The organism is Mitsuokella apri (genome assembly GCF_047974105.1).
Classification (GTDB): Bacteria; Bacillota; Negativicutes; order Selenomonadales; family Selenomonadaceae; genus Mitsuokella.
In genome coordinates this window covers 1-57,671 of record NZ_JBHYRS010000002.1, presented here as the reverse complement: position 1 = coordinate 57,671, position 57,671 = coordinate 1, and the positions used below count along the sequence as shown (strand labels likewise).

The following is a 57,671-nucleotide window of genomic DNA, read 5'->3' as shown; positions in this document are numbered from 1 at the left end:
TTTCCGTCCTTGCTCTTGGCCTTCGCCTTTTCGTCGATGGTCAGGATCGGATCTTTCTTGGATGTGACGACATCCTTCGTCACCCGGCAGGCCGTCACGCCTTCAATCGAGGGGACTTCATACATGACATTGCGCATGATGCCCTCGATGATGGAGCGCAGGCCGCGGGCCCCTGTCTTGCGCTTCAGTGCCTCTTTGGCAATCTGGCGCAGGGCGTCGTCGTCAAACGTCAGCTTGACTCCGTCGAGTTCGAGGAGCTTCTGATACTGCTTGACGAGAGCGTTCTTCGGCTGGGTCAGGATGTTCACGAGTGCGTTTTCATCGAGCGCGTCGAGTGTCACGACGACAGGCAGACGGCCGATGAACTCCGGAATCAGACCGCTTTTTAAGAGGTCCTCCGGCAGCACTTTGCGCAGCGTATCACCGATGCTCTTCTGGCGCTTCGACTTAATCGGCGCACCAAAGCCCATCTGTTTCTGACCGAGACGCGACTCGATGATCTTGTCGATGCCGTCAAAGGCACCGCCGCAGATAAAGAGGATATTCGTCGTATCGATCTGGATGAGCTCCTGATGCGGATGCTTGCGGCCGCCCTGCGGCGGTACGGAAGCCGTCGTTCCTTCGAGAATCTTCAAGAGCGCCTGCTGGACGCCCTCGCCCGACACATCGCGTGTGATGGACGGATTCTCGGATTTGCGCGCAATCTTATCGATTTCATCGATGTAGATGATGCCGCGCTCGGCCTTCTCGACATCGTAGTCGGCGGCCTGAATGAGCTTCAACAGGATATTCTCAACGTCTTCGCCGACATAACCGGCTTCCGTCAGCGCCGTCGCGTCCGCGATGGCAAACGGCACGTTGAGGATACGTGCGAGCGACTGCGCCAAAAGCGTCTTGCCGCTGCCCGTCGGGCCAATCATGAGAATGTTGGATTTTGCAAGTTCCACATCCTCCGCTGCTTTGCCCTGTCCCATATTGATGCGTTTATAATGGTTGTAGACAGCCACGGACAAGGTCTTTTTGGCCTCGTCCTGTCCAATGACGTACTGGTCAAGGATTGCACGGATGTCCTTCGGTTTTGGGACGTCCTTGAGCTCGACCTCGACATCGTCGTTGAATTCCTCTTCGATGATTTCGTTGCAGAGCTCGATGCATTCATCACAGATGTAAACACCAGGACCGGCTACCAGCTTGCGCACCTGGTCCTGCGTCTTGCCGCAGAACGAGCACTTGAGCTGGCCTTTTTCATCCCCAAACTTCAACATGACCTCACCTCTTACGCCTTGGCTTCTGACTTCTTACCCTTCTTGGAAGAGCCTGCCGGACGAGTGATCACTTCGTCGACGAGGCCATAAGCCTTGGCTTCTGCAGCCGTCATGAAGTTATCGCGTTCCGTATCGGCAACGACCGTCTCGCGGTCCTTGCCCGTCGACTCTACGAGGATATCGTTGATGACTTCACGGATGCGCTGAATCTCGCGCGCCTGAATCTGGATATCCGTCGACTGGCCCTGTGCGCCGCCGAGCGGCTGATGAATCATGATGCGGGCATTCGGCAGCGCATAGCGCTTGCCTTTGGCACCTGCCGTAAGGAGCAGTGCGCCCATGCTCGCAGCCTGACCAATGCAAATCGTCGAAACATCCGGCTTGATGTACTGCATCGTATCATAGATAGCCAGACCTGCCGTGACGACACCGCCCGGGCTGTTGATGTACAGATGGATGTCCTTGTCCGGATCTTCGGATTCAAGGAACAAGAGCTGCGCAACGACCGTATTGGCGACAGCGTCGTCAATCGGCCCGCCCAAAAAGATGATGCGGTCCTTTAAAAGACGCGAATAGATATCATACGCGCGCTCACCCGTGTTGGAACGCTCTACGACCATTGGTACATAACTCATAGGTATACCCCCATATCAGGGCGATTATTCAGCGATGTTGTCGATGATGAACTGTGCCGTCTTCTTGCGGAGTACGGATGCAGCCAGATCGCCGATGCGGCCCTGTTCTTTGATGATTTTCTGGACCTGCTGCGGCGTAGCGCCATAAGCAGCTGCCATAGCAGCGACCTCAGCATCCAGATCTTTACCTTCTACTTTAATGTTCTCAGCTTTGGCAACTTCCTCGAGCATGAGATCCGTCTTGACGTTCTTCTCAGCCGTCTCGCGATACTGCTCGCGGATCTTGGCGATGTCCGTGCCGGCGTACTGCAGGTACTGCTCGAGCTTCATGCCCTGCTGCTCAAGGCGCATAGCCATTTCCTGAATCATGGCCGTTACGCGGTTGTCGATCATGACAGCCGGGATGTCAACCGTGATGTTGTTCGTAGCCATCTCGATGGCAGCGCTCTTCTGGTCGTTCTCAGCCGTGCGCTCTGCATTCTCTTCGAGGTTCTTGCGGATGTCAGCCTTGAGCTCATCAAGAGTCTGGAACTTGCTGACTTTCTTAGCGAGTTCGTCATCGATAGCCGGCAGCTCTTTCGTCTTGATGCTGCGGATCGTGCATTTGAACGTAGCGTCTTTGCCAGCGAGCTCTTTGGCATGGTACTCTTCCGGGAACTTGACGTTGACGTCACGCTCTTCACCGATCTTAGCGCCGATGAGCTGATCCTCAAAGCCCGGGATGAAGCTCTTGGAACCAATCTGCAGCGGATAATCCTTGCCTTCGCCGCCGTCGAAAGCTTCGCCATCGACAAAACCCTTGAAATCGAGCGTCGTGAAGTCGCCGTCTTTGACTTCTGCACCTTCCGGAGCGTCAACGAGCTTGCCCTGACGGTCCTGGAACGTCTTGAGCTGTTTCTCAACATCCTCATCCGTGATGTTGACGGCAGCCTTCTCTACTTTAAGGCCCTTGTATTCGCCGAGTTTAACTTCCGGACGCGGCGTAACCGTAGCCTTGAAGACGAGGTCCTTGCCCTCTTCGAGCGTAACGATGTCAACATTCGGACGCGTTACCGGCTCGATCTTCTGCTCATCAAAAGCATTGTTGAGGGCCTTCGGAGCAACGATATCGAAAGCTTCCTGCAGGACAGCATCCTTGCCAACGTGACGCTCAACGATCATGCGCGGAGCCTTGCCCTTGCGGAAACCCGGGATATTGACGCGGTTTGCAAGGCGCTTGCAAGCCTGCTCAACGGCCTTGTTGACTTCTGCTGCCTCGACTTCAATCGTCAGAGTGACCTGCTGGTTCTCTCCATTTTCTACCGTAACTTTCATTGTGTAAAATGACCTCCTGTATCATTTAATTGCATATTGATTGGCCAGTTCCGGCTTGGTCAGCCACAAAAACATGCCATATGGATTTTATCATAACATAAAGTGCGCAGAAATACAAGGATTTCTGCGCACTTGCGGCTCATAAAGTCAAAAAATCAATATTTTACTGTATAAAGATTGACGCAGAGCTTATTTGAGCAAATCCGTCATGCGCGTGAGCGGCTGGGTAAGGTCCATGTGGCCGCCGAGGGTTTCGACTTTTTTGCCCTCGATGAGGATCTGGACTTGCTTGACTTCCGGGAATTCCGTCAGGGTGTCGACGATGGAGCCGACGAGCATGGTCTCACCGGTCGAGCCGCCGACGAAGTTCTTTTTGAGTTCCTGCGAGAAGTCAACCGTGGCCGTGCCGTTCTCGACTTTGACGCTCTTGAGTTTGGCCTGTTTTGGGATGATGTTCGTCTGGCCCTTCTCCGTCGTGCCTTCCATCAGGGATTCCATGGCTGCCGTGTATTTTTCCTGCTGGTCGAGCGTTACCGTGCGCTTGACGGCGATGAGCTTCGTGCCCTGGTCGTTCGGGTAATAGACCTTGATCGTGAGTTTCTGGTCTTTCTTCTGCGCGCCCGAAGACGAGCTTGCCGAGCTTGCCGGCGCCGTGTTTTCTGCCTGCACGGACGAGGACGAGCCATTGTCGGCTGCTCCTTTGCCGTTCGAGTTGCCGCCACAGCCCGCCACGACGACGAGAGCGAGAATGGCAATGCCCATCAGCATATACCGCAAATACTTTTTCATTCTGCTTCATCTCCTATTCTGTTTCGATTGCATCCGTAGCATTATTCAGCATCATTCGCTGTTATTAGTTATTGTAGGAAGAATTCTGCGTTGTAAGCAACTTTTCCTGCTGATTTTGCTCAGTTGCCGCTGAAATAACGGCCGATGGCACGCGCGATAGCTGTCGCGAGCTTCATCTGGTACTGGCTGTTGGCGAGCAGCTGTTCTTCGTGCGGGTTCGTGATGAAGGCGAGTTCGGCAAGTGTGGCCGGCATGCTCGAATGCTTGATGACGTAGAAGTTTGCCGTCTTGACGCCGCGGTTGAACAGGCCTTCGGCCTTGTCGAGTTCCTCGTTGACGAGTGTCGCGAGACGTTCGCCCTTGGAAGAACCTGCATAATAGTACGTCTCCATGCCGTTTGAAGCCGGATTCGAGAAGGCGTTGCAGTGAATCGAGACGAAGATTTCTGCACCCGGCGTGTATTCGCCGACGTTGACGCGGGCCTGCAGCTCCTGACGGTCCGTCGCGAACGGGCCGTAGACATCGCGGTCGCTGTCACGCGTCATCGTGACGCGCGCGCCGGAATTCTCGAGAATCGTGCGCAGGTCCTTCGAGACGCCGAGGGTAACCGAGGCTTCCGTCACGCCCGTCGGACCGACGGCACCCGTATCGCTGCCGCCGTGGCCCGGGTCGATGACGATGGAATGACCCTGAACGCCGTCAACACGCTCAGACGAGCTGTTTACACCGCCCGAGGCGAAGAGGTCAATGACAAGGCGGTACGGTTTTTTCGCCTTGCGGTCGGCCGGCTCGGCATGGACGGCATAGCTGCCGTCAAGCACCGGATTCGCACAGTCGATGAGCACCTGCGTATGACGCGCTTCGAGCTCATGGATATGGACGCCCTTGGAAAGCTTGCTCTTGGGCGCGTAGTTCGCCTTGAGTTTGCCCGGCACCGTATTCGAGAGGTCGATGACGAGCTGCTTCTGCAGGTAAGGACGCGTCGTGACATCGTACGTCACGTTGTCGCGGTCCATGCCGATTTCGATGCGCAGGGCCTTGCGGCCGTCGACCGTCGTCTCATACGACTGGAAATAATTGAGGCTGTGCACGGCCTCGCGTTTGGCAGCTTCGGTGTTCTGCGGCATGAAGAGAGCCGCAAACGAAATGAGCATAGCAAATACCGCTGCTATGCGGCATATTCTGCTGAACAAAAAGAGTTCCTCCTTAAACGTTAGAAACGGGATATCGGGAATTTCGTCAATCATCAATAATCGTCAGTAATTGTCAATCGTCTTTGAGCAGGTCAAGTGCTTCCTGCTCGGCTTTTTCCGTGGTTTCTTTGTCATAAGTGATGTCGAGGCGCAGGTAGTCGCCCTCGCCGACGCCCTCCGGCAGATAACTCTTGGGGAAATTGACTTTCTTCATATTGTCGTCTTCGCCGAGATAAAGTACGGCGAGGTCGCCTTCAAAGCGGTCAACATAGGCGGAAATCGTCATTGTGCGTCACCTTCCTCTGCCTTGATGCTGTAATCCTTGCCATTCGTCGTCACAGTAATCGTGCCGTTCTTGTCGGTCTCGTAGACTTTGCCCTTATAGGTCTGTCCCTTGTCGTTCTTGACGAGCTTTGTCTTCTTCTGCGAGCCGTCGCGGCGGTCTGTGTAGGTGCTCTTGCCGAGATAGCGCGCGAGCACGTCCGTGTGCGGATGGCCGTAATCGTTGTTCACGCCGCAGGAAATCAGGACAGCGTCAGGCCAGACGGCCTTGAGGTACGGCACGGAAGAGCCCGTGCTGCTGCCGTGGTGCGGGGACTTCAAAATCGTGCTCTTGAGGTCCGCTGCATTCGTCTTTAAGAGCTGTTCCTCGACCGGCTGCTCGGCATCGCCCGTGAACAGCATCGAGAAGTCGCCGTAGATGAGCTTGCCGACAACGGATTCGTTGTTCGGGTCATGCTTGTAGCCCTTCTGACTGCCCTTGTCGATGAGCTCCTGCGTCGGATAGAACACCTTGAACGAAACGCCGCCGCCAAAATCGAGCACATCGCCGGCCTTGAGTGCCTGACGCTTGATACCCTTGGCTTTGAGCTGTTTCATGTAGCCGAGATAAACCTTGGACGTGGACGGCTGGCCGTTGTCGTAGACCTCGCCGACCTGATAATCCTTTAAAAGCACGTCCATGCCGCCGATGTGGTCGGCATGAGGATGCGTCAGGATGACCTTGTCGATTTTCTTGACGCCGGCCTTGTCGAGCTCGCGCTTGAATTTGTCGCGTTCATCGACATCACTCGTATCGATGAGCACCGTCTGCTCGGCTGTCTGAATGAGAATCGAATCCCCCTGTCCGACGTTGAGCATCTTGATCGTGACATCCTTGCCCGCCTGTGCCGTTGACGAAGACTTCGCACTGGCCGCCGATGAAGAAGACGAGGACGAGGATGACGTCTGGCTGCCGCAGCCGGCGAGGACCGCCACAGCCAGCATGACGATGCCAAGAATCATGCCAATTTTCTTTCTCAAAATCGTTCCCCCTAAACCAAATAAACCAAATTTCTTTATGTACTAAAATGCTGCTCAGGCTTTTGCAGGAGCATCAGAGCAGATACTGCTGGATGCCGGCAGCCACACCGTTGTCGTCGACGGACGGCACGACGTGGTCGGCGATTTCCTTGAGCTGCGGCCGCGCGTTGCCCATGACAAGGCTCGTGCCGACCGTCTCCATCATCTCGATATCGTTGAGCCCGTCGCCAAAGGCAAAGCTGTCTTTGACGGGGATGCCGAGATACGACAGGGCATGCAGAATGCCCGAGCCTTTCGTTACATCCGCTGCATAGAGCTCCATATTCTTCTTATGGTACGGGTCCATGAGGCCCGTAAGCCCCGGCCATGCGAGAAGTTTGTCAAAGAGGCCGTGGCCGCCCGCATCCTCCGACGCAAACTCCATCTTGGCCACATCGATTTTCTTGAGGTCGTAATGGCGCACGAATTTTGTCACGTCGACATCGATGCTGCGGTAAAAGTTTTCCGTGAGCTTGTACTCGGGCTTCAGATAGACATTCTGCGTGCCCTCGAGAATGTATTCGACATCGTGCTCCTCGGAAAGTGCGGTGATCTCCTCGACCGTCTTTTTCGGCAGCGGCTGCTTGTAGACGACTTTGTCGCCGAGCAGCACGACTGCGCCGTTCATGAGCACATAGCCGTCGAACAGCCCTTCCTGTGTGAGCTCCGGGTCAAGATATACATAGGGCCGGCCGCTCGCGATGAACGTGCAGTTTCCCGCTGCGCGCAGGGCGCGGATGGCCTTTTTGACGGGCTCCGCGATATGCGTCTGCCCCGTCATGATGTTGATGAGCGTGCCGTCGATATCGAAGAACACGGCTTTTTTATGTTTGTTCTGTTTGTTCTGCTCGTTCTGCTGTTCCACAGACATTCCCCCTAAATCCCCAAAAGAACGATAAAAATATCAGGACTTCCGATAATAAATGACACAGCGCGCCAGCGTCAGGACGAACCAGATGGCAAATGTCACGATGAAAATCAAGTCAAACGTCGACATGTTGTCAAAGTCCGTCGCATAAAAGATGTAGACGGCTGCAATGCCAATCATGATGTCCATCGGCTTGATGGCCTGCTTGAGCCAGCTGTTCGGCCCCCCGGCCTGCGGCTGATTTGTGCGCTTCGGCAGATTTTTATTCATATGATTCTTAGACAAATGAAAAACCCCAATCTCTAGTGTATTCTTGTTTCTATACTACTCGAGATTGGAGTCGGATTCAAGTGTTTTGGAACCTCGATGAAAAATCCGTTACATGAAATTTTATGGCTTAACGGTACTCAAGGTCGCGCGTGCCGCGGCGGATTTCCTCCGAAACCGGCAGGCTCGCCTCATAGCGGCGCACGATGACCGAAGTCGTCAGGACACCGGCGAGAAGCACGATGGCGACGAGCAGGATGACGCGGGCCGTCGAGTTGTCGCTGTCCTCATCACCCGAGAACAGGCCGCCGAGCCCCTGCTGGACACTGTCGAGTGCCGGGCCAAAGCTCTGGATGGCGTTGTACGTGTTGTAAGCCTGAGCAAAGGTGTTCCAGCCTGCGACACCGAGATTCGACAGCGACTTGTCGCGGGCAAAGGCAATCCACGACTGAATCGTGATGAAAATGCCCGAGCCAATGAGCGGCACGATGATCATGAGGTAGATGAGGTTCATCATGACACCGAGCATCGCGGGCGGCAGATAGCCCGTGCTCACGGCGATGTAGCCGACGACTACGGCGTAGACAAACGTAAAGCCCGCAGCCGACTGGATGGCACCGCACCAGGCGAGCAGGCGAATCCAGCCGCCGACAGCCTTTGATTCGGCCCAAACGCGGCCGACATTGCGCGCATTGAGAAAACTGATGACGAGGTTGACGCCAAGGACAAGAATCAGCATCAGCATAAGTATCACTCCTTTTAAAATCTAGCTTAAAGTATAAGCGGCGATTCTGAAAAGTAAAGGAAAGCCCCTGAAATAATGAGCTTTCCTTCCCCTTTATTTTTCAATTTTATGTTTCAGTCTTCACGGTTTCACGACTCTGCGTCATGGTCAGCAGCAAGCGTCCGGACCATCGTATCGTGCACGAGCTTTGCATAGGCCTCCGTGCCCTGGTCATTCGGGTGGATGCCGTCTCCCGACAGCCAGTCCGGATGCTGGGCAATCAGGCTGTACCAGTCGACAATCGTGACATTCGGATGTTCCTGAACCATGTTCGCGAGGTAATCGTTGTTCGTCTGCTGCCACGAGAGTTCCGGACAGTAGACATTGACCCAGAAGATATGGCGGTCGGGGCCGAGATACTCTAAGAGAGCACGCGTCTGGACTTCGTATTTCTCGTAGCCGGCAATCGGGCCGTTCGTGCCGAGCGCGATGACGACGTTTTTGCCGAGACGTCCCTGTGCATCGAGTTCCTTCGCCGCGTCCAGGCCGCCGCCGACATAGCGCGAGACCTCGGCGTCGATGTAGCAGCCCGGCAGCACCTTGCGCAGATCCCCCGAGGAACCGAGCATGACGGAGTCGCCGATGCAGGCCACGCCCGAAAGGTCGACATTGGCGTCATCGACATTGCCATCGGCTGCTGCAGGAGCAGTCTGAGCTGCGGCCGCATCATTTGCCTGCTGCTCTTCAGCCTTGTTGGCCGCGAGTCTTGCCTGCAGCTCTCCGGTATCGCTGACTTTCTGCTCAGCGGAGACGACGACAGCATGGCTGCCAAAGCCCATAAATGTCAGCCCCGGCACCGTAAAGGCCAGCAGAAAAGCGCAGGCCATGGCCACATGATGGCCGTTGAAGGCCGGCAGGCGGCGCGTCGTGATGACACTCGCAAGGGCGTCCGACCAGATGGTCAGGAGCAGAATGGCGGCGATTTCGAGTACGGCGTAATACGGCAGCTGAATCCAGCCCATCTTCGCGAAGAGGTAAATGACCGGATACTGCCAAAGATAAATGCCGTAGCTCCGCTTGCCGAACCAGCCGAGCCATTTAAGCGCGGGACTCTCGAGCATCGTGCCGATGAGCAGGCGGCTGTCAGCCGTCAGCAGCAAAAGCAGGCAGAAGACAACGGTCATGAGCAGCATGCCGCCCTGATACGTGAAGGAATTCTGCCCGTCCAGCAGGAAGTACGAGGCAATCGTCACGCCGAGCAGCAGAGGCCAGCCAAGATAACAGAGCACGGTCTGCCACGAAGAGAGACGCCCCGCGGGCCTGTCGACCCACCAAAGGCCGAGCACGGCACCGAAGAGCAGCGCGTAAATACGCGTATCCGTACCATAATAAAGACGCGTGACGTCCATATTTGGCTCATACATCAGCGGCATAACGGCGGCCGAGCCGAGAGCCAGCACCGCCATGACGGCCAGTCCTGCCCTGCGCCCGACAAGAATATCAAGAAATGCGTAAAGGGCAAACAGCACCGGCCAGATGAGGTAATACTGCAGCTCGATGCCCATGAACCATAGATGCGTAAACGGCGAGGCATTCGTCAGGCGCGTGAAATAATCGGCGTTCTGCGCAATCTGCCACCAGTTGTTGTAACCAAAGACGATGGAGAAAAACTCCGGCCGGACGGCTGCCACGGCCTTCGGCAGGACAAACGAGAAAATACCAATCGTCGTCAAAAGCACGATTAAAAGCGACGGATAGATGCGCTTGATGCGCTTCCAGTAATAATTTTTGACGCGGAAACGGTGTTCAAGCCAGCTTCTCTTGCTCGTATAGGCAAGCAAAAAGCCCGTGAGCACGAAGAAAAGCGAGACGCCGAGATAGCCGCCGGGCAGTCCGTCCGGAAACATGTGAAACAGCGTGACACCGACAATTGCCAGCGTGCGCAGTACATCGAGTCCCTCAATATGCTTCCTGCCGGCTGTTGGCCTCCCAAATAAAGCCACTAAAATCAACCCCTATTATCTATCATATCTATTAGCATCTTATGTCATTTATTTTTCTTTATTGTGAAAATTTTCTGCGCACTTGTTTTCGTGCGCCTTCACACATATAATTTATAATATAGAATACTATGAGAGAAAAAGCAAGCCGCAAAATGAAAAACAAGCAAGAAAACGCGAACGAACATCTATTATAATAGGAAGGAACAACAACGCACGATGATACAGTTCGGAAAATCCCGGAAAAAGGAACGAAACAACCTGTTGAAGAAAATCATGCTCTTCTGCACGGCAGGCCTGCTGCTGCCTGCTGCTGCCCTTGCCGCAGAAATTCCGGCAGACTCCCCTGCCCTTCATTACGAAGGCCGCTGGCAGGCGGAAAAAGACGGCAGCCGCGCCGCGGCGCAGGGAGCCGTCTATATCGAAGCAGATTTCACCGGCACGGAAGTCAGCGCCAAACTGCACGACGAGAAAAACCGCTGGCTTATCACGATTGACGGTCAGCAGCCGAAAAAAATCCGTGCCGCGCAGGGCCAGCCAACTCTGCTCGCCAAAAATCTGCCCGACGGACGCCATACCCTGCGCCTTGAACGCGCGACCGAAGGCCTGTACGGCATCAGCCATTTTGACGGCCTTGTCACCGACTCGACTGACTCGACTGACTCGACTGACTTAACCGATTTAACCGACTCAAGCGGCTCAGCTGTTGCCAAAGCAGCACCAGCGGCAAAGTCAATTTTCCCGGCTTTATCGCCAAATCCCCGTCTCAGCACGACGAAAAAAATGCGCCTTGAATTTATCGGCGACTCCATCACGGCCGGTTTCCGCAACGACGGCAAAAAGCACGGCAAAAATGACGCCGACATTGAAGACGGCTCCATGTCCTTTGCCCCGCAGCTCGCGCGCCTGCTCCACGCCGACTACAGCGTGCTCGCCAAATCCGGCGAGGGCGTCGTGCACAACTGGGGCGCCGCGTGGCCCGACAAGGGGCTCCATACCGCAGAACGATACCGCTGGACCTTCTTTGGCGGCAGAAAAGTCAAGGAAAATACTCTCTGGCAAAGTGAAAAGCTCCCCGTCGATGCCGTCATCATCGCCATGGGTACAAATGACTTCAGCGACAAAAAGCGCCGCCCCTATCATCAGGAATACGTCAAAGCTTATCTTGACCTCATTCATACCGTACACGAAATGAATCCCAAAGCTCCGCTTATCTGCCTGGAGCCCGTACCGAGCATGATTACGCCGCTCGCTGGCCTCTGGATTGCAGAAGCCAGCCAAAAGGCCGCGGCCGAGGGCCTGCCTGTCACCTATATTCCCCTCAATATCCCGCAGCCCCTGCTGCAGGCCGAAGATTTCGTCGGCGACGGCACGCATCCTACCAAAGCAGGCTCTGCCAAGCTCGCGGCCTTCCTTGCCCCACAAATCACAAAAATTCTTTTCCCCTGAACAAATTGACAAACGAATTGGAAACAAACAAAATCCCTGATTCCGCCTTTCAATCTTTCAATTGAATGGAATCAGGGATTTTTGTTGGAGAAAAGAGGTTTTATTTGACCTGAATCTGCTTGTCAGCAGCCTTGTCGGAAATCTTTTCTTCCGTGCTCAGCAGGTCTTTGGCAGCGGCAAGCTGCATGTCCACCTGCTTGTACGAGGTGCCGCCGAGCGAATTGCGGTTTTTGACGCAGGTCTCGGGGCTGATGGCTTCCTTGATGTCCTCACCAAAGAGCGGCGAGAGCTTCTTGAAGTCTTCAAGACTCATGTCCTCGAGGTAGATGCCCTTCTCGATGCAGTCATGCACGGCCTGTCCGGAAACGGCATGGGCCTTTCTAAACGGCATGCCCTTCTTGACGAGGTAGTCGGCGAGGTCCGTCGCGTTGGAGAAATCCTCCGTGACGGCCTTTTTCATGACGTCCTTGCGGACTTTCATGCCGCGGATCAGCTGGGCATAGACAGCGAGGCTGAACTTGACGGTGTCAATGGCATCGAAAATGCCTTCCTTGTCTTCCTGCAGATCCTTGTTGTACGCCAGCGGCAGGCCTTTGACTGTCGTCAGCATGGCCATGAGATGGCCGATGACGCGGCCCGTCTTGCCGCGAACGAGCTCGGAGACATCCGGGTTTTTCTTCTGCGGCATCATCGACGAACCCGTGCAGTGGGCATCGTCGAGCTCGACGAAGTGGAACTCGCGGCTGCACCAGAGAATGGTCTCCTCCGACAGACGCGACAGATGGACCATGAGGATGGACGCGGCAGCGAGGAACTCCATGATGTAGTCGCGGTCGCTGACGGCATCCATGCTGTTCGTGTAGATATTCTCGAAGTTGAGCTGTTTCTGCACAAACTCGCGGTCAATCGGGAACGTCGTGCCGGCAAGGGCACCCGCGCCTAAAGGCATGATGTCCGCGCGCTTGTAAACGCCTTCAAAGCGGGCAAAGTCACGCGAGAGCATGCCAAAGTACGCGAGCAGATGATGCGAAAACAGGATTGGCTGCGCACGCTGCAGGTGCGTATAGCCCGGCATGATGACATCGCTGTACTTCTCGGCCGTTTCGACGAGTGCGCGCTGCAGATTTTCGATTTCCTTCTGCACGGCGACGACTTCGCGGCGGATGTACATGTGCGTGTCAAGCGCGACCTGGTCGTTGCGGCTGCGCGCCGTGTGCAGGCGGCCGCCTGCTTCGCCAATGGCGTCGGTCAGGCGTTTCTCGATGTTCATATGGATATCTTCGAGGTCGACAGAGAATTTGAAATTGCCCTCTTCAATCTGCTTCAGGATATCCTTGAGGCCGGCAATGATCTTGTCGCGGTCCTCTTCGCTGATGATGCCGCATTTAGCGAGCATCGTCGCATGCGCGATAGAACCGGCGATATCCTCGTGGTACATGCGCTTATCGAAATTGATGGAGGCCTGAAACTCGTTGATCATTTCATCCGTAGATTTGGAGAAACGGCCTCCCCACATAGCCTTGCTCATTACTTATTCTTCTCCTGCATCAGGGCACGTACCTTGAGCGGCAGGCCAAAGAGGTTGATGAAGCCCGTAGCATCGGCCTGGTTGTAAACATCGTCATGCTCGAACGTGACATATTCCTTGCTGTAGAGGGAATACGGGCTCTTGGAGCCAGCGGAGATGATGCTGCCCTTGTAGAGTTTGAGCTTAACCGTACCCGTAACCGTCTGCTGCGTGCTGTCGACGAAAGCAGCGAGAGCTTCGCGCAGCTGGCAGAACCACATGCCGTCATAGACGAGCTCGCCGTAACGGATGGCAACGTGCTGCTTGAAGTGGTACGTCATGCGGTCGAGGCAGAGATACTCGAGTTCACGGTGAGCATAGTAAAGGATAGCTCCGCCCGGGTTCTCATAGACGCCGCGGGATTTCATGCCGACCAGACGGTTCTCGCAGAGGTCCGTGATGCCAACGCCGTTGCGTGCACCGATTTCGTTGAGCTTCGTCAGGAGTTCAACAGCACCAAGTTTCTCGCCGTTGACAGCGACCGGCTCGCCCTTCTCAAAGTCAACCGTGACGTATTCCGGTTTGTCCGGAGCATCCTTCGGAGCCTTCGAAATCAGGAACATGCTGTCATGCGGCTCGTTGGCCGGGTCCTCGAGGTCTGCACCTTCATGCGAAAGATGCCAGATGTTGCGGTCCATCGAGTACGTCTTAGCACCCGTGGAGATAGGAATATTGTGCTTCTTTGCATATTCGAGCTCTGCAGAACGGGAGTCGAGGTCCCACTCACGCCACGGAGCGATGATTTTCATGTTCGGAGCCAGTGCCTTGACCGTCAGTTCGAAACGGACCTGATCGTTGCCTTTGCCCGTTGCACCGTGAGCAATGGCGTCAGCGCCCTCTTTCTTAGCGATTTCGACGAGCTTCTTAGCGATGACCGGACGTGCAAACGACGTGCCGAGCAGGTACTTATCTTCGTAAACAGCACCAGCTTTGAGCGTCGGCCAAACGTACTCTTTCAGGAATTCTTCCTTGAGGTCTGCGATGTAGACCTTCGAAGCACCGGATGCCAGTGCCTTGTCATGGACGACATCGAGCTCATCGCCCTGACCGACATCGGCGCAGCAGGCAATGACTTCGCAGCCATCATAATGCTCTTTGAGCCAAGGGATGATAACGGAGGTATCGAGACCGCCGGAATATGCGAGTACGACTTTGTTGACTTTAGCCATGATAATAACCTCTTTTCCTATATCTCCTTCCCCATATCTACTATATTAAGGAAGGTAATTCACAAATTCATTGATTCACTAATACTTTAAGCTGCTCAGTCTGCCATCAAGAGAGCCATGATAGCCTTCTGCGTGTGCAGGCGGTTCTCCGCTTCGTCAAAGATGACGTTGGCGTTGGCCTCGAGGACCTCTTCCGTGATCTCCTCGCCGCGGTAAGCCGGCAGGCAGTGCATGACGATGACGCGTTTGTCGGCGCCCTTCAGGAGCTCTTTGTTGACCTGATACGGTGCAAAGATCTTCTTGCGCTCTTCGTGCTCGGCTTCCTGACCCATGCTGGCCCAGGTATCCGTCACGACGATATCGGCATCCTTGACGGCTTCGTGCGGGTCCGTCACAAGACTGAGCTCCGCGCCCGTCTCCTTGGCATCCTCGAGTGCATTCTTGTAAACCTCGGCGTTCGGACGGTAATTTTCCGGCGTAGCAGCGACGAACGTCATGCCGACCTTGGCACAGCCATAGAGGAAGGAGTTCGTCATGTTGTTGCCATCGCCAACATAAGCCATCTTCAGGCCTTTGAGGTTCTTGCCCTTGTACTCCTCAATCGTCAAAAGGTCGGTGAGCACCTGGCACGGATGAAGAAGATCCGTCAAAGCGTTGATGACCGGAATGTCAGCCCATTTGGCGAGCTCCTCGACTCTGTCATGACCGAACGTGCGGATCATGATGCCGTCAAGGTAGCGCGAGAGCACGCGGGCCGTATCGCGGATTGGCTCGCCTCGTCCCAGCTGCAGGTCGCGGTTGGAAAGGAAAAGAGCCTGACCGCCGAGCTGGTACATGCCCGTCTCGAAGGATACTCGCGTTCGCGTCGAGGACTTCTCAAAAATCATGCCGAGCGTCTTGCCCGCGAGAATTTTATGCGGGACACCGGCTTTCTGCTTTGCTTTGAGCTCCTTGGCGAGCGCCAGGATTTCCTGTACCTCATCCACGGAAAGCTCGTGGATGGATAACAAATCTTTTCCTTTCAGCATTTGATGACCTCCCATAGTGGAACTACTGGAACGATAAAAGTAAAAATAAAAGTGAAATCATAGTCGCGAAATATCGTTTTCTTAACTATGGTTTATATTATACCGCATAATCGTCCGCTTGTGAAGTGTAGGTATGCATTTTTTTTGCATTTATATTCAACTTTTTTTGCATAATAGAAAAACGGCGCCCGAAATGGCGCCGTAATTCTTACTTTTCGCTGTTTTTTCTTGTTTAGCAGTATTTTTTATTTGTCGTACTTGTTCAGTACATCGTCGAGCGTCAGGACGACCGTGTCGACCTGCTGCTTCGTGATGATGAGCGGCGGGATAAAGCGCAGGACCTTGCCGGCCGTGCAGTTGATGATGGCACCTTCGGCGAGGCAGTCGTTGACGATATCGCGGCCGTGCTCCGCAGAACTGAGCTCCGCGCCGAGGATCAGGCCCGTGCCGCGGACATCCGTGATGAGTGACGGATGTTTTTTCTGGAGTTCCTGGAGCTGCTGCTTGAAGTAACTGCCGACTTCCTCGACATGAGCGAGGAACTCTTCCTTCGGCACCGTGTCGAGCACGACATTGGCTGCCGCGCAGGCCAACGGATTGCCGCCAAAAGTCGTACCGTGGTCGCCGGCATGGAATGCCTTGGCCACTTCATCCGTCACGATGAACGCGCCGATGGGCACGCCGCCCGCGAGACCTTTGGCCAGGGTGACGATATCCGGCTTGACGCCGTATTTCTCATAGGCGAAGAATTTGCCGCTGCGGCCGATGCCGGCCTGAATCTCATCGAAAATCAGCAGAGCACCGTATTTGTCGCAGAGCGCGCGGACTTTCTTCAAGTAGTCCTTCTCCGGCGTGTAGACGCCGCCCTCGCCCTGAATCGTCTCGAGCATGACTGCAGCCGTCTTGTCGCTCATCATGCTTTCGAGCTCTTCGATGTCATTGTAATGCACGTAGTCAAAGCCGTCCGGCAGAGGACCAAAGCCTTCATGATACTTCGGCTGGCCCGTAGCTGTCAGCGTCGCGATCGTGCGGCCGTGGAAGCTGTCCCAGGCCGTGATGATCTGGGATTTGTCCGGTGAGATCTGATGGGCGTATTTGCGCGCAATCTTGATGGCACCTTCATTGGCCTCTGCACCGGAGTTGCCGAAGAACGCCTTATCGAGGCCGCTGAGCTTGACGAGCTTCGCGGCAGCATCGGCCTGCGGCTGCGTGTAATAGAGATTTGACACATGAATGAGCTTGGCAGCCTGGTCGGAGATGGCCTTGACCAGAGGTTTATAGTCATGGCCGAGCACATTGACGGCAATGCCCCCTAAAAAGTCGAGGTACTTCTTGCCGTTGTTATCCCAGACATACGCGCCTTCGCCATGGTCAAGAACAATCTTGTAGCGATTGAAGACCGGCAGATAATCCTGCGCGTCTTTCTGGAATATTTCCTGATCCGTTTCCTTCATATATATATTCACGTCCTTGTTCTATCTGAGTATGCCTTAATGCCTCAATGCCTCAATGCCTCAATGCCTCAATGCCTCAATGCCTCAATGCACAACCTGTGTGCCAATACCCTGTGAGGTGAAGATCTCGAGGATAATCGAGTGGTCGAGGCGGCCGTCGATGATATGCGTCTTGCCCGTGCCCTTTTCGAGAGAAGTCAGGCAGGCCTCGACTTTCGGGATCATGCCGCCCTTGATGATGCCCTCTTTGATGTACTGACGGGCCTCGTGCATGTTCAGGGTCGAGATGAACGACGACTTGTCGTTGAAATCTTTGTAGATGCCCTCGACATCCGTCAGCAGCAGGAGCTTCTCGGCGTGCAGCGCACCGGCGATTTCCGCCGCGACATAGTCGGCATTGATATTATAGCTTTCGCCGTGCTCGCCGACGCCGATTGGCGCGATGACCGGCACGTAGTCCTGGTCGAGCAGGTCCTCAATCAGCGTCTCGTTGATTTTCGTCACGGAGCCGACATAGCCGATATCGACTTTTTTCTTCTCGTCACCCTCGTAGACCGTCGCGAGCTTCTTCTGTGCCTGAATGAGCCCTGCGTCCTTGCCCGACAGCCCGACGGCGCGCACGCCGCGTCCGTTGAGCAGATTGACAATTTCCGAATTGACCTTGCCGTCGAGCACCATTTCGGCGATCTCGACCGTCTCCGCATCCGTCACGCGCAGTCCGGCGACAAAAGACGACTGCTTGCCGACTTTCTTCAAAAAGCCCGTGATCTCCGGACCGCCGCCATGCACAATGACCGGACGAATGCCGACATATTTCATCAAAGCGACATCCTGCATGACTTTTTCCTTGAGGTCTTCGTTGATCATCGCGTTGCCGCCGTATTTTATAACGATGGTCTTGCCGTAGAACTCCTGGATGTACGGCAAAGCCTCGACAAGGATGGCAGCTTTGTCCTTGGCTGTAAATGTCATATTATAAAGCATCCTTCCTGAACGTATTGAATATCCCGATTCTCCCGATATATTCCCTGATTCGAAGTCAGCGGGTACCTATTAGGTGTGATACTCCCCGTTGATCTTGACGTATTCGTAAGAGAAGTCGCAGGTCCAGACCGTTGCCTCTTCCCCGCCTTCGCCCATGTCAATGCTGATCGTGATATCATGCTGGGCCATGACGTCTGCCAGAGCTTCATCATCGTGCTCGGCACCGACACCATGTGCATAGACCGGAATGTCACCGAACTTGACTACGGTTTTCTCGGGGTCCATCGGCACGCCGGCATAACCGACGGCACAGATGACACGGCCCCAGTTCGGGTCAGCACCGAAGAACGCCGTCTTGACCAGCGGGCTCTTGGCGACGCTCATGCCAATCTGCTTGGCATCTGCAAAAGTCTTCGTGCCCGTGACATGAATCGTCAGGAACTTCGTCGCGCCCTCGCCGTCATCGGCAATCTCCTTGGCAAATTCCTTGCAGAGCTTGTCGAGCGTGGCCTTGAACGTCTCGTAATCTTCATTTTCCGTCGTGATCTTCTCGTTGCCGGCAGCACCGTTGGCCATGACGATGACCATATCGTTCGTGCTCATATCGCCGTCAATCGAAATCATATTGAAGGACGTGTTGACAACTTCGGACAGGGCCTTCTGGGCGAGCTTGCCGTCAATCGCAGCATCCGTCGTGATGAAGCAGAGCATCGTGGCCATGTTCGGCTGAATCATGCCCGAGCCCTTCGCGATGACGCCGAAGCGGACGTTCTTGCCGCCGAGCGTGATTTCCAGAGCTGCTGTCTTCGGATGTGTATCCGTCGTCATGATGGCGTGGCTGGCATTGCTGCTGCCGTTCTCTGACAGCTCCTTGATGGCTTCGTTCACGCCTTTTTCCATCTTATCCATCGGCAGGTTGACGCCGATGACGCCCGTCGAAGCGACGATGACGTCGAGAGGGTCGCAGCCAAGCGCCTGTGCGGCGATTTTCTGCGTCTTCTTTGCGTCCTTATCGCCCTGTTCCCCCGTGCAGGCATTAGCGCAGCCGGCATTGGCGACAATGGCATGTGCCGTGCCGGTAGCGACGACGGCCTTCGAAGCGTAGACAGGAGCTGCGGCGACCGCGTTCTGCGTGAACGTACCGGCGACGACGGCTTCTTTCTCCGTGTAAATCACAGCGACATCGAGGTTGCCGCTCTTCTTGATGCCGGCTTTGACACCGGCGGCCTTAAAGCCCTGCGGGAACGTAACGCCCGCCGTATTTGCAAATTCATTGACCATGGTGGATTTCCTCCTTAGCATTTATCAACTGTATATGAGAGATTTCTTATGTGTATTTATGAGCATTATGGGTACATCGGCACAAAGTCAAGGCCCGTCTTTTCATCAAAGCCGCAGGCGATGTTGAAGTTCTGCACGGCCTGACCGGCAGCGCCCTTGACGAGGTTGTCAATGGCCGAGAGCACAATCACGCGGTGCGTGCGTTCGTCGATGTGCCAAGCGATATCACAGAAATTCGAGCCGCGGACTTCCTTCGTCGACGGATAGCCGCCGCGGCCAAGCAGACGGATGAAATGTTCCTTGCTGTAAGCCTTCTCGAATGCGGCATCGACGAGTTCCGGCGTGACATCAGCCTTGAGGCTCGCATAGCACGTGGCGAGAATGCCGCGCGACATCGGCACGAGATGCGGCGTGAAGTTGATGACCGTCTTTTCGCCCGAAAGGTCCGTGACGGCCTGCTCGATTTCCGGTGTATGTCGGTGATGAGCCACGTTGTAAGCACGGAAATTATCGTAGAGCTCCGGGAAGTGGTTGGCCTGTTTCGGCGAACGGCCTGCCCCCGACACACCCGACTTTGCATCGACGATAATCGTATTGACATCGATGAGATGCTGACGGGCAAGAGGTGCAAGCGCAAGGATGCTCGCCGTCGTGAAGCAGCCGGCATTGCCGATGATCTTGGCATCGCGGATTTCCTCGCGGTAGAGCTCGGCAAGCCCGTAAACCCTCTTGGCATCCGGATGCGTGTGCGGCACATGGTACCAGGCCTCATAGACCGACGTATCGCGGAAGCGGTAATCGGCGCCGAGGTCGATGATGCGTACGGGCAGCTTCTCAAGGGCCTTGCCCACCTTCATCGCGTGGCCATGCGGCAGACCGATAAAGACGAAGTCACTGTCCTTGCCAATGGCCTCGATATCCTTCATGCTCTCGAGCTTCATATCGTAAAGGCCTCGCAGATGCGGATAAAGCTCCGTGATATTTTCACCCGTATGGCTCTCCGACGTGATGTGCACGACCTCAGCCTTTGGATGATTGTAAAGGATGCGCAGAAGCTCCGCTCCCGCATATCCCGTTGCACCTAGGACACTGACTTTCATATCTGAATTCCTCCTCCGGGAATGACTTCTCTCTTGATTGATGGTTATAATTATACAACTACCATGTATAATATTGCAACCCCTAATTTACAAATTTACACGGTTTTTTACAAAAAACTTACAAAAACCGAAAAATGCGCCCAAGGCCCCCTGCTGAGCTGACGAAAAACACGGCTCATGTTATAATAGGAAGACAAAGGAGTGTTTTTTTTGGCAACGAGAAGACGACGGCGGTCGCCGAAACGGCTGATCCGCTTTCTTTTTTTACTGATTATCATCTTTTGCGCCGCTTTTTTCCTCTCGGGAGGCAGCGCGATTTTCTCCGCCCATACGTGGCAAAACGCCAGCGGCTTCCTGCCGCGGCCGACGCAGAGCGTCCCCGCCAACGAAATGGGTGACAACGTAACCGAAAATCCAAAAATGTCCGAGCGCCTTTCGCGCGTCCTCTTCCTGCAGCGCGCCGTCAATAGCCGCGTCAACAAGCACGACCCCCATTACGTCAAGCTCGAAGACATCCCCGACTCCATGCAGCAGGCCGTGGTCGCCGTCGAGGACAAGCGTTTTTACAGCCATCACGGCTTTGACTTTGAAGGCATCCTGCGCGCAGCACTCGTCAACCTGCAGTCGGGCGAGATTGAAGAAGGTGCGAGCACCATCACGCAGCAGCTCGTCAAAAACCTCTTTCTCTCCCACGAACAGTCCTTTGGCCGCAAAACCGAAGAATTCGTGCTGGCCCTCGACATGGAATGGTGCTACTCCAAGGACGAAATCCTCGAAATGTACCTCAACACCATCTACTACGGCTCGAGCTACTACGGCATCGGACCGGCCGCCGAAGGCTACTTCGGCAAAAAACCGCGCGACCTGCAGCTGCCCGAAGCCGCCATGCTAGCAGGACTCCCGAACGCCCCGTCCCTCTACTCTCCGTACGTCGACTTCATGATGGCCAAAAAACGCCAGTTCGTCGTTCTCGACGCCATGGTGAACTGCGGCTACATCGACAAGGGCATTGCCGAAGACGCAAAAATCAAGCCCATTTACTTAGCGCACTAAAAAAGACAAGACCCCCGCGTCTTGTCTTTCTTTGCATCTTATATGCATTTCGCATTTTTCTTCTATATAATAGAAAGGAACCCCTATGTACACATTAAGCAGCACGGCCTATCAGGGCCACACCCCGAAAATCGATGACGAAGCCTTCCTCGCCCCCGGTGCCGTCGTACTCGGCGACGTCGAAGTCGCAAAATACGCGAGCATCTGGCCCGCGGCCGTCGTGCGCGGCGACGTCGGCTTTATCCGCATCGGCGCCTACTCCAATGTACAGGACACGGCCTGCCTGCACGTCGAAGATAACGGCCCGTGCATCATCGGCCGTTTCGTAACCATCGGCCACGGCGCCATCGTCCACGCCTGCACCGTCGAAGACAACGTCCTCATCGGCATGAACGCCACAGTTCTCTCAGGAGCCACCATCGGCAGTGGCTCCATCATCGCCGCCGGCGCCCTCGTCAAAGAAAACGCCGTCATCCCGCCAAACTCCCTCGTCGTCGGCATCCCCGGCCAAGTCAAAAAGACCATCGACCGCCTCGCCGCCATCCACGCCCAAGCCGTCAAATACAAAACGCTTTGGTCGGTCGGGTACGGGCTCGCACCGGAGATCGGCGGGGAGACTTATCATGGGGAGAAGATTATCTGAGGCACCACGGCGAGAGATTGAACGGGCAAAACGATACCGCCAAGACTATATCGAAAGGGTGAAGATGCATGACGAACTTTGATGATTTTCTCAATACGCAGATGAAGAATCCAGAATTTAAAAAAGAATATGATGCATTGGAGCCTGAGTTTGAAATTATACAAGCCATGATTGATGCCAGAAAAGACGCAGGACTAACGCAGCAAGAGCTGGCCAAAAGGACTGGTATTGCACAATCCGATATCAGTAAACTCGAGAGTGGCAATGCAAATCCATCCTTGCGTACGCTGAGAAGACTGGCTGCTGGCATGGGAAAAAAGCTTCATATTCAGTTCACTTGACTTCTTGGAAAAACGAAATGATACTTCAAGCCGACTGCATAAGCAGCCGGCTTAATTTATTTTTGTTTTTCCAGATAATCGTAAGGAATCTACCAATTACAGAAGGGCATCGACGGACTAGGCACCATCCACGCTCAGGCTGTCAAATACAAAACGCTTTGGTTGGTCGGGTACGGCGTCGCACCGGATTTGGGTGAAGAGACTTATCATGGGGAGAAGATTATTTGACCGCAGAAATAGGAACTGACTTTTTCTCAAGTCAACGAGAACTTGTGCTTTTCCTGCTCGACAAACCAGTCTTCATAAAATGTCTGCATCAGTTCTTCGATTTCTTTCTCCGTCTTCATGTCAATGATGGACATGCCGCCCAGAAGATTCAGATAGCGGATTCCAGCCACGACATCCTGACGCGAGATTTTGATTCCCTGCTGACGAAGAGCATGCACAACGCGGAATAAGCCAAGGCTGATATTCTTATTTGTCATGATGCGGCTGGACGAAAAAAGCATGATGGTACTTGGATACCCTGTAAGCGCGATATCCGGCACGAGCCAATAAGGATTTTCCCGATGCCTGCTGTCATAAACCATCTGCGCACCCCACCAAAGACTGGCAATGCAGTTGACGAAAGTTCCGCGCCGTTTGCCGTTATGCGTGAACGTGAAGAACGAATTGTACATATCTTTTTTCTGCTTTTCCGTTTTTTCCTCGGCCCAGATGTCCGCGCGTTTTCTCGTGATAAAATCAAACAGCACCGTATGCGTGAGTGCTGCCCAGATGTGTTCATCCATGGCCAGATAAGGCAGCAGCCTCACCATCGCCTTATGAATACAGATGGCATTGTGAATGTCATCTTTTTTTTCGGCTTCTTTTCGTTCCTTAAAGTTATCAATCGCAGTCGAAGTCACTTGCAGATCCTGCACAAAAGGCTGAATTTCCACAGATGTATCCTGCAGCCAATTTCTTTCTGCAATGCGCTTCTGAAAGTACTCGCCGTCTTTGGGCAGATAATGGAGCAAAAAGTTTTGTTTGAAATTTCCTTTTAAGTCTGCTAGGCTATCATCCGTTATATATTGCAGTTTCATTCTTCATCCGCCTCTTCTTCCTCTGGGTCCGCTAATTCCTGCATGGCTTTTAAAAGCGGCATTCTGAAAATGCGTTCCGCCAAGTCACCGGCATAATTCGTGTCGCCGGGGTCAAGGGAAATATCCGCCACGCTGATGCCATTGGCCGTCAAGGTGTCCTGAATCACCTGATACCATTGATACGATTCCAGCCCTTCCGTGCCGCCTTCTGCCAATTCATTGTTGTGCATCGCGATAAGGGCTTTTGTCAAAGCCGGCATGATCAGCAGACTGATCATCGTGTATTTCTTCACACTCTTATACTGGTCATACAGATTGAAAATATCGCGATTGACCTGAATGTAGATGCAGTCCTGATCCAGGCTGACTTTCAAATCATCCTTAGGCGAATCAATCGCCTTCAGCGCAATAATATCACCAATCGACGAATAGGCCTGCTGGCCGCGTTTGATATCGAGCTGATATGTCGTTTCTCCGATAGCCAGTATATTTGTCGCATCGATATGGAAGGATGCGTCCTTGCCATAGCCGAGTTCATTGAACGCTGGATTCTTATAATCGTCAATGTCTTTTGTCGCGACAACGAAGCTGCTGATTTCCACTTGATCCGCAAGTTCGTATGTCGCAATGTTCAAGGATGCCTCATTATCCTGTGATTCCACGAAATGACGATAGCCAGTCAGGGTGCATTCCACATGCGTCAAAAAGCAGGCCTTGCCCTCCTCGATGAGCTTAGCCAGTCCCGGTTCATCTAGCAGATATTTGATGCGCAGCGTAAACATGCCAAATTCCAGATCATCTTCCACGACCGAGTCGAAACTGCCCTTGACATAGTCGTCATCCTCATGATTCAGGATTGGATATGGTGTCAGATGCTTACTTAGCTTCATAATATTCCACCTCCATCATGATGGGTTTATGATACGGAATTTGGAAATTCACTTCGACCGTATCACCTTTCTTCATGCCCTGCAAGTACAAATTATTTTCATCCAGAAGGATATTCTTTTCTGGCTCACATTGTACGGATTCCGGATTCAAGGCATAATTTCCGTGCTCAGCCACGCCGATGAAGCGGACTTTGCCATACGCTGCCTTTGCAGGCGACTGGAAACGGACGGAATAGCGCCCTTCCCCGACTGACTTTGCCCCGAGCCACATGCGGACATCCTTGCGGAATTTATAGGTGAGGTCACGCGGATCGCGCTGACCAGTCTTTTTCGGCTCTGGCTTCGTATCGGTTTTGGGCTTTACCGATACCGACGAGCCATCCGGATCATCAGGAGTCAGCTTCAATTCCTTCTTCTCTTTTTTCTGGACTTTCGTTTTCTTGACTTTTGCGACTTTAGGAGCGCGTTTTGAGAGCTCTGCTTCCAGACCATTGTTCTGTTCGTTGTTGAAGAACTCATCCATGCCGTACGCAGCAATCGTATCCGTGGCTTTGGTCCCGAAATGCTTCATAACCTGTGCTTTCAGATATTGCTTCAGCCCTGTCCAAATTTCCTCATATTGTCTTGTATGTACTTTACAGCGTTTTGGCTGCCAGTCGTCGTGAGATGGTACTTCCATATCCTTGAACTTCTTGTTCATGTTCTCGCCCGTGATGCGCAGGATGCCGGTAAACGAAATGCTGCTGCTAATCTGGCCCTTTTCAAACAGCCTCATGCCCGTTTTGCGCGTCATCATGATTTTGCGGTTCAAATTATCGCCGCGCTTCAGAAGCAGCGTACATTCTCCGTCCTCAAAGCCAAACTTTTTGCCGTACTCTTCGCTGTTCAACGGGATTTCGAGGACATCATCGTCGTAATTTTTCTGCGCATTCAACAGATCGTAATACTCCCGAATGTCTTTTTCCTTCTTCATATCCAAGGCACTGATATACTGGCCCAGATTATCCTTGTTGATTTCCTGTCCGTTGATGATGACACGCAGACGGCCTTCCCAGATTGTAACGAGAAAATGCTTCAAGACTGCCAGTTTCATGGTTTCTTCCAGATGCCTATCCTGCTCCAAGCCAATGACATAGATATCAAGGCCATTCTCATTGCGCTGAAAATCTCCTAAATGGAAAGGCTGCAGAATGGCACGGTTGACAGCCGAATCCGAATAATAGCCTGTGCCGACTGTCGTATACGACCGGCCCCGCTCGTCCGTATCTTCAAAAGAGGCCAAATGCGATACGCCGATATAAGAATCAATATCATCGACATGGGAAGCATAAAATGCCGTGCGCAGATACGAGCAGGCAAACGGAGCGGCCTTGCCAATGCCGAAACTGCCGGCCGAAGAATTATCCTTTACCGACGTTCCGCGCGCTTTGATCAGATTGTACCAAGGCGTGCCTTTTTTGCCATTTTCCGCACCAACAAGACCCGTGGTATTGAAATCACTGATGCGCATGACCTGTACATCTGTATTGAGCATATCTCTGGCCTGCTCAAAAAAGTCAACGGCACTTTTATCCTTCTGCCAATAACGGATGCATTTTGCGAGAATGGACTTCATTTCCTCAACGCCCGGCAATACTGAAGGGCTGACCGTAAAAGTCGAGAACTCCACAAGAACCGGCTCATTTTCGTCACACTGCTGGTCAATGGAATTCTGGATGCTCTCTCGTACAAGCGATTCAAACGGATTGCCCGAAAAAGTTTCAATGGCAGAATCGTTGATGCCGTCTTCCGGCCCATTGTTGTTATTGACAAAATGCCAATGTGCTTTGCCATCTGTCACCATTTAAACTCCTTCTTTCCTTCATTCAAACGGTATAGCATCTTCACATGCTCGACTTCATCTTCTATGCTGCGGAACATCTTCTCGACCTCTTCTGTCGTATAACTGTAATTTGACTTATTCGCGCAGTTGCCCAGCAAGCGGAGATCTTCCAGAATCCGATTCGTGCGTTTCCCTGCCACAGATAAAAAACGTTCCCTGCGTTTCATGTCGTTTGTCACGGCCATCGGTGCCCCTCCCTCATACTCCTGACAAAAAGTAATAGTGTATATGAGACTATATTTATATTATATTATATTATATTATATTATTATATACACTATATTTCAAGATAATTGTATATAACCAGGAATTTAACCGCGTTTTATTGTATTTTAAAGCAAGCAGGATTTTACAAGCCGACAGCAAAAAAGATAGTAACATCACAAAACAGCAGGAAGGAGGAACAAACGTGATTTTACTGGACGCCATGAAAAATTACCTGCATCAGCTGGAACCACTCACCATTTTCCCCATGCCACATCCCGACTTTGCTATGGATGGTCCGACTTTTGATGACTATCGCTGGCAGTCGGACATCTCTGAGGAAAATGAGTCGCAGCGACTTTATGACCAAGCTGTTCGTAATCAACATGAAAAAGGCCGGTATCATTCATGGGAACTTGTCAGCGAACAGGTCCTGCTCAAAGACTGTGACTTATCATTCTGGAAATACAAGGGCGCGACGATTCCCCATGATTTGTTCTGGTTCTTCGGTGTAGAAGACATGGAACGCAGCACACGGCGCGAAATCGTTCTGACTTATCAGGGCCATGATTACAAGGCCCATCTGGAACGTGAACGTCACCAGCTTGGCCGCGTGCGCATTTTCTGGAGCACGGAGCTGCAGAATAAACTCGCCCCACTCAGTCAGAGCACAGAAAAACAGTCGGCTCGTTTCTATCATCAGGATAATACGCATTATCAACTGAGCTTTCTTCATCCTGAAGCCATTGCCGCCGACGACAACGAACTGCAGGAGACCTCAAATGATCAGCCCGACGGCAAATCCATCCGCGAAGGACGCAAAACCTACGTTTACTCGACAAAATACGAACGCAGCCCCAAAAACCGACTCGCCGCCATAAAAATCCACGGCACCAAATGTATGGCCTGCGGCTTTGACTTCGAAAAAGTCTACGGCAAACAAGGCAAAGACTTCATCGAAGTCCACCACGTCAAACCTCTGCACGAAGTCAACGGCGAAATGGAAATCAACCCCGAAACCGACCTCGTCTGCCTCTGCAGCAACTGCCACCGCATGATTCACCGCGACCCACACCACACCTTGTCACTTGAAGAATTGAAGAAGATTATTGCTGAAAATCGCAATAAGTCATAAAGCGTGCTCCTTCCATATATAGAAAAAAAAGTGCCTGTCAGCTAGACAAGCACTTTTCCTATATATGGGAGAGGTCCATATTAAATTATTTATCAGTATTCTTCACTAAAGGACGTATCTTCCCGAATCCTCTTTCATATTCCGCAAAGCTGCGGTCGAGCTTCGCCAAATACTCTGCGTTTTCCTTAGCTTTATCAACAGCAGCTGCCTGTGCAGCAGTTTTGACTTCTTGATTTTTATCATTGTTCATCTCTAAATCTCCCTGCTTACAATCTTGAGTTACTGTTGATGTTGATAAAGATAAAAGCAAAAAAAATGACTGCCACGCTTCTACACAGTATAGTCATTTTCTGACCAACTAGAAGACACCGCTTACGATGCTTCAGTTCCTTAAGAAACGTTAAACAGTCTTCTTCGCCTTTACGATATCGTTTGCAATATTCTCGGACTTGCCATTGCTTGTTTATCCTTGAGATATATCCGCGGCAAAGATAAAAGCACAAAAAAATGACCGTCACTGCTCCCAAATAGTACAGTCAATTTTTGACTTACTAGAGGATACCACTTACGGTGGCTCCTTTTTCTCTTTACGTTTATTATATCATCTGGTCTGCAACTTCACAAGTCCATTCTCCCACTACCTTCCCCTGTGGGAACGGCTTTGGGACGTGACTTTGACAAGAAATGAACTTCGCGGCGAGAAAGTAAGGAGAGGGCTGGCCATAAGCGGAGCTTTTGTCTTCTGCGTGAAGAACTTATTTTTTGCCGACCAGAACCCTTGCAAGGGAGCGTCGTCCAAACGAAGTGCGTTTAGCTCCCTGCACTCTGTCCCTCACCTGCCTACCCTCTCCGCCTTTCTTTGCCTCTGTATCTCAATCGGGATAAACGCGCTTCTGGATTTTCTTAGCCGTCGGCGTGACGGCGAGCCCGGCTTCGCTGGTTTCGCGCAGGGATTTTGGCAGGGCGTGGCCGATCTCGTTCATGGCCGTGATGACCTCATCGACCGGAATCACGCTCTTGACGCCCGCCAGCACCATATCCGCTGCCGTCAGCGCCATGACCGTCGCAAAACCATTGCGTTTGACACATGGCACCTCGACGAGCCCTGCCACCGGGTCGCAGACAAGCCCCAAAAGATTCTTGATGGCAAGGGCCACGGCGTCGCCGACCATCTGCGGCGTGCCGCCCGCGAGCTCCACGAGGGCGCCTGCTGCCATGCCCGCGGCCGTGCCGCACTCCGCCTGACACCCGCCCGAAGCGCCGGCAATCGAAGCATTCTGGTCCACGACCATGCCGATGCCCGCAGCCGTCAAGAGCGCCTTGACAATATCCTCATCTGCAAAACCGCGCTGTTTTTTCGCCGCGTAGAGCGCCGCCGGCACGATGCCGCACGAGCCTGCCGTCGGGCACGCAACGATGCGGCCCATGACCGCATTGACCTCGCTGATGCCCACGGCATACGCGGCCGCCGCGAGTACATCCGCGCCCATATAGCCTTTATCGCGGTATGCGTAGATTTTTTTCGCATCGCCGCCCGTCATGCCGCTGACCGACTTTTCCGTATTCTTAATACCGCGCCCAATCGACTCCTGCATGACCTGCCAATTGTGCTGCATCTCCTGCAGAATATCCGCGCGCGCACGCTGCGACGTGTGCATCTCGCGCTCCAGCACCACTTCGTGCATCGGCACATTCTGCTTTTCGGCAAGCTCTGCAAGTTCGCCAATCGTATTGAAATTGAAGGAAATCATACTGTCCTCTTTCTCTTTTCTTTTGCAAAATCAAATAGCCGGAATGGCAAAGGCGTGCTCGACCTCGTAAACCTCGCGGCATTCCTCAATGACTTCGTCGGCAAGGGGTTCGTCGAGTTCGAGAATCATCATGGCCATCTCGCCGCGGCTGTGGCGCGAAACGCGCATAAAGGCAATGTTGACCTCATAGCGCGCGAGCACCTGCGTGACCTTCGTGATGACGCCGGGCCGGTCATGGTGAATCGTGATGAGCGCGGGGTACATGCCCGTGAGCTCGACCTCGTAGCCATCGATGTTCGTGATGCGGATATTGCCGCCGCCGACCGACGAACCGCGCACGCGCGCCGTGCGTCCCGTCACCCCGATGAGGTGGATGACGGCGGTATTCGGATGGGCCTGCTCGAGATTGACTTTCTGGAAATGGTAGTCGAGCCCCTGTCTTTTCGCAAGTTCCAACGCCTCGCGGATGCGTTCATCGTCGGGCGTAAAGCCCAAAATGCCTGCAATCAGGGCCTTGTCCGTGCCGTGGCCGCGGTACGTCTGTGCGAAAGAGCCGTGCAGATTGATGTCGGCGCGGACGGCCGGTTCGCCTAAAATCTTGCGCGCCATCAGGCCGAGACGCACGGCCCCGGCCGTATGCGAGCTCGACGGACCGATCATGACCGGCCCGACTATGTCAAAAACACCATGCATAAATTTTTCCTCGTATTTTCTTCTATATAATATATAACAACACAAAGCCTTCGGAACGGACAAAAGACACCTCTTTGTGGTTCCAAAGGCTTTGCAGATAGACTTTTCTATTTCAATTTACGCACTGCGCGTCAGCGTGAAGCGGCTTATTTAATCAGGCCGTGGTTGCGCAGAGCATCCTCGAGCTGTTTCTCATGAGCCGGCTCCATCTCGCAGAGCGGCATGCGCAGCGGACCTGCGGCATAACCGAGCTTGCGCATGGCGACTTTGACAGGAATCGGGTTGACTTCGCAGAACAGGGCATCGATGAGGTCCGTGTACGCAACCTGCATCTTGCCGGCTTCCTCTGCCTTGCCGTCGAAATAGAGCTGGCACATATCGTGCGTCTCACGCGGAGCGACGTTCGAAAGGACGGAAATGACGCCCTTGCCGCCGAGCGAAAGGATCGGCACGATCTGGTCGTCGTTGCCCGAGTAAACGTCGAGGTTGTCGCCGCAGGCAGCGCGCAGGCGCAGGATCTTCGAGAGGTCGCCATTGGCCTCTTTGACAGCGACGATGTTCGGAATCTTGGAGAGTTCGACATACGTCGGAATCTGGATGCCGACGCCCGTGCGCGACGGTACATCGTAAAGCACGATTGGGATGTTGATGCTCTCAGCGATGGCCTTGTAATGAGCAATCAGGCCTTTCTGCGTGCATTTGTTGTAGTACGGCGTAACTACGAGAACGGCGTCAGCGCCGACTTTCTCTGCGTACTGGGAAAGCTGGATGGCATAAGACGTCTCGTTCGAGCCCGTGCCGGCAATGACCGGGATACGGCCCTTGACCGTGTCGACAGCGCATTTGATGGCTGCTTTATGCTCTTCATCCGTCATCGTGGCCGATTCACCGCTCGTGCCCGTGATGACGATTGCGTCCGTGCCGCCCTTGATCTGGTCCTCAATGATACGGCTGAGTTCTTCAAAGTTGACACCATCTTCCGTAAACGGCGTGATGATGGCAACACCTGCACCCTTGAAAATTGTCTTCTTCATCAGAAAAGCCTCCTGTCGTGCAATCCATGCCGCTAAGCTCCTGGCTTTGCCCACAGCCCCTGAAGTCATGGATTCATTGACTAAATTTATGATGTCCCTTTCATTATCCCATGTCCACGCAGGAAAGTCAACGTTTCCCTGAATGGACAATTGTCTTGCATTTATGCCTGCCGCAGCCCTCAAAATGGCTTAAAGTGCGGGTTTGATGGCCCCGAAGACATCCTTGGCCTCGGCAATCTTCTCGTCATTGCCGAAAACGCAGAGGACATTTTCTTTCATGCAGGCGTCGATGAGCGGTGCGAGCGCACGAATGTCCTGCTGGCGCGTCGCGAGGATTTCATCGCGGCGCTGCTGGCGGTCGGCCTCGGTGATGCCGCGCAGATAGCAGGTCGCGGCCGCGTCGCCCTTCATCATCGGGGTCATCGGCGTATCGACGCCGCTCATCGTGCCGATGATGAATTTGTCCATCTCGCGCTCCGACGCTTCAAAATTGGCGGCATAGTCGGCCGTGCCGTCGAAGACAGCGAGGGTCTCCTTGAGGTTCGGGTCGCGGTACGAACCGAAGTACATGAAGCCGTTGCGGTTGAAGCCCGTAAACGCGCCGTAGGCACCGCCCTGCACGCGGATTTTCGTCCAGAAATAGTCGTAGCGCAAAAGGGTTTCAAGGACGGCCATGCTGCCCGTGAAATGATAGCCGAGGCGCAGGAAGTTCGCGGCCTTGCCGACATACTGAACGCGGCTTGAGGAAGTCAGGCCCTCGTTTAAAGGCTTGATGTCCCAATTGTAGGCAGCTGCCGGGAATTTCTCGTCGGACAAGGCCTGCTGCAGCGGCGCAAAGGCCTTTGTGAAGGCTTCGTACTCCTTTTCCTGCAGCGTGACGCTGAGGATGAGGTTCTGACGGTTGAAGACCTTCGGCAGCAGGGTCTTGAAGACATTCTGCATTTTCTTGAGGCTGCCAGCAAAGTCCTCGGCAAATTCTTTGAGGAACGGATAGAACGGCAGGCCTCCTTCATCGGCGTAGCGTCCGGCCTTTGAAAGATAAGCAGCGAGACGCGAAACGATGATCTGATTTGCCGAACGCTGCAGATTGAGTTCAATCGAAGCCTCTTCCTGTTCAATGAGCTCACGCAGGCGCTTTTCGTCCGTGAACTGGCTCTCCGTCATGATTTCCTGCAGAAGGCTCATGAGCTCCGGCAGCTTCTTGACGAGGGCCTTGGCCTTGATGCGGAGTTTCGGCGCCATCGAGTCGGGCTCGTCCTTCTTCGTGTAGACGACGACGTCCGACGTCATGCCGCCCGTGTGCAGATTGCGCAGGTTCGCGAGCTCGGCATACGTGTGCTCCTTCGTGTCGACCATGCCGATGAATTCACTGAGGAGATAGAGATACGGCAGTTCTTCCTCCGCGACGCTGCTGACATCGAAGTAAAGGTTCAGATAAGCAATGCCGTTCGTGTTGACATCGCTGAACAGCACCTTCGTGCCATCGAATTCGCGCACGTCGAGCGGCAGCGGATACGACTTTTTGCGGATATCCGAAAGTTTGAGCACGGGGATGGTCTTTAAGGCCTCTTCCGTCTCGGGGCTCTGCTGGCGCTCCTTGAGGGCGCGCGTCGAGGCAATGATTTTCTCGATTTCCTCTTTGCTCAGCGAGGCCTTCTTCTTGGCGAGTTTCTCCGCCTGCTCCTGTTCGCGGCGGGCGGCGAGCTCCGTGTCCGGCACCATCGCGAGAAGGCTGCGGTGCGGGTTCGCGAGGAAGTATTCCTCAATGAGGGATTCAAAGTAACGGCTCGTGAGGCCCTCTTTCATCTGCTGCAGCAAATCCTCATAGCGCAGATACGTCTCGGGGTCGCCGCCGTAGAGCCAGCTCTTCATGATGCGGATGCCGTAAATCAAGCCCTTCGGTGCCGAGCCGAAGTCGGCTTCGCGCAGGCGGAATTCCATAAGGTTGATGGAAGCTTCGAGAAGCTCGCGGTCGATGCCGTTTTCGGCGAGCTGCTGCAGCTTCGTCATGGCCAGATGGTAGAATTTGTCGAGCCGGTCTGCCTCTGAATTGTTGATGATGATGCTGAAGAACGGCTGCAGCATGTCGTTTTCGAAAATCGAGTCGACATCCTTGCCGAGCTTGGCGTCGACGAGAGCTTTTCTGAGAGGTGCGGCCGGCGTGCGCAGCAGGGCGTGCTCGAGAATTTCAAGGCCCATCATGGTCTTCGGGTCAAGCGACTCCCCTGTCGTCCAGTTCAGCGTGAGGAACGTCTTTTCTTCCGTGCCTTCGTCGGCGCTTACCGGATACGGCACAGTCTCGCGCTTCAGGCTGCCGAATTCCTGCTGGCGGTCGATTTTCGACGGCACGGGGATGCGGTCGAAGTGGGAAAGATACTCCCCGTCGAGGTAAGCGAGCTTTTCTTCGATGTCCATGTCGCCGTAGAGGTAGATGTAGCTGTTCGACGGATGGTAGTATTTCTGATGGAACGCGATGAATTTTTCCTGCGTGAGGTCCGGAATGGCCTCAGGGTCGCCGCCCGACTCATGGCCGTACGTCGTGTCGGGGTACAGCGAATGCATGATGCGGCTTTCGAGCAAATCGTCAGGCGAAGATAAAGCGCCCTTCATTTCATTGTAGACAACACCGCTGTAGCGCAGGGGTTCCTCGGGCTTTTCAATCTCGTAATGCCAGCCCTCCTGCATGAGCACCTGCGGATTTGTGCGCATATTCGGGTAAAAAACGGCATCGAGGTAGACGTCCATAAGGTTCTGGAAATCCTTGTCGTTGCGGCTCGCGACCGGATACATCGTCTTGTCGGGATACGTCATGGCATTGAGGAAGGTATTTAAGGAACCCTTGACGAGCTCGACAAACGGCTCCTTCAGCGGGTATTTGCGCGAACCGCAGAGCGTCGAATGCTCGACAATATGCGCCACGCCCGTATCATCGACGGGCGGCGTGCGGAACGAAATTGAAAAGACCTTGTTGTCATCGTCATTCTTGAGGAAGAACAGGCGCGCGCCGCTCTTCACATGTTCAAAGGTATAAGCCGTCGAAGCGACCTCGGCGACTTCGTCTTTTTTGAGTAATTTAAAACCATGGATGATCGTGTTTTCTTCCATAAAAAATCCTCCTATATATGGGTATATGGGTATTTTTCAGCTCATCGTGGCCAGCAGCTTCTGCCGCAGCAAGTTCAGGTTGTTGTTTGACGTCATGATGATGGCGGCCGACTTTGGCGCGGCGTTTTTGGCCTTCTCCGTACAGGCATGCGAGACGGCGTTCGTGTTGATGACGACGTAGTCCGCCTGTGCCAGGGCCATCGGGTCGAAATTCTTCTCATTGCCGAGAAAATGCAGCATTGGGAAAACCTCGGCTGCTTTCTTCTGCCACTTGTCCGTGCCGCCGACCACATAAATGCGGAAGGTCTCAAAAAACTCGCGCTCGGCAGGGCTCAGGCCGTCGGCGTCTTCTGCCGTCTCTTCAGCCTGCTCTGCTGCCGCGGACTCATCCCCCGCTGATTTTTCTTCTTCGGCAAGGATTTCCGGCTCGTAGGCTGCGAGTCTCTTTTTGAGGTTCCTGTTTTCCTCGCGCAGTTCCTTGATTTCTTCCTGATAACGGATGCGCGCGACAATGGCGTCCTCGATTTCCTTGCGGCATTCCTTTAATTTTGCCGCCTGTTCATCAAGATTCTGCTTTAAGAGCACGATTTCCTGCTCAAGGCCCGTTTTCTCGGTGAAAATATTCCTCGTTTTCTTCTCTTTATGATTTGGCATGACTCACACTCTCCGCTTGAAACACATAGCAATATTATACCACATATGGGTATTTCCCCTCAATCCTTCCCCTTTTCTCCCTCTTTCCCTTTGCCTGTCCATCCTGTATAATTAATGAAGGAAAGAAATCATATCAAAAGAAATCATATTATAAGGGGGAATGTTTCATGCCTATTGAAATCATTCAGGGACTTGCCATCCCGTTTATCGGCACCACGCTCGGCGCAGCCTGTGTGTATCTCTTGCGCGGCGAGCTCGACCACCGCGTGCAGAAGGCCTTTACAGGCTTCGCGGCGGGCATCATGGTCGCGGCTTCTGTCTGGAGTCTTTTGATTCCGGCCATGGAGGAAAGCAGCGAACTGGGGGCTTATGCATCTTTGCCAGCTGTTGCTGGTTTCTGGGCCGGCACGCTCTTTCTGCTCTTGCTCGACCACATCATCCCGCATCTTCATCAGAACAGCGATGGCACGGAGGAAGCCGAAGGCCCTGAGAGTCCGCTGTCGAAAAATCTCAAACTCGTCCTCGCCGTGACGCTTCATAACATCCCCGAGGGCATGGCCGTCGGCGTCGTCTTGGCCGGCTGGCTCACGGGCGGCTCCGAAATCTCAATTGGCGCGGCCCTCGCGCTGTCTCTCGGCATCGCCATCCAGAACTTCCCCGAAGGCGCGATTATCTCGCTGCCGCTGGCAGCCAATGGCGAAGGTCATCATCGGGCCTTCATCCTCGGCACGCTCTCCGGCATCGTCGAACCAATTGGCGGCGCTTTGACCATTGTCGCAGCAAGCTTCGTCGTGCCTGTGCTGCCCTACCTGCTCGCCTTCGCCGCCGGCGCCATGCTCTACGTCGTCGTCGAAGAACTCATCCCCGAAATGAGCGCCGGCCACCACTCCAACATCGGCGTCATCGCCTTCGCCGTGGGCTTCACACTGATGATGGCGCTCGACACAATCTTAGGATAAAAAGACGGCCCAAAGATACTTCTCACAAAAAAGACGGGGAGGACGGCCCAAAGATACTTTCAGCAAGGGGCGGGGGGACCCTATTTCGGCTTCGTCGCTCCATTAAATGGGACCCATGCAGGATTTTTCCTGCTTCGTTTTTTCGCCGCCTGCCGCGGCGTTCTCACATCACTGTATTTAGAAAAACAAATTTGGGTCCCAGCCTGCCGGCAGTCATTGCGCTCCTGCAGGCGGAATAGGGTCCCCCCGCCTCAGTTCATTTCTACCTTTCATCTTTTGCTGTCTGTCACTTTAGGTTATGGGCCTTGGTGCAGAGAAAGTAAGGAGAGGGCTGGCCATAAGTGGAGCTTTGGCCGCCTGCGTGAAGAACTTATTTTTTGCCGACCAGAACCCTTGCGAAGGAGCGTCGTTCAAGCGGAGCGCGTTTAGCTCCTTCGTAAGGATTAATTGAAGGGCAAAAAATAAGTTTAGCAGCCGGCCACGCGGAACGTTGGACAGTCCTCTCCGTCTTTCTTCCACGAACTTCCTTTTAAAAACTAAAAAACTTAACTTGTACGCAAAAAGACCTGCCTCGCTGTGAGACAGGTCTCTTTTTATGCCTTTACGCGCCGTGGCAAGTATTATTTGCCTGCGAGCGTTTTGTAGTTGTTGTAGCGGATTTCCGCATCATGCTGCGTCTTCTCGAAGAGTGCATCGGCAGCTTCCGGGAAGGAGCGCTTGAGGTTGATGTAGCGGTTCTCGCCCATCAGGAACTCCTGGAACTTCGAGAAGTCCGGAGCCTTCGAATCGAGGCTGAACGGATTCTTGTCCGTGCCGACGAGCTGCGGATTGTAACGGTAATTTGCCCAATAGCCGCACTCGACAGCGAGTTTTTCCTCGAGCTGGCTGCAGCCCATGCCCTTGCGGATGCCGTGGTTGATGCACGGTGCATACGCGATGATGAGGGACGGGCCCGGATATGCCTCTGCTTCCGTGATGGCCTTGAGCAGCTGATTCTGGTCAGCGCCCATAGCGACCTGAGCAACATAGACATAGCCATAGGTTCTGGCCATCATGCCGAGGTCCTTTTTGCGCGTCTTCTTGCCCGTGGCAGCGAACTGTGCAATGGCTGCGGCCGGCGTAGCCTTGGAGGCCTGGCCGCCCGTGTTGGAGTAAACCTCCGTATCGAAGACGAAGACATTGACATCGGCGCCCGAAGCGAGGACATGGTCGACGCCGCCGTAGCCGATATCGTAAGCCCAGCCGTCGCCGCCGAAGATCCACTGCGAACGTTTGACGAAGTAGTCGCGGTTCTCGTAGAGCTTGTTCAGGAGCTCGTCATCGCCCTTTTCTACGGCGAGCAGAGCTTCGAGTCGGTCAGCGCGGTCGCGCGTGCCGTTGCCGTTGTTGAGGTTCTCAACCCATTCATTCAGGGCAGCCTGCAGGTCGGCACTGCCGAGGCCGGCTTCGAGGGCCTTCTTCGCGTCGTCAGCGAGGCCGTTGCGTACGGACTCCGTGCCGAGGAACATGCCGAGACCGAACTCTGCATTATCCTCGAACAGCGAGTTGTCCCAAGCCGGGCCGTGGCCCTTGGCGTTCGTCGTGTACGGCATAGCCGGAGCACTACCGCCCCAGATGGACGTGCAGCCCGTGGCGTTGGCGATCATCATGCGGTCGCCGAAGAGCTGCGTGATGAGTTTGGCATACGGCGTCTCGCCGCAGCCGGCGCAGGCACCCGAGAACTCGAGCAGCGGCTGCTCAAACTGCGAGCCAATGACCGTTTCCTTCTTCATCGGGTTCTTCTTCGGTGCGACTTTCGTCGTGTCGACACCGTAGTCGAAGTAAGCCTGTTTTGCCTTGAGCTCATCGTCAAGCGGCGTCATGTCGAGGGCCTTGACCGGGCAGACCTGAGCGCAGTTGCCGCAGCCGAGGCAGTCCATCGTGGAAACAGCCACCGTGAAGTGGTAGTTCTTGACCGTGCGGACATCCTTGGACGGGAAGCCCTCAGGAGCTGCGTCGCGCTCTTCGTCGGTTGTGAGGACCGGACGGATCGAAGCGTGCGGGCAGACATAGGAGCACTTGTTGCAGCCAATGCATTTCTCCGTGTTCCAGACCGGCACATTGATGGCCGTGCCGCGCTTCTCGTAAGCAGCGCCGCCGAGCGGATACGTGCCGTCGGCGCGGTCGCCGGCGAATTTCGAGACCGGCAGTTTGTCGCCTTCCTGACGGTTCATGACTTCCTGAACTTCCGTGATGAACTCCGGCAGGTCGCGTTTTGCTTCCGGCTCGTCCTGAGCGTCAGCCCACTCGGCCGGTACATTGACGCGGTGCAGGGCTTCGATGCCCTGGTCGACAGCGCCGTTGTTCATGTCGACGATCTTCTGGCCTTTTCTGCCATACGACGTGACAATGGCTTCTTTGAGGTATTCGACAGCCTTGTCGATTGGAATGATATTCGTGATCTTGAAGAACGCGGACTGCATGACCATGTTGAAGCGGCCGCCGAGGCCGAGGCCTTTGGCGATGGCCACAGCGTTGACCGTGTAGAACTCGATGTTGTTCTTTGCGATGTAGCGTTTCATGGCTGCCGGCAGGTGCTTCGTGAGCTCTTCATCGCTCCAGACCGTGTTCAGCAGGAACTTGCCGCCCTGCTTGAGGCCTGCGAGCAGGTCATATTTATAAACATACGACTGCTGCGAGCAGGAAATGAAATCTGCCTTGTTGATGAGGTACGGGCTCGTAATCGGGGATTTGCCGAAGCGCAGATGCGACATCGTGATGCCGCCCGACTTTTTCGAGTCATAAGCGAAGTATGCCTGTGCATACATATCCGTCTTATCACCGATGATCTTGATGGCGCTCTTGTTGGCACCGACCGTACCATCGGAGCCGAGGCCCCAGAACTTGCAGGCCGTCGTGCCCTCAGGCGTCAGGTCGACATCCGTCAGCGCCGGCGTCAGGCTCGTATGCGTGACATCGTCGTCGATGCCGATCGTGAAGCCGTCTTTCGGAGCGTCCTTTTTGAGCTCTTCGAATACCGCGAAAATCTGGTCCGGCGTCGTGTCCTTGCCGCCGAGGCCGAAGCGTCCGCCGATAATTGTCGGATGCATATCGGAATGATAGAACGCAGCCTTGACATCGAGGTAAAGCGGCTCGCCGAGGGAGCCCGGTTCCTTCGTGTGGTCGAGGACGGCGACTTTCTGAATCGTCTTCGGCAGGAACTTGAAGAAGTGCTCGATGGAGAACGGACGATAGAGATGGACGTTCAGGAGACCGACTTTCTCGCCTTTGCTGTTGAGATAATCGACCGTTTCCTGTACCGTCTGGCAGACGGAGCCCATGGCGATGATGACGCGGTCTGCATCTTTGGCACCATAGTAATCAAAGAGATGATGCTCGCGGCCCGTGACTTTGGCAAGGTCAGCCATAGCCTCTTCGACGAGGGCCGGCAGAGCGTCGTAGTAGCTGTTGGCAGCTTCACGCGACTGGAAGTAGATATCCGGGTTCGTGGCCGAGCCGCGCAGGACCGGATGATCCGGGTTCAGGGAACGGCGGCGGAAAGCCTTGACGGCATCCCAGTCGAGCAGTTTAGCGAGGTCATCGTAGTCGACGACTTCGATTTTCTGAATCTCGTGCGACGTGCGGAAACCATCAAAGAAGTTGATGAAAGGCACGCGGCCCTTGATGGCTACGAGATGAGCGACAGCCGAGAGGTCCATGACCTCCTGAACGCTGGCCTCAGCGAGCATGGCGCAGCCAGTCTGGCGGGCAGCCATGACGTCCTGATGGTCGCCGAAAATATTCAGGGAATTGGCAGCGAGTGCGCGGGCCGAAACGTGGAAAACGCCCGGCAGCAGTTCGCCGGCTACCTTATAAAGATTCGGGATCATCAGCAGGAAGCCCTGAGAAGCGGTGTACGTCGTCGTCAGTGCACCGGCCTGCAGCGAGCCGTGAACAGCACCTGCGGCGCCGGCCTCCGACTGCAGCTCGATGACCTTGACTTTCTGGCCGAAAAGATTTTTGGCGCCCTTGGCAGCCATTTCATCTACATGCTCGGCCATCGGCGAAGACGGCGTGATCGGGTAGATCGCGGCAACGTCGGTGAAAGCATAGGAGATGTAGGCGGCAGCTGTGTTGCCGTCCATGGTTTTCATCTTTTTGCTCATGTTTTGTTATACTCCCCTCTGATGTTGGATTTTAATTTATAGATAGGTAATTTTCTATCATAAATAACGAATAATAGAAAAGCCTGGTGGCATTAGGGACATGCCATCAAGCTTTATTATATGTGCTATGTAAAAAAATGTAAAGAAATATTCCTCACATCGGTCTGCATAAGGTCAATTGTACAGCAAGAATACATTCCCGCTGTTACTCTGCCCCATTCCGCTGCGTGTTCTCGCGGCTGTGGCGCGCGCCGTAGAGGAAATAAATCAGGACGCCTACAGCACTCCATACCCAGAAACGCTCCCAGGTCATCGACGAGAGGTTGTACATGATGTACGCGCAGCTCAGGATGGCCAGCGTGCCGACGACGTAAATGGCCGGGCAGCGGAACGGACGCGCGAGGTCCGGATACTTCTTGCGCATGACCATGACGCCGACCGACGAAACGATGAAAGCAAACAGCGTGCCGACACTGCACATCTCGGCAATGACATTGATGGGCGTAAAGCCGCTGATGATGGCGACAGCGACACCGACGATAATCGTGATGCGGTGCGGCGTTGCGTAGCGCGAATGGACCTTGCAGATGGACTTTGGAATGAGTCCGTCGCGGCTCATCGCGTAAAAAGCACGCGTCTGCGCGTACATCATGACGAGCAGGACCGTCGTGAGGCCCGCGATGGCGCCCGTGCCGACGAGGGCCGAGCCGAAGCGGTAGCCAAGCTGACGCAGGACAAAGGCCACAGGCTCCGCGTTGTCGAGTTCCGTATACGGGACATTGCCCGTCATGACGGCCGTCACGGCGATGTAAAGCACTGTGCAGATGACAAGCGACGCGATAATGCCCGTCGGCATGTCGTGGGCCGGATTCTTCGTCTCCTCCGCTGCCGTCGCGATGGAGTCAACGCCGAGATAAGCAAAGACGATGACAGCAGCACCGGCCGAAACGCCTTGGAAGCCAAACGGCATGAACGGTTCCCAATTGGCCGGGTCGACAGACGGTGCCGCGAGGAACAGGAAGAGGAAAATGGCCGCGAGCTTGACGCCGACGAGGATCTTGTTGACGCGGACGCTTTCGCGCACGCCGCGCACGAGAAGGAACGTCAGGAAAAGCGTGATGAGCACGGCCGGCAGATTGACGATGCCGCCGTCGGCCGGCACCGAAGTCCAGGCCGCCGGCAGCTCGATGCCCGCAGTCTTTAAAAGGCCGACGACATAGGCCGACCAGCCGCCCGCGACGGCACTGGCACCGACGGAATACTCGAGCACGAGGTTCCAGCCGACGAGCCAGGCGAAAAATTCACCGACCGACGTGTAGGCGTAAGCATAGGCACTGCCGGCGACCGGCACCATCGAGGCGAGCTCCGAGTACGCCATGCTGACGAAGCCGCAGGCGATACTCGCGATGAGGAATGACAGCATGAGGGCCGGCCCCGCATATTTGGCCGCGGCCACGCCCGTCAGGACGAAAATACCCGTGCCGACGATGACGCCGATGCCCAAAAGCGTGACATCAAGAGAGCCCATCGCACGTTTCAAATGCGATTTCGAGGCATCTTCCTGATATTCCGCGATGCTTTTGGTACGAAAAATGTTCAAATGAATCCACTCCTTCTTTCCGAGGTTTACAAATATACATTTTAGCATTAAAAGGAGTTTACAGCAAGGTATATAAAGATACAAAAAAGACCCGTCACAGCGGACGGATCTTTTTACTTCCTATATAAATGGTCGGGATGACAGGATTCGAACCTGCGGCCTCTTCGTCCCGAACGAAGCGCGCTACCAAACTGTGCCACATCCCGACAACAGAAACTATTATACAGGAAGTACGCGGGGGATGCAAGCTTTTTTCGAAAAAAATTCTAGTTTACATCGATGAAGGGCCGGAGGGCCCTATTTCGGCTTCGTCGCTCCGTTAAATGCAGGCCATGATTGGCTAGCATATTTAGGTGTTTCGCCGCCTGCTGCGGCGTTCTTACATCGCAGTGTCTCGTCAGGCTCGGTCTGGCCCCCATCCCTACGGGCAATCACTGCGCTCCTGCAGGCGAAATAGGGCCCTCCGGCCTAGGTAGTACTCCCCTTCTCTTTTTCGCATGGTTTCTTCGCACAGAAGAGCGCGGAATCGCTTTGCTCTCCGCGTGGGTGACCTCTATCTTTCTTTTAAAGACGTTTAGACTTCGTGTGTCTTGCAAAGAAAAGAAAAATAATCGGGATAACGATAAGTGTGAATACCGTGGAGGTCAGGAGGCCGCCGATGATGACCCAGGCCATGGAGACGCGGGACTCGGAGCCCGGGGTCAGGGAGAGGGCCATTGGGGTCATGCCGACCATCATGGTAATCGTCGTCATGAAGATTGGCTTGAGTCGGACGCGGCCGGCTTCGATGACGGCTTCGAGGGCAGTCTTGCCCCTGTCCATGAGGGTCAGGGTGTAGTCAATCAGCAGGGTGCCGTTTTTGGCGACGATGCCGTCCATGACGAGGATACCGATCATCGAGAAGAGATTCAAGGTGTTGTGCGTGAGGAAGAGCAGGAGAATCGAGCCAATGAGGCCGAGGGGCAGCGAGAACATGCGGATGAACGGCGTGATGACGGATTCGTAGAGCACGGCGAGCAGCATGTAGATGAGGACGAGGGCTAAAAACAGCGCGGAAAGCAGCTCCGAGAAGGTGTCGTTCATCTTTGTGGCCTGTCCCTTGAACTGGTAGGTCACGTCGTCGCCGAGATTGGCCTTTTTGAGGGCCTTTTTGACATCCTTCGTAACGTCGCCGATTGGGCGGCCGCTGAGGTTTGCGCCGATGGCGACGGAGCGCTGTTTATCGACGCGGCGGATGCTCACGGGACCCCTGCCGTTCTTGATGTCGGCAACGTCGCCGAGGTAGATGAGTTTGCCCGAGGCCGAGAGCGGCACGCGCGCGACGTCGGATGCCTTGTAGCTTGCGGCGTCCTTGAAGCGGACTTTGATATTCGTGTCCTGACCGCCGTTTGTGGCATCATTTTTGAGTTCACCGGCCGAAAGGCCCGAGATGGCCGAGGAAAAGGCTGTATCGACGTCCTGCAAAGATGTACCGTAGGCCTTGAGTTTCTCACGGTTGACGGTCAGACGCAGCTCCGGCATGCCTTCGACATAAGACGAGTTGACATCTGTGATGCCCTTGACGTCGCTTTGCAAAACCTTGATGGCCTTTTCGGCCGCGGCATCTAGGTCGTCCGGATTACTGCTGCGCAGTTCAATCTGCAGGGCACCGCCGCCGTTTCTCGCACCGCCGCCGCCCGCGATACCGGCGACATTGGTCTGCGTCTCGGCGACGCGCACATCGGCGGTCTTGATATCGGCGGCGAATTCGCGCACGTCGTTGGCGACCTGCCAGACACTGCGGCTGCGGTCCTTGCGGTCGACGAGTTTGACCTTGATGCGGCCTTCGTAGGCCGTACTGCCGCCCGCCTGTGTCATGTAGTATTTGACTTCCGGCAGTTCGGCGAGTTTTCCTTCAATCTTTTTGGCCACGCGGTTCGTCTCTTCAGGCGACGCGCCGACCGGAGCCTGAATGTTCACGGTAAAGCTCGATTCATCGGTCTGGGGCATGTACTCCATGCCGACGGCGCCGAGCGGCACGAGGGAAATGACGGCCGCGAACACCGCGAGAATCGAGAGCAGCAGTTTTTTCTGATGATGCAGGCTCCAGCCGAGAACGGCGACATAAGCATCCTGTGCTTTTTTGTCGAGATTGTCCATAAACTGCCAGACACGGCTCGTGCCCGGATGCCAGCCTTTGCGGAAAAAGCGCGAAGCCAGCATCGGCGTCAGGGTGAACGAGACGAACAGCGAGAAGAGTCCCGCAAAGACAATGGTCAGGCCAAACTGCCGGAAATACTGTCCCGTCATGCCCTGCATGAACGCAATCGGCATGAAAACCGCGGCGTCGCAGAGCGTGATGGCAATCGCGGCCATGCCGATTTCCGTACGCCCCTTCTCCGCCGCCGCGTCGGGCTTTTCGCCCATTTTCAGATGGCGCACGATATTTTCGAGCACGACAATCGAGTCATCGACGAGGATGCCGACACAGAGCGTCATGCCCATCAGCGACATCATGTTGAAGGTGAAGCCGAAGAGGTACATGACGAAAAAGGTCGAAATCAAAGAAGTCGGGATGGCAATCATGACGGCCGCGGTCGAACGCCAGCCGCGCAGGAAGAAAAACAGCACAAGGCCCGTCGTAATCAGACCCTCAATCAGCGTATTCATCGTGCTGTGCAGGGAATTCTGCACGTAGTCGGCATCGTTCGAGACGACGACAAACTGATAGTCGGGGTACGTCTTGCGCAGTTTTTCCACGCTCTTCATGATATTGCCCGCGGTCTCGACGACGTTGGCATCGCTGTTCTTATAAATCAGGACATTGATGGCGTCTTCGCCGTTGAGGCGGCCGTAGCGCTCCGCGCGGGCATCGCCTTCTTTGACCGTCGCGACAGCAGTCAGCGGAATCATCTTGCCTTCCGTGTTCTGGACCTGGATTTTCTCGATATCCGAGGCCTTCTTGAACTGTGCGACAACGCGGACGTCGGACTTTGTCGTCTCCGTGAAGACGGAGCCCGACGGCACGAGCTGATTTTCGTTCTTGATGGCCGAGGAAATCTTCGCGAGGGTCAATTTATACGCGGCCATCTTGTCGCGGTCGACGTCGATGGCGACTTCCTTATCGCGGCCGCCGTGCAGCTCGACTTCAGAAACACCTTCAGCCTGCTGCAGAACTTCCGAAAAGACATTGTCGGTCTCAGCATACGTGTCGGCCAGACTGTGATTCGACAGCACTGCGAGCTCGACAATCGGCGTCGCGTTTAAATCGCGCTTGACGACGACGGGCGAGTCGGCCTCGTCCGGCAGTTTATTTTTGATGGCATCGACTTTTTTGCTCGCGTCGATGGCCGCCGTGTCGGCATTCGTGTCGAAATTGAGTTCCAGCGTCACACGCGCCCGTTCGTAGCTCGCGGTCGAGGTGATTTTCTTGACACCCGAAACAGACGCCAAAGCATCCTCGACGGGCTTGACGACTTCCTGCTCGACGGACTCCGCGCTGGCCCCCGGATATTTGACCGTGACCGTGACATACGGCGTATTGAGGGCCGGCAGCAGCTCCACGCCGATGCGGTAGTAGCTGTAAAGGCCGAGCACAACGAAAAAAGCCACGATCATCGAGATGCCGACGGGCCGTTTGATGGATAAACGCGTGATATTCATGATTCTTCTCCATCTGACTTATCCGACTTGTCCGCATCCTCATACGGCTCCGTCTCCACGGACTTGCCGTCCTGCAGCTTGTCCTGATTTGTCACGACGACCGTATCGCCGTCTTCAATGCCATCGAGAATCTCTTCCTCGGCATCGTTCATCAGGCCGATTTTGACTTCGCGCTCCTCGACCGTGCCGTCAGGGCGTACGACAAAGACAGTTTGTTTGCCATTGCGCGAGAGCACGGCTTCTTTTGGCACGCAGAGGGTCGCGCGGCGCTGCAGGATGTCGATGGCCGTATGGGCAAAGAGACCGGCCTTGATGTCGTCGGCAGAGTCCGCGAGCTCGATGCGCACCTGATACGTCTTGCTCGATTCGTCCATGGCCGGACTCACGTAGACGATTTCGCCGTCGTAGTCCGTGCCCATGGCGTCAATCGTGACTTTGACGGCCAGCCCCGTCTTCAGGATGGCCGCGTCGTTTTCCGAAAGCGTGCAGTCGACATTCATATGACTGTTGTCGACGAGCGACAGGACCTTCGTGCCGGCCGAGACAATCGCGCCGACTTCGACATTGCGGTAGCCGATGATGCCGTCGCGCGGGGCCCTTAAATACATATCCTCGCGCTGATGGCGCAAAGCGTCGGTCGCGCGCTCTGACTTTTCGGCCGTATACTGCTTCGACTCGACGCTCGCGGCACTGCCGCCCTGCACCTGGTCCGCGAGAATGTCAAATGCGGCCTTCGACGCGAGGTATTCCTGCTTGACCTTGTCGAGTGTATCCTGCGAAATCGCGCCAATCGAGAAAAGATACTGATTGCGCTCGTATTTGCTCTGCTCGAGCTCGAGGTCGTTGCGCGCCTTGAGGTAATTGGCATCATATGACGCCGTGGCCTCGCGCGCATCGGCCTGTGCCGCGCCCGCAGCCGCCGCATTCTGGGCAATCGAGATGTCAAGGTCGCCCGTGTCCTGCACCATGAGGACCTCACCCTTTTTGACCTCGTCGCCGAGCTTGACATTGACGGCCGTGACGCGGCCCGTGTACTTCGGCGCGAGCGGGATATTGGCATCGGCGACCGTCTGCCCCGAAAGGTCGATGTGGCGCATCATATCGGCCCGATTGACCGTGACGGCCTTCACGACCGGCTTGCCGTGCGAGACATTCTTTTTCTGCTGGCTGCCATTGCCAAAATACGTGTGCAGCGCGAGAGCGAGAAGCACGAGGCAGACGGCTCCTGCTACAACGGCCTGTCTTTTATCAAGCTGCGCAAAGCGATGACGCATATTCTTATTCCCTTCCTTTATGACACATTACAAATTATTACACATTACAGATGAAAATATAAAACGATTCGAATAAAGATGAATTTATTTTAGGATACATCATTTTCCGGATTGTGACAATCGATATTTACAAGAGCGCGAAGTCGATATAAAATAAAGGCATAATGTGAAAATTTATGCCAAACTTTTCGCCTGTCGCGAACTTGTCATAAACATAAGAAAGAGGTATCAACATGCAAGCAGTTAAAATCCGTGATGATATTTACTGGGTCGGCGCCATTGACTGGTCCATGCGCAGCTTCCACGGCTACGAGACGAGCCGCGGCTCAAGCTACAATGCCTATCTGATTCTCGATGAAAAAGTCACTTTAATTGATACGGTCAAGGAACCGTTTAAAGAAGAACTCCTTGAGCGCGTTTCGTCCGTCATCGACCCGGCGAAAATCGACTACATCATCTCGAACCACGTCGAGCCGGATCATTCGGGTTCGCTGCCCTTCATGATGGCCCACTGCCCGAATGCCAAAGTCATCACGAGCATCCCGAACGGCCTCAAAGGCCTCAAGTCGCGCTACGGCGAGCTGCCGTACGAAGGCGTCAAGGCCGGCGACACGCTGACGATTGGCAAACGCACGCTGCAGTTCGTGCCGACGCCGATGCTCCACTGGCCGGACAGCATGGTCACGTACTGCCCTGAGGAAAAAATCCTGTTCTCGAACGACGCCTTTGGCCAGCACCTCGCTTCGAGCAACCGCTTCGACGACCAGAACGACCTCGGCGTGCTCTACTACGAAGCCAAGAAATACTATGCCAACATCCTCATGCTCTACGGCCGTCAGGCCCAAAAAGCCCTCAAGGACCTCAAGAACCTCGACATCGAGATGATTGCGACGGGCCACGGCATCATCTGGCGTTCCCACATCAAGGAAATCCACGACCTCTACGAGAAATGGTCGACGGGCGTCCTCGAAAAGCGCGCCGTCGTCGTCTTTGACACGATGTGGCATTCGACGGAAAAGATGGCCCGCACGATTACCGAAGCTTTTGAAGAAAAAGGCGTGCCCGCGACATTCTACGACATCAAGAAAAACGCCCTGTCCGACATCATGACCGACATCCTCACGAGCGAATACCTCGCCGTCGGCTCGCCGACCATCAACAACCAGATGCTGCCGACGATTGCCTCCTTCCTCTGCTATCTCAAGGGCCTCACGGCCAAAGGCCATAAAGCCTTCGCCTTCGGCTCCTACGGCTGGGGCGGCCAGAGCATCGGCCTCGTCGAAGACGAACTCAAGGCCGCCGGCTGCAAAATCGTCCTCGACAAACAGCGCCTTCTGAACACGCCGGACAAAGAATCCGCAGAGAAACTTCGCGAAGCCGTCCACTCCATCTGCTGATTTCCTTCCTTAATATATAGGAAGCAGTTAAACAGCACATAAACAAATAAAGAAAAAGCCAGCCGCGCCGCTGTCCAAAAAGGGAAACAGCAGCGCGGCTGGCTTTTTTATGTTCTTGCGAGATTAAACGAAACGGCAGACATGGTCGACGGCAATATCCGAGAAGCCGTAGGCCTCGGCCTTCGTCAGGCGGCCATTGGCCACGTCGTGGATGTTCTCGAGCAACATCGCGCCGGACTCGGCAATCGTCTTTTCGCCGCTGAGGATTGGCGAAAGGTCCGCGTCCATATTGTCTTCCATCCAGCTGTACGTATGGGCATTGGCCGTGACCTTGAAAACCGGCACAATGGCATTGCCCGTCGGCGTGCCGCGTCCCGTCGTGAAAATGACAACCTGACAGCCCGCTGCAACCATCGACGTCACGGACGAAATATCGTAGCCGGCCGTATCCATGACGATGGCGCCCTTCTTTGTCGGACGCTCCGCCTGCTCCAGCACCTCGACAATCGGCCGCGTGCCGCCCTTGCGGATGCAGCCAAGACTTTTTTCGTCAATTGTCGACAGTCCGCCTGCTTTATTGCCCGGCGTCGGCTGGCCCGCACGGCAGTCCTGACCGGCCGCGAGCAGGTGCTTTTCGTAAGCCTCGCAGACGCGGATAATCTGGTCGTGAATCTCCGGCGTGGCCGCGCGGCGCGCGAGCACGTGCTCCCCGCCAATCCATTCAATCGATTCGCTCATGATGGTCGAAGCCCCAAGGTCGACGAGTCGGTCGCTGAGATTGCCCACGGCCGGATTCGAGGCAATGCCCGAAGTCGCGTCGCTGCCGCCGCACTCGATGCCCATCAGGAGCTCCGATATGTCAAAGCGTTCCTTCTGCTGCATGCCGGCTTCCGCGGCCATCTCCCTTGCCGCCCGCACGGCCTTTTCAATCGTCTTGAGCGTGCCGCCCTCTTCCTGAATGCCGAAAGATACGACTGGCTTAGAAGTCAACGCCTGGATTTTCTCGCGCAGCTTTGCATGCGGCACTGTCTCACAGCCGAGACCGATGATGACCACGCCGTAGACATTCGGATTCAGCGCAAAGCCCGTCAGGACCTTCTGGCTCATGGCCGTATTCGCCGCGACATCGCTACAGCCCGTGTTAAAGACAATGTTGACAGCCCCGCGCACCTGCGAAGCGACAATACGGCAGCTCTCACTGCCGCAGGCACAGGTCGGCAGGATCAAGACATGATTGCGGATGCCCGGACGGCCTTCTTTTCTGCGATAACCATAAAATTCCATCTCACGCATCCCCCTTAATCCTTCAAAATATATTCACTCTCATAATCGCGCGGCACACTGTGAATATTTTCATGTGACACCCAGCCGCCCTTTTTGATATCCTTATCGGCCTCGCCAATCATCTCGCCGTATTTGATAACGGCCTCGCCTTTCGCAATCGGCCGCAGCGCAATCTTATGCCAAATCGGAATATCCTCGGCCGCCACAACCTCGACCTTCTCATCGCCCACGGCCAAAACCGTGTCCCCCGTCCGGACCTCGCCCGTACAGGTCGCGACATTATCCTTCAAATCCAAAAGAACCGCTTTTCTCTCCATTTCTTTCACTCTCCTGATGACTCATGATAATTCCATCATAAACGATTCTGGCTTAAAGAAAAGCCGTCTAATCCGATAGACCAATCGGTTTTTCCCATACTCAACATACTTCGCCTCATCCCTATCCATTTCCTTCATGACAGTCAAAAATGACAAAAAAGGCCACACGGGATTCCCATGTGACCTTTGCGCGTCTTTGCTTTACGCAAAAATATTTTATTTAGCAGCTTCCGCCTTATTGTTCTGGGCTGCGAGAAGCTTGCTGACCATGGCCTTGAGCTCTTTGATCTCGCTGTCCTGCTTCTTGAGCTGTTCGTCCTGACGGGAAACCGTCGCGCGCAGCTCCGTGACTTCTTTATTAATCACGAGACGATCGTTCGAGGTCTTGCCCTTCTGGCCGAACTTGAAGCTAACGCCGGCGTTGATCATATTCTCACCGTTGCCAAAGTTCGTGCCGAGGCTGAACATCGTATCCTCATCCGGACGGTAGAACGCGCCGACCGCCACGCTGTTCGCATCGCGGTAATTACCGTAGCCGACCGCAAAATCCCACTTGTCATCCGGGTCAAAGTCAAGAGGATGCAGGGCCGCAAGAGCTGCCGCACCAGCACCGACCTTGTTGACTTTGCTGTCGAGGTCATTGACGCGGCCATTGACATTCGTGATGTTCTGCGTGTTGTTTGCGACCTGATTATCGAGAGCCGTCAGGTTCTCGCCTGCGGTCTTATCCTTCTTCACATACGTGCCATCCTGCTGAACGCGAGTCTCATTGTACACCGTATCACCGCTGATTAGCTTCGTATCGCCAGATGCCACCTTGCCGTCTGCTTTGACATTGACCGTGTATTCATAACCGCTATCATCATTTCCTTTGGTATCTAAGGTGACATTTTCGCCAGCTTTTACCGTATTGCGGGTATCCTTTACCGTTCCAGCAGCACTTGAAATAGCTTTTTTCAACTGAGCAACATTGACCGCATCGGTATCACTCGAGCCCGCCGCTACGCCTGTAATCTGGCGAGTTAGATTTTTGGTCGTATCACCTACGGAAACAGCGGCAGCCGTGGATTTCCAGGTACCGGTGGTATCAATGCTGTGGTCTTCGCCCTTCAAGTCGTAGCCCACGGCACCCTTGTCAGTAGAGGCAACAGAACTGTCACCCACAGCCACGCCACCATCGTTCTGGACATCGGCATTGTGCCCCAACAGGACAGCGTTGGAAACACTAGTGGTGAGGGCTTTATCAGAAGTACCGATGACAATGTTGTTCTTCACATCCTTACCCATGGTGTGATTGTCACCGATGATGACCAGGTTGTCACTTTCCTTGGCTTTGGTGCGGTCAGCTTTGCTCAAAGTACCATCTTTCGTATCTGCCGAGAAAGTCTTGCCTAAAATTGTATTGTTCGTACCAATAACATAAGCATTGTTGGTATTGGAAACTTTGTTATTGTAGCCATCTACCATGTTGTACTGGCTGCTATATTCATTGACTTCGGGGCTGGTTTCAAATTTATGCCCAAAAATATCGATGTATTGCGCATCTTCGTGATACAAGCTGCCGGTCACTTCATTGTTGACGCCCATGACCTGTGTCCGGATGGACCTGTCGATTTTATTGCCGCCGCCAATGGCCAGCGCAGCCCCGCCAGGATTGTTTTTGACAGATTCTCTTAAATCGTTTGCGGCTTTTTTAGCAGAAGAAGCAAAGCTAGGTGCAGCAGCCGTTGCAATAGAATTGGTAATTTCGTTGCCGGCACCATAAACCAACGCCCCATTGGCGTTCTGGGTCCGGTTGGCCAGACCGACGATGCTGTCAGCAATACCGGAAGTGGGATTTGTAGAGGTAGCGGATTCGATGCTGTTCAGCGCGCCGATAGATACAGCGCCTGCATTTTGCGTATAAGCAGCGCTGTTGCCGTTGGGATAAGACGTCGACATAATGGAATAGTCACCCATGAGGGTACTCAGGGTACCACCGGTATAGCTGTTGCTGCCCAAAAGGACAGACCCAACACCGGCGCCACTCAGAGCATTGTTATACTTTGAAAGGGTTACATCTCCCAAGTCTCCTGTATAAACTCTGTTGCCAATAGCAATGGCCTGAGACAAGGCCTGGGCGCCTTCACCAATGGCAATGGAGCCGGTCGCTTTCTTTTCCCCGAAGAGCATCATTTGTGCTTTACTACCACCCTGCATGAAAGCATAGGCATCCTTGCCAATGGCAATGCTCTGTCCACTCCCTTGTGGGAAACTATCAGAATCTTCGGCAATTTCATCTTTTGTTTTAGCATCCGTACTCAGGATATTCCCTTTTGCATCCGTCACGATGGCCGGATCTGCAGCAAATGTGTCACTTGGCAAAATTCCCCACGTCAATGTTCCAGCTGCAAGAGCAGCAACGAGAAGTCGACTAAGTTTGTTGCTACCGACAACAGCTCCGTTGCTCGAGACGGATTTATGATGATTTCTTGCCAGTTCGGACACGACGATATAGCATTGGCGTGCCTTGCTGTAGATGACTTTATAAACTTTGTTCATCTGGCATCCCCCTTAAAAAACGACTTGTAGACAAATCAAGCATATGGCATGCCGTTGGATGAGAGTCAAATTACAACAATGACGATGGCTTAATGTATTGCCAATTAATATATCATTTTATTTTTACTATTTTATCCATAATATGTGCACATGTGTACTCGTACAAAACATTATTAAAATATTTATAATACATAAAGTCAATCAATCTCTTTATTCTATCGGTATCATGAGATAAGGTTATCGCAAATATAAAACGTTTCATTTTTAGTTCATGTCTTTAGATGACATATAAACAAAGCAGCCGTTTTACAAAGTATGGTCTGTAAAGCGGCTGCTTGTTCATAATCTATACAATTTTTTATAAGATATTGCCTGGCTCGAGCAAATATGTTCAAACCTTATTAAAACCCAAAGCGAAGACCGGCGTTAAAGCGGTATTTCATGTTGACATCAGCGTTAAAGTTTCGTTCGGCGTCGAAGTAGAATTCGTTATCTTTGCCGAAGTGGATATTCGTGCCGATGCCGGCGATGTACCAGGTGTCGCCGAGGTCGTCGTCATCGCGGTAGGTGAGGTCGTCGGTTATGCTGCTGCCTGTGCTGCCGAGGAAGTCGTGCAGGACGGAAGCTTTGAGGTAAACGCGGCCGACATTTGGCGTGCCGACGTTGAAGTCCTTGCCGAGGACGAAGCCGAGACGTCCGACGAGGCTGTCGGCGTTGTCCTGACTGACTTTCGCGCCGTTGCCTGTCGTGTAGTCGTCACCCCAGAGGTAATGATATGTGAGCTGGGCCTGCGGTTCAATGCTCCAGCCGCCGTCAAGCATTTTTTTGCGGCCGTATTCCGCGCCAATGCTTGTGCCCCAGTTCTCGAATTTGCCGTGGTCGCGGTAACTCGTGTTGTAGTCGGAGTCGATGCGGCCGACTCTGCCGATGAGGTCAAGGTAATGGCCGTGCGGGCGGATGTTCGTGGCGTAAAGCGAAAGGTCCGTGGATTTTTCGGAGCCATAGCCATCCGTGTAGCCCGTATTGCCCCAGAGGTGCGAGATGGCACCGCCGTAGTACCAATTGCCGTCGCTCTCCGTAGTCTTTTTCTTGTCGTAGCCGACCTGCAGGGTCTTATAGTTGCCGTGGAACGCATGATGGCCGTCGCGTTCGAGGTGTTTGTTGACCATGCGCGCCCAGACGCCTTCGTCCTGCTGCTGATAACGGAGTTCGCCGAGGCGTTTGAGCAGCGTGTCGTCATCGCGCCAGAGCGCAAACGCCTCATTCGCAGCCGAGCCCGGCACGATGCCATTGGGGTTAATCGTATTGCCGCCATTCCCCTTCGAACTGTCCGGCGTCAGAAACCAGTCGTCATAGCCCTTAAAGTCAGAATCGCTGTTTTCCGTTTCTTTCTTGACAATGAGGTTCTTATTGTAAATCTTGTTGTAGTTTGCCACCTGAACGGACTGATTCATGCGGAACGTCGAGGAATCCGCGGCAGTCGAAGCAAAATAAAGCTTGCTGCCGTCGGTCATGCCATTGACGCTGCTGTTATTTGTCAGGGAAACGTTGTAGGCACTGCCCGTGCCGCCATGTGCCACGACAAAGTCACCGCCGCCATTGCGGTAGGTGTTGACATCATTATTCTTATAGGAAAGGTCCATCAGGAATGTGCCGCCCGTGCCCCCGAGCTTTTGCGTTTCGAGCTTCTTCGCCGCACCGGCAAGAGAAATCACGCTGCTGCCATCAGGATTGACACTGTTTGCCGTGCTGTCCTTCGTCACGTTCCAAAGGGAAGCATTCGTAAGATTAATATCGCCATTGCCAGACGAAGCGCCGTTCCAGACACTGCCATTGTTCAGATTGATGGCAGCCGTGCCAGACGTGCTGGAAAGATTGCCGGTCCATAGTGAATCATTATTAAAGCCGACATTCGTCGTACCAGAATTATTCGTCAAATTACCGGTCCAATGAGAGCCGTTGTTGAAGTCAGCTTTGAGCTGGCCAGCAAAGGAGGTTCCTTTGTCATCATCATATTTCATCGTGTCGTTGGCCATATTGCCAGTCATCGAGGACTGATTATCGAAAGTCAGGTTCATGATGCCTTTGTTATCAGCATTACCCGTAAGGCTGGAACCCAGTCCCGTATAATTGGCATTCAATGTGTTGTTTCCCTCTGCAACCAGATTACCAATCTGAGAAGTATGCACACCAGTCATGTTGAGGTTAGTTACGGTATCGTCAGTGAGCGTATAAAAACGTTTGTTAGGATAACGGCTGTCGTAACTCATCGTAAAAGTACCGATTGCCTTTGCATCCCCTGTCAATCTCCCATTTTCTCCTGAAAAACCGGCTGTAATTTGGCTATGGCCTTCTCTCGATACAATATCACCTTTTATCTGGGCATTTTTACCGGAAAATTCGGCATGAATAGCTGCATTGTCATCACGTGAATGTTGCGGCGATTCCTTAGGAGTATCAATTTCTGTCCACATATTCCCATTGAAGACGGCATCATCTCCTGACATCTTCAGATTGATCTGGCCATTATAATATGCCTTTAAGCTGCCATCGATTCGATTATGATTGCCGGTGAGTACGAGATTTGCTGTTCCCTTTCTGTCCGCCTGTATGACACCGTGGCGGAAAGGCTCATCCCAAGTATAAGTGCGAGCTATAGAGAAATTATTACCCGATGCCTTGATATCCAAGTCTCCACCCGTAGATGCAGTCATATCTCCGCGAATCAGCGAATTGTTACCGCTAAAATCCAATTTAATCTTGGCGTTGTCTCCATTGGCAAGGAGCACATCTTTCGCCAGACTATCTTCACTGGTATTCCCGGTTGCTGTAGATTTGATATAAGAACCCGCACCGGTCATATTGATAGTAACGCATGCATCATCTGCTTCGATTTCACCTAAAACCTGGGCTGTGCCGCCTTTATTCCCATTGATGATGACATTCGTAACTTTCCCTGTAGTATAATCACTGGAGGCTGAAATGCTGCTATTGTTCTCTTTCGTAGAAGTGATTTTGACCACTCCATCAATATCCGGGTTGATGGATACCGTACTTCCTCCCTCTGCAAAAATTCCACCTGTCAAATCCACTGTCTTCGCATTCAGATTGACTTTAAAATCATGATTCTCGCCGATTCCGGCAAAAACAGAGGCATTGGGGGAAGAAAGGATAATTTTATCTGCATTGATGGTGATACCTGTGCCCATGGCGTATTGAGGATCCCAATAAGCTAATTCGGTATTTAAAGAAGCGCCAATGGCAGGACGATCCCCTGTCAGAGCGGAAATATTTACCGTACTTCCCGCTCCGCCATTGATGAAAACGCCGTTGCCGGCATCCATGACACCAAAGCCGACACCCGTAGTGGTGATATTCAGGTTTTTGAACCCATCGATCGTCATCTTACCATTGTAATTTTCAGTATGTACGGCATCATTATGAGTCCTGATGGTGATATCGCCACTGGCCGTAACGTGGGTTTCAAAATTACCATCGCTGATGATGCCCTTATCGGTCCATTCATTCCCTTCAAAATCGGCATTGATGGCAATGTTTTTTGCGTTGACATTGGCATTCCGGATGGCGGAACCGTCAGCACGGGAATTGTCGATCCAGTTGATGACCAGGTTCCGGTCAGGATGGTCATAAGAAGAAAGATCGCCCTCTTTAAAAGGGACCGCCGGATGGGCGCTGATAGTACTGTTCGTCAGCGTATCCGTATTCGTGGCCGAGTCATACGCCGCATAGACCTCCGTCCCGCTCCAGCACGCTGTGACGGCCATCAAACCGATGCCCGCTAAAATCCTCATTTTCACGCTGCGTTTCATGCGCAAACGCCCCCTCATTTATGTTAAAGTCGCCTTAAAGCTAATTTAAGCGTACGACCTGTTGCCGCATGAGGGTCAAACAACGCGGCGTCTTTCATTTTGCAATTGCGAATCGACCGCAAACAAACAAAAAAGGGCAGCATCCCGCAAAAGGGAAACTGCTCTTTTGTTATTTTTCTTATTTATGCTTTGAATCAGGCCAGTTTTTCTGCCGTGAGGATGGACGGATTCAGTTCTTCGCTTTTACGTCAAGATCACTCTGTGTTTCGACCGGGACCTGAAGGCACAGGTACTCGGACGGATGGCGGAAGTCGTGGACGTCGAGGGTGCCGACGATGCGGCAGCTGGCGTCACCGATGATTTTATAGTGCTGCTGCTCGCAGTATTTGTTCAGTTTGGCGAGGTATTCGTGCACTTTGGTGAAGTCGTCGAAGTAGACGCAGGCATTCATGCGGCTCTCTTTGACTTCCACGTTCGGACACGTCCGGTATTCCTCGCCGAGCAGGATGCCGATCGCCTCCGCGCGATAAGTGCCCTGCTGGAATTCGTCCTGCTTCATCGAGATAAAGGCCGTGTAGAGATACACGAGCGGGAAATTATTTTTCTGCATGAGCGACTCCAGCTGCGACAAGCCGTAGATGAAGCTGCCAAAATCCTCCTGAAAATAATTGCGGTCGGCCGGCATCTTGTAGAGGCAGTGTTCTGGCATATAAAGCAGGGAAAAGGTGCCGACAGGCGGACGGTGCTGATAAAAGTCCGCCCAGTCCGCGATTTTCTTCAGCGTGCGGCGTTTGCGTTCGAGTTCCTCGAACTCCTTGTCGAGTGCTGCCATCTTTTCGTGGTAGAGTTTCAGCAGAAAATGAAAGTCACTCTTGTCGAGAATGGCCTTGATTTCCTTCAGGCTCATGTTGAGGTTCTTGTTGTTCTGAATCATATGGAACGTCGCGCACTGCGTGACATCGTAGTAGCGGTAGCCCGTCTCCGGATTGGTGTAAGCCGGTGACAGCAGCCCCATTTTATCGTAAAGACGAAGCGTAGCCAGCGTCGTGTGGTTCAGTTTGGCCATCTGGCCGATGGATAAGCGATTATTTTTCATGGTAATTCCTCCCCAATCAAATGACAAAAGTTCCAGTCTCAGCATTCTTCGAATGCAAATGTTGCAAGCGCTGCGACCATGTGCTGAGGCGGGGGCGGCGCATCCTGACAGCACATTTCATGAAGTCAGTACCCCCCCCCCCCGCACACATTTGTTCTTTTTGTGTTTCCACGGTATACATAATCTAAGTTCCTTTCTTTCTTCCATTTTGATGCCTTCTGTTATGTTCATGACAGCCTGCTCCTGCAGCAGCTGCAGAGTTGTTGTTTAAAAACTATTTATTTTTAAAAATGAACCCTTAGTTTAACTTCTCTTTCAGAATAAACCCTGTCCTAAGGTTAGAGTCAATCTGCTGCCGCCGATTCCTCAGAATCAGACAAATACATGACTTTAACAGCTTTTTATCTGGAAGATGATTTATTTTTTATTATCTTTTATGCTATAGCGTAAGCGCTTAACCATCAGGTGTATAACATAAAATGATCCCGGCTGCGTCAGCAGTCGGGATCATTCATTATTTGCAGTTTTGTTGGATATTGTCGCTCCATGGCAGAAAGTCGTCGAGCTTTTCGGGATGACGCAAAAAGTCGATGTTCGGCAGTTGCTCAAAGAGATATTTAAAGTATTTGTATGGATTTATCTCGTTGACTTTAGCGGTCTCGAGAATGCTGTAAGCAGCGGCACTGGC

Annotated in this window: 45 protein-coding genes, 1 tRNA gene and 1 pseudogene (1 of these 47 running past the window's edge); 7 read left to right on the top strand and 40 right to left on the bottom strand. The window is 53.7% G+C overall.

What is annotated here, in order from left to right; genetic code table 11:
* The 11 genes from clpX to ACE419_RS03415 all read right to left on the bottom strand — a co-directional run.
* Nucleotides 1–1,265, bottom strand: the 5' portion of a protein-coding gene (clpX, locus tag ACE419_RS03465; RefSeq protein WP_432647965.1) for an ATP-dependent Clp protease ATP-binding subunit ClpX. It extends 16 nt beyond the left edge of the window; only the first 1,265 of its 1,281 coding nucleotides appear in the window; its start codon is at nucleotides 1,263–1,265; its stop codon lies beyond the left edge, outside the window.
* Between the two features lie 11 nt (nucleotides 1,266–1,276).
* Nucleotides 1,277–1,900: an ATP-dependent Clp endopeptidase proteolytic subunit ClpP gene (gene clpP, locus ACE419_RS03460; RefSeq protein ID WP_432647966.1), complete on the bottom strand. Its 624-nt coding sequence runs from the start codon at nucleotides 1,898–1,900 to the stop codon at nucleotides 1,277–1,279.
* Between the two features lie 24 nt (nucleotides 1,901–1,924).
* Nucleotides 1,925–3,214 carry a trigger factor gene (tig, locus tag ACE419_RS03455; RefSeq protein WP_432647967.1) on the bottom strand — a complete coding sequence of 430 codons (1,290 nt, stop codon included), beginning with the start codon at nucleotides 3,212–3,214 and terminating at the stop codon, nucleotides 1,925–1,927.
* Between the two features lie 189 nt (nucleotides 3,215–3,403).
* Nucleotides 3,404–4,003 (bottom strand): GerMN domain-containing protein, encoded by a 600-nt coding sequence (locus ACE419_RS03450; RefSeq protein WP_435721017.1) that lies wholly within the window; start codon nucleotides 4,001–4,003, stop codon nucleotides 3,404–3,406.
* A 119-nt stretch (nucleotides 4,004–4,122) separates the two neighbouring features.
* Nucleotides 4,123–5,196 (bottom strand): N-acetylmuramoyl-L-alanine amidase family protein, encoded by a 1,074-nt coding sequence (locus tag ACE419_RS03445; RefSeq protein WP_435721016.1) that lies wholly within the window; start codon nucleotides 5,194–5,196, stop codon nucleotides 4,123–4,125.
* A gap of 73 nt (nucleotides 5,197–5,269) precedes the next feature.
* A complete protein-coding gene (locus ACE419_RS03440) occupies nucleotides 5,270–5,482 on the bottom strand; it encodes a DUF3006 domain-containing protein (protein WP_435721015.1) in 213 nt (70 codons plus the stop codon).
* Nucleotides 5,479–6,480, bottom strand: a complete 1,002-nt coding sequence (locus ACE419_RS03435) for a ComEC/Rec2 family competence protein (RefSeq protein ID WP_435721244.1) — start codon at nucleotides 6,478–6,480, stop codon at nucleotides 5,479–5,481. The genes ACE419_RS03440 and ACE419_RS03435 overlap by 4 nt, the downstream gene beginning before the upstream one ends.
* Before the next feature lie 91 nt (nucleotides 6,481–6,571).
* Nucleotides 6,572–7,402 (bottom strand): HAD family hydrolase, encoded by an 831-nt coding sequence (locus ACE419_RS03430; RefSeq protein WP_435721014.1) that lies wholly within the window; start codon nucleotides 7,400–7,402, stop codon nucleotides 6,572–6,574.
* A 39-nt stretch (nucleotides 7,403–7,441) separates the two neighbouring features.
* Nucleotides 7,442–7,690 (bottom strand): hypothetical protein, encoded by a 249-nt coding sequence (locus ACE419_RS03425; protein ID WP_432648110.1) that lies wholly within the window; start codon nucleotides 7,688–7,690, stop codon nucleotides 7,442–7,444.
* A 112-nt stretch (nucleotides 7,691–7,802) separates the two neighbouring features.
* Nucleotides 7,803–8,417 carry a hypothetical protein gene (locus tag ACE419_RS03420; RefSeq protein WP_435721013.1) on the bottom strand — a complete coding sequence of 205 codons (615 nt, stop codon included), beginning with the start codon at nucleotides 8,415–8,417 and terminating at the stop codon, nucleotides 7,803–7,805.
* A 128-nt stretch (nucleotides 8,418–8,545) separates the two neighbouring features.
* A complete protein-coding gene (locus ACE419_RS03415) occupies nucleotides 8,546–10,399 on the bottom strand; it encodes an acyltransferase family protein (RefSeq protein ID WP_435721011.1) in 1,854 nt (617 codons plus the stop codon).
* A 261-nt stretch (nucleotides 10,400–10,660) separates the two neighbouring features.
* Here ACE419_RS03415 and ACE419_RS03410 point away from each other — a divergent pair, with 261 nt between their 5' ends.
* Nucleotides 10,661–11,845, top strand: coding sequence for an SGNH/GDSL hydrolase family protein (locus tag ACE419_RS03410; protein ID WP_435721009.1), 1,185 nt, complete (start codon nucleotides 10,661–10,663; stop codon nucleotides 11,843–11,845).
* 100 nt (nucleotides 11,846–11,945) lie between these two features.
* Here ACE419_RS03410 and argH read toward each other — a convergent pair whose 3' ends face one another.
* From argH to argC, 7 genes are all read right to left on the bottom strand, one after another.
* Nucleotides 11,946–13,373: an argininosuccinate lyase gene (gene argH, locus ACE419_RS03405; protein ID WP_435721007.1), complete on the bottom strand. Its 1,428-nt coding sequence runs from the start codon at nucleotides 13,371–13,373 to the stop codon at nucleotides 11,946–11,948.
* Nucleotides 13,373–14,581, bottom strand: coding sequence for an argininosuccinate synthase (locus ACE419_RS03400; RefSeq protein ID WP_435721005.1), 1,209 nt, complete (start codon nucleotides 14,579–14,581; stop codon nucleotides 13,373–13,375). Before ACE419_RS03400 ends, argH begins: the two co-directional genes overlap by 1 nt.
* A gap of 95 nt (nucleotides 14,582–14,676) precedes the next feature.
* Nucleotides 14,677–15,609 carry an ornithine carbamoyltransferase gene (argF, locus tag ACE419_RS03395; protein WP_435721004.1) on the bottom strand — a complete coding sequence of 311 codons (933 nt, stop codon included), beginning with the start codon at nucleotides 15,607–15,609 and terminating at the stop codon, nucleotides 14,677–14,679.
* 245 nt (nucleotides 15,610–15,854) lie between these two features.
* The gene (locus ACE419_RS03390; RefSeq protein ID WP_435721003.1) at nucleotides 15,855–17,063 is read right to left on the bottom strand and encodes an acetylornithine transaminase; all 1,209 of its coding nucleotides are present in this window, start codon (nucleotides 17,061–17,063) and stop codon (nucleotides 15,855–15,857) included.
* Between the two features lie 84 nt (nucleotides 17,064–17,147).
* Nucleotides 17,148–18,035, bottom strand: a complete 888-nt coding sequence (gene argB, locus ACE419_RS03385) for an acetylglutamate kinase (protein WP_432647661.1) — start codon at nucleotides 18,033–18,035, stop codon at nucleotides 17,148–17,150.
* Nucleotides 18,036–18,116: 81 nt separating this feature from the next.
* Nucleotides 18,117–19,328, bottom strand: a complete 1,212-nt coding sequence (gene argJ / locus ACE419_RS03380) for a bifunctional glutamate N-acetyltransferase/amino-acid acetyltransferase ArgJ (RefSeq protein WP_435721002.1) — start codon at nucleotides 19,326–19,328, stop codon at nucleotides 18,117–18,119.
* A gap of 65 nt (nucleotides 19,329–19,393) precedes the next feature.
* Nucleotides 19,394–20,428: an N-acetyl-gamma-glutamyl-phosphate reductase gene (gene argC, locus ACE419_RS03375; RefSeq protein ID WP_435721001.1), complete on the bottom strand. Its 1,035-nt coding sequence runs from the start codon at nucleotides 20,426–20,428 to the stop codon at nucleotides 19,394–19,396.
* A 201-nt stretch (nucleotides 20,429–20,629) separates the two neighbouring features.
* On the opposite strand from argC, the gene ACE419_RS03370 reads away from it, so the two are divergent.
* The 3 genes from ACE419_RS03370 (at nucleotide 20,630) to ACE419_RS03360 (ending at nucleotide 22,465) form a co-directional block, all read left to right on the top strand.
* Nucleotides 20,630–21,481 (top strand): transglycosylase domain-containing protein, encoded by an 852-nt coding sequence (locus tag ACE419_RS03370; RefSeq protein ID WP_435721000.1) that lies wholly within the window; start codon nucleotides 20,630–20,632, stop codon nucleotides 21,479–21,481.
* Nucleotides 21,482–21,566: 85 nt separating this feature from the next.
* Nucleotides 21,567–22,124, top strand: coding sequence for a gamma carbonic anhydrase family protein (locus tag ACE419_RS03365; protein ID WP_435720999.1), 558 nt, complete (start codon nucleotides 21,567–21,569; stop codon nucleotides 22,122–22,124).
* Between the two features lie 68 nt (nucleotides 22,125–22,192).
* The gene (locus tag ACE419_RS03360) at nucleotides 22,193–22,465 is read left to right on the top strand and encodes a helix-turn-helix domain-containing protein (protein ID WP_432647690.1); all 273 of its coding nucleotides are present in this window, start codon (nucleotides 22,193–22,195) and stop codon (nucleotides 22,463–22,465) included.
* A gap of 254 nt (nucleotides 22,466–22,719) precedes the next feature.
* Here the strand turns inward: ACE419_RS03360 and ACE419_RS03355 are convergent, their stop codons facing one another.
* The 4 genes from ACE419_RS03355 to ACE419_RS03340 are packed head-to-tail and all read right to left on the bottom strand — an operon-like array spanning nucleotide 22,720 to nucleotide 26,507.
* Nucleotides 22,720–23,550: a DUF6339 family protein gene (locus ACE419_RS03355; protein ID WP_435720998.1), complete on the bottom strand. Its 831-nt coding sequence runs from the start codon at nucleotides 23,548–23,550 to the stop codon at nucleotides 22,720–22,722.
* The gene (locus ACE419_RS03350; protein WP_435720997.1) at nucleotides 23,547–24,440 is read right to left on the bottom strand and encodes a hypothetical protein; all 894 of its coding nucleotides are present in this window, start codon (nucleotides 24,438–24,440) and stop codon (nucleotides 23,547–23,549) included. Before ACE419_RS03350 ends, ACE419_RS03355 begins: the two co-directional genes overlap by 4 nt.
* A complete protein-coding gene (locus ACE419_RS03345) occupies nucleotides 24,427–26,283 on the bottom strand; it encodes a hypothetical protein (RefSeq protein ID WP_435720996.1) in 1,857 nt (618 codons plus the stop codon). Before ACE419_RS03345 ends, ACE419_RS03350 begins: the two co-directional genes overlap by 14 nt.
* Nucleotides 26,277–26,507 carry a hypothetical protein gene (locus tag ACE419_RS03340; RefSeq protein ID WP_435720995.1) on the bottom strand — a complete coding sequence of 77 codons (231 nt, stop codon included), beginning with the start codon at nucleotides 26,505–26,507 and terminating at the stop codon, nucleotides 26,277–26,279. The genes ACE419_RS03345 and ACE419_RS03340 overlap by 7 nt, the downstream gene beginning before the upstream one ends.
* A gap of 224 nt (nucleotides 26,508–26,731) precedes the next feature.
* Here ACE419_RS03340 and ACE419_RS03335 point away from each other — a divergent pair, with 224 nt between their 5' ends.
* Nucleotides 26,732–27,661: an HNH endonuclease gene (locus ACE419_RS03335; protein WP_435720994.1), complete on the top strand. Its 930-nt coding sequence runs from the start codon at nucleotides 26,732–26,734 to the stop codon at nucleotides 27,659–27,661.
* Nucleotides 27,662–27,746: 85 nt separating this feature from the next.
* Here the strand turns inward: ACE419_RS03335 and ACE419_RS03330 are convergent, their stop codons facing one another.
* The 6 genes from ACE419_RS03330 to ACE419_RS03305 all read right to left on the bottom strand — a co-directional run bounded on the left by ACE419_RS03330 (nucleotide 27,747) and on the right by ACE419_RS03305 (nucleotide 34,898).
* Nucleotides 27,747–27,911, bottom strand: a complete 165-nt coding sequence (locus tag ACE419_RS03330) for a hypothetical protein (RefSeq protein ID WP_435720993.1) — start codon at nucleotides 27,909–27,911, stop codon at nucleotides 27,747–27,749.
* Between the two features lie 622 nt (nucleotides 27,912–28,533).
* Nucleotides 28,534–29,412 carry an L-serine ammonia-lyase, iron-sulfur-dependent, subunit alpha gene (gene sdaAA, locus ACE419_RS03325; RefSeq protein WP_435720992.1) on the bottom strand — a complete coding sequence of 293 codons (879 nt, stop codon included), beginning with the start codon at nucleotides 29,410–29,412 and terminating at the stop codon, nucleotides 28,534–28,536.
* A 30-nt stretch (nucleotides 29,413–29,442) separates the two neighbouring features.
* The gene (sdaAB, locus tag ACE419_RS03320; protein ID WP_435720991.1) at nucleotides 29,443–30,105 is read right to left on the bottom strand and encodes an L-serine ammonia-lyase, iron-sulfur-dependent subunit beta; all 663 of its coding nucleotides are present in this window, start codon (nucleotides 30,103–30,105) and stop codon (nucleotides 29,443–29,445) included.
* 146 nt (nucleotides 30,106–30,251) lie between these two features.
* Nucleotides 30,252–31,139, bottom strand: coding sequence for a 4-hydroxy-tetrahydrodipicolinate synthase (dapA, locus tag ACE419_RS03315; protein ID WP_435720990.1), 888 nt, complete (start codon nucleotides 31,137–31,139; stop codon nucleotides 30,252–30,254).
* A 189-nt stretch (nucleotides 31,140–31,328) separates the two neighbouring features.
* Nucleotides 31,329–34,244 (bottom strand): insulinase family protein, encoded by a 2,916-nt coding sequence (locus tag ACE419_RS03310; RefSeq protein ID WP_435720989.1) that lies wholly within the window; start codon nucleotides 34,242–34,244, stop codon nucleotides 31,329–31,331.
* A 36-nt stretch (nucleotides 34,245–34,280) separates the two neighbouring features.
* Nucleotides 34,281–34,898, bottom strand: a complete 618-nt coding sequence (locus tag ACE419_RS03305; RefSeq protein WP_435720988.1) for a hypothetical protein — start codon at nucleotides 34,896–34,898, stop codon at nucleotides 34,281–34,283.
* Nucleotides 34,899–35,065: 167 nt separating this feature from the next.
* Here ACE419_RS03305 and ACE419_RS03300 point away from each other — a divergent pair, with 167 nt between their 5' ends.
* Nucleotides 35,066–35,857 carry a ZIP family metal transporter gene (locus tag ACE419_RS03300; protein WP_432648213.1) on the top strand — a complete coding sequence of 264 codons (792 nt, stop codon included), beginning with the start codon at nucleotides 35,066–35,068 and terminating at the stop codon, nucleotides 35,855–35,857.
* 620 nt (nucleotides 35,858–36,477) lie between these two features.
* On the opposite strand, the gene nifJ is transcribed toward ACE419_RS03300, so the two are convergent.
* The 5 genes from nifJ to ACE419_RS03275 form a co-directional block, all read right to left on the bottom strand.
* On the bottom strand, nucleotides 36,478–40,002 hold the full coding sequence (gene nifJ, locus ACE419_RS03295) for a pyruvate:ferredoxin (flavodoxin) oxidoreductase (protein ID WP_435720987.1): 3,525 nt from the start codon (nucleotides 40,000–40,002) through the stop codon (nucleotides 36,478–36,480).
* Between the two features lie 205 nt (nucleotides 40,003–40,207).
* Complete coding sequence (locus tag ACE419_RS03290) at nucleotides 40,208–41,602, bottom strand: amino acid permease (RefSeq protein ID WP_435720986.1); 1,395 nt, start codon at nucleotides 41,600–41,602, stop codon at nucleotides 40,208–40,210.
* A gap of 129 nt (nucleotides 41,603–41,731) precedes the next feature.
* Nucleotides 41,732–41,808 (bottom strand) — tRNA-Pro (locus ACE419_RS03285).
* Nucleotides 41,809–42,166: 358 nt separating this feature from the next.
* The gene (locus ACE419_RS03280; protein ID WP_435720985.1) at nucleotides 42,167–45,244 is read right to left on the bottom strand and encodes an efflux RND transporter permease subunit; all 3,078 of its coding nucleotides are present in this window, start codon (nucleotides 45,242–45,244) and stop codon (nucleotides 42,167–42,169) included.
* On the bottom strand, nucleotides 45,241–46,518 hold the full coding sequence (locus ACE419_RS03275) for an efflux RND transporter periplasmic adaptor subunit (protein ID WP_435720984.1): 1,278 nt from the start codon (nucleotides 46,516–46,518) through the stop codon (nucleotides 45,241–45,243). Before ACE419_RS03275 ends, ACE419_RS03280 begins: the two co-directional genes overlap by 4 nt.
* A gap of 233 nt (nucleotides 46,519–46,751) precedes the next feature.
* Here ACE419_RS03275 and ACE419_RS03270 point away from each other — a divergent pair, with 233 nt between their 5' ends.
* A complete protein-coding gene (locus tag ACE419_RS03270) occupies nucleotides 46,752–47,915 on the top strand; it encodes an FprA family A-type flavoprotein (RefSeq protein WP_435720983.1) in 1,164 nt (387 codons plus the stop codon).
* 123 nt (nucleotides 47,916–48,038) lie between these two features.
* Here ACE419_RS03270 and ACE419_RS03265 read toward each other — a convergent pair whose 3' ends face one another.
* The 7 genes and pseudogenes from ACE419_RS03265 to ACE419_RS03235 form a co-directional block, all read right to left on the bottom strand.
* Nucleotides 48,039–49,199: a UxaA family hydrolase gene (locus ACE419_RS03265; RefSeq protein WP_435720982.1), complete on the bottom strand. Its 1,161-nt coding sequence runs from the start codon at nucleotides 49,197–49,199 to the stop codon at nucleotides 48,039–48,041.
* Nucleotides 49,200–49,213: 14 nt separating this feature from the next.
* Nucleotides 49,214–49,516, bottom strand: a complete 303-nt coding sequence (locus ACE419_RS03260; RefSeq protein WP_432648481.1) for a UxaA family hydrolase — start codon at nucleotides 49,514–49,516, stop codon at nucleotides 49,214–49,216.
* Nucleotides 49,517–49,732: 216 nt separating this feature from the next.
* On the bottom strand, nucleotides 49,733–51,880 hold the full coding sequence (locus ACE419_RS03255; RefSeq protein ID WP_435721243.1) for a YadA-like family protein: 2,148 nt from the start codon (nucleotides 51,878–51,880) through the stop codon (nucleotides 49,733–49,735).
* Nucleotides 51,881–51,925: 45 nt separating this feature from the next.
* Nucleotides 51,926–52,057 (bottom strand): annotated as a pseudogene (locus tag ACE419_RS03250) (ESPR domain-containing protein); the annotation flags it as partial.
* Between the two features lie 401 nt (nucleotides 52,058–52,458).
* Complete coding sequence (locus ACE419_RS03245; protein ID WP_435720981.1) at nucleotides 52,459–55,887, bottom strand: autotransporter outer membrane beta-barrel domain-containing protein; 3,429 nt, start codon at nucleotides 55,885–55,887, stop codon at nucleotides 52,459–52,461.
* Between the two features lie 229 nt (nucleotides 55,888–56,116).
* Nucleotides 56,117–56,983, bottom strand: coding sequence for a MerR family transcriptional regulator (locus ACE419_RS03240; protein ID WP_435720980.1), 867 nt, complete (start codon nucleotides 56,981–56,983; stop codon nucleotides 56,117–56,119).
* Between the two features lie 514 nt (nucleotides 56,984–57,497).
* Nucleotides 57,498–57,650, bottom strand: coding sequence for a transposase domain-containing protein (locus tag ACE419_RS03235; RefSeq protein ID WP_435720958.1), 153 nt, complete (start codon nucleotides 57,648–57,650; stop codon nucleotides 57,498–57,500).
* Nucleotides 57,651–57,671: the final 21 nt, after the last annotated feature.

What these genes read in the sequence shown, in the direction of transcription:
- clpP (WP_432647966.1), bottom strand. Translation starts at nt 1,900, where the DNA reads ATGAGTTATGTACCAATGGTCGTAGAGCGTTCCAACACGGGTGAGCGC.
- tig (WP_432647967.1), bottom strand. Translation starts at nt 3,214, where the DNA reads ATGAAAGTTACGGTAGAAAATGGAGAGAACCAGCAGGTCACTCTGACG.
- ACE419_RS03450 (WP_435721017.1), bottom strand. Translation starts at nt 4,003, where the DNA reads ATGAAAAAGTATTTGCGGTATATGCTGATGGGCATTGCCATTCTCGCT.
- ACE419_RS03440 (WP_435721015.1), bottom strand. Translation starts at nt 5,482, where the DNA reads ATGACGATTTCCGCCTATGTTGACCGCTTTGAAGGCGACCTCGCCGTA.
- ACE419_RS03435 (WP_435721244.1), bottom strand. Translation starts at nt 6,480, where the DNA reads ATGATTCTTGGCATCGTCATGCTGGCTGTGGCGGTCCTCGCCGGCTGC.
- ACE419_RS03420 (WP_435721013.1), bottom strand. Translation starts at nt 8,417, where the DNA reads ATGCTGATGCTGATTCTTGTCCTTGGCGTCAACCTCGTCATCAGTTTT.
- argH (WP_435721007.1), bottom strand. Translation starts at nt 13,373, where the DNA reads ATGAGCAAGGCTATGTGGGGAGGCCGTTTCTCCAAATCTACGGATGAA.
- ACE419_RS03400 (WP_435721005.1), bottom strand. Translation starts at nt 14,581, where the DNA reads ATGGCTAAAGTCAACAAAGTCGTACTCGCATATTCCGGCGGTCTCGAT.
- argF (WP_435721004.1), bottom strand. Translation starts at nt 15,609, where the DNA reads ATGCTGAAAGGAAAAGATTTGTTATCCATCCACGAGCTTTCCGTGGAT.
- ACE419_RS03390 (WP_435721003.1), bottom strand. Translation starts at nt 17,063, where the DNA reads ATGAAGGAAACGGATCAGGAAATATTCCAGAAAGACGCGCAGGATTAT.
- argB (WP_432647661.1), bottom strand. Translation starts at nt 18,035, where the DNA reads ATGACATTTACAGCCAAGGACAAAGCTGCCATCCTTGTCGAGGCTTTG.
- argJ (WP_435721002.1), bottom strand. Translation starts at nt 19,328, where the DNA reads ATGGTCAATGAATTTGCAAATACGGCGGGCGTTACGTTCCCGCAGGGC.
- argC (WP_435721001.1), bottom strand. Translation starts at nt 20,428, where the DNA reads ATGAAAGTCAGTGTCCTAGGTGCAACGGGATATGCGGGAGCGGAGCTT.
- ACE419_RS03365 (WP_435720999.1), top strand. Translation starts at nt 21,567, where the DNA reads ATGTACACATTAAGCAGCACGGCCTATCAGGGCCACACCCCGAAAATC.
- ACE419_RS03360 (WP_432647690.1), top strand. Translation starts at nt 22,193, where the DNA reads ATGACGAACTTTGATGATTTTCTCAATACGCAGATGAAGAATCCAGAA.
- ACE419_RS03355 (WP_435720998.1), bottom strand. Translation starts at nt 23,550, where the DNA reads ATGAAACTGCAATATATAACGGATGATAGCCTAGCAGACTTAAAAGGA.
- ACE419_RS03350 (WP_435720997.1), bottom strand. Translation starts at nt 24,440, where the DNA reads ATGAAGCTAAGTAAGCATCTGACACCATATCCAATCCTGAATCATGAG.
- ACE419_RS03345 (WP_435720996.1), bottom strand. Translation starts at nt 26,283, where the DNA reads ATGGTGACAGATGGCAAAGCACATTGGCATTTTGTCAATAACAACAAT.
- ACE419_RS03340 (WP_435720995.1), bottom strand. Translation starts at nt 26,507, where the DNA reads ATGGCCGTGACAAACGACATGAAACGCAGGGAACGTTTTTTATCTGTG.
- ACE419_RS03330 (WP_435720993.1), bottom strand. Translation starts at nt 27,911, where the DNA reads ATGAACAATGATAAAAATCAAGAAGTCAAAACTGCTGCACAGGCAGCT.
- sdaAA (WP_435720992.1), bottom strand. Translation starts at nt 29,412, where the DNA reads ATGATTTCCTTCAATTTCAATACGATTGGCGAACTTGCAGAGCTTGCC.
- sdaAB (WP_435720991.1), bottom strand. Translation starts at nt 30,105, where the DNA reads ATGCATGGTGTTTTTGACATAGTCGGGCCGGTCATGATCGGTCCGTCG.
- dapA (WP_435720990.1), bottom strand. Translation starts at nt 31,139, where the DNA reads ATGAAGAAGACAATTTTCAAGGGTGCAGGTGTTGCCATCATCACGCCG.
- ACE419_RS03310 (WP_435720989.1), bottom strand. Translation starts at nt 34,244, where the DNA reads ATGGAAGAAAACACGATCATCCATGGTTTTAAATTACTCAAAAAAGAC.
- ACE419_RS03305 (WP_435720988.1), bottom strand. Translation starts at nt 34,898, where the DNA reads ATGCCAAATCATAAAGAGAAGAAAACGAGGAATATTTTCACCGAGAAA.
- ACE419_RS03300 (WP_432648213.1), top strand. Translation starts at nt 35,066, where the DNA reads ATGCCTATTGAAATCATTCAGGGACTTGCCATCCCGTTTATCGGCACC.
- nifJ (WP_435720987.1), bottom strand. Translation starts at nt 40,002, where the DNA reads ATGAGCAAAAAGATGAAAACCATGGACGGCAACACAGCTGCCGCCTAC.
- ACE419_RS03280 (WP_435720985.1), bottom strand. Translation starts at nt 45,244, where the DNA reads ATGAATATCACGCGTTTATCCATCAAACGGCCCGTCGGCATCTCGATG.
- ACE419_RS03275 (WP_435720984.1), bottom strand. Translation starts at nt 46,518, where the DNA reads ATGCGTCATCGCTTTGCGCAGCTTGATAAAAGACAGGCCGTTGTAGCA.
- ACE419_RS03270 (WP_435720983.1), top strand. Translation starts at nt 46,752, where the DNA reads ATGCAAGCAGTTAAAATCCGTGATGATATTTACTGGGTCGGCGCCATT.
- ACE419_RS03265 (WP_435720982.1), bottom strand. Translation starts at nt 49,199, where the DNA reads ATGGAATTTTATGGTTATCGCAGAAAAGAAGGCCGTCCGGGCATCCGC.
- ACE419_RS03260 (WP_432648481.1), bottom strand. Translation starts at nt 49,516, where the DNA reads ATGGAGAGAAAAGCGGTTCTTTTGGATTTGAAGGATAATGTCGCGACC.
- ACE419_RS03245 (WP_435720981.1), bottom strand. Translation starts at nt 55,887, where the DNA reads ATGAAACGCAGCGTGAAAATGAGGATTTTAGCGGGCATCGGTTTGATG.
- ACE419_RS03240 (WP_435720980.1), bottom strand. Translation starts at nt 56,983, where the DNA reads ATGAAAAATAATCGCTTATCCATCGGCCAGATGGCCAAACTGAACCAC.